This window comes from Burkholderia lata, from assembly GCF_902499025.1.
Taxonomy (GTDB): domain Bacteria; phylum Pseudomonadota; class Gammaproteobacteria; order Burkholderiales; family Burkholderiaceae; genus Burkholderia; species Burkholderia lata_C.
On record NZ_CABVPW010000023.1, the window covers coordinates 1 to 54,117 of the forward strand.

The following is a 54,117-nucleotide window of genomic DNA, read 5'->3' on the forward strand; positions in this document are numbered from 1 at the left end:
AATAGATGTACTACGCTGTCTCAGGGTGGGTCAGATTTAGATGAAATCGGTGGGTTAAGACTCGGTGGAAATCAACACAGTCGTCACCGCGTGCTCCGGTTAATGCGGAGAGAAGGTTTGCGCGCCGAGGTTGGCTACGGCAGCAAGCCTCGCTATCGTGGCGGTCCGGTTGGCGTGGTGGCCAATATCCTGAATCGGGAGTTCGCCCCCGACGCGCCGAACAGGGTCTGGGTCACCGACATCACGTACATCCGAACCTACGAAGGCTGGCTGTATCTGGCGGCGGTCATGGATCTGTACTCGCGTCAGATCGTCGGCTGGGCCACGCGATCAACGATGACCAGCGATCTGGTATTGCAGGCTTTGCTGGCCGCAGTCTGGAAGCGCAAACCGGGACCCGGCGTTATGGTGCATTCGGATCAGGGCAGTCAGTTCACCGGCGATGACTGGCAGTCATTCCTAAGGGCTCACCATATGGTGCCGAGCATGAGTCGTCGCGGTAATTGCCACGATAACGCCGTTGCCGAAAGCTTCTTCAGCGCGTTGAAGAAGGAGCGAATCAAGCGGCGCATCTACCCGAACAGGGCTACCGCTGCCACGGACGTATTCGATTACATTGAGATGTTCTACAACCCGATTCGCCGGCATGGTTCCGCCGGCGACTTGTCACCTGTCGAGTTTGAGCGGCGCTACGCGCTAAACGGCTCGTGAGCGTCTATGAAACTCTGGCCGGTCCAGCTTCTCCCCGAGCTGTTCGCGCGAGAGGGTTTCATCATTGGCAAGTGCTTTGACGGCAAGCGCGAACTCGCGGAGTTGATCCGCGGCCTTCATCCGCATCGCATCCACTTCGCGTGACGTGTCGTTGACAACCTTCAGTACCCATCGCCGGAGCATCTCGAGTACCTGATCAGTCGCAATACAGAGGGAATATCGCATGAAGCAGGCGGCTTCGATTCGTCGGCTTTGGGGTTCGATTCGCTTACTGATCGATGGCGGGCGGCTTGCACAACGGCGGGCGTAGTGGCGCACCATGGCATCGTTGCATTCAACCGGCCAACGCGTTGCCACCTCGTGCATCGTGAGCAAGTTGACTTTGTCGAGGATCTCGCTCATCTGATGGGTCGAGTTGCGCAGCGGGACGGCCCACAGCCATCGCTGGAGACTTGAATGTTCTCCATGGGGCTGAGCCAGAACTCGCGCCCAACTCTCGAGTTTTTCCATACCAACAGCCTGCTCGAGCGCGCCGTGCAATTGCCCCTCAATGTCGCGTACAGCCTGGACGACAAACTGCCTGAGCATGCGCTCCGGTGGTATCACGATGCGATGGTCGTAGAACCAACGTTTGAGATCGTTCGTCAACTGGCCGCGTTCCGGGCGACCGGAGAGTTGTTCTTTGAGCCAACGGATGACATACCGACGTTGATGTTCCGCGACGGCGCGAAAATTGATGGCGTCCCGAGCAAAGCGCTGGTGGTCGGATAAGGTCTTGAGGTTGCCATCGTAAAGTGAACGTAACGTGCCTAGGTCTGGCGGCTTTACATTCAGCTGTCGGCCAAGATGTCGCCAGAGAACTGTGGGGATCTGCTTGTACGAGCCGAGCGGCCGGCCGGTCATGCGCAGAAAGCCGATGTGCAACGCCACCGCGAGCCGAAAGAGATCGGTGCGTCTCGAATCAATGGCAACACGCTCGCGCTTGGAGAACGTGAAGAATGTCGCGAGCTCGAATTCGCTCAGCTCGCGCGGCACCTGTCGGATCCCGAGATAAGCCAATCGCCAGTGATCCATCGGCGGCTCCGCATCGATGATGAGAGCGGCCCAGCGTAGCGAGGCAAAAATGGCGGTGCTACGGGGAAAGTCAGGATGGCGGCTGGAGCTGTCGAACGCCTAAGAATGGTGTCGGAACAACAACGACTCGGGGCAACAAAACGTGTGAGCTGCAGTCGTTGTGCCGACGCCGTATGCGTCGACCAAGACAGGGATTGCAGGAGGTATTTTCTTTCGACCCTAAAAAGTCGCTAGTTTAGCTTATGTCAAATATCAAATTGCAACTAGCAGCGCGGCAGATTCCGGTGGCCATTATGACGCCCCTCTGCCAATTAACAGAGTCGGCGTCGTCTCTCGCTAATTTGGCGTCTTGAGTCAATGGCGGGGGTAACCTTGATTTCCGTGGAGTTCTCCGGTTAGAGCGCTCTAGACTGCATGCGGGTTTGCGACCCGCCCCCACTAAATATTGGTTTAAAATCAAATGGTTGTTGTCTGGGTGCCATGCCGGCGGGTTCGAGGCATACCGTCAAACCAACCGTTAATAGGAAATGAAAGCGCGCGAGTCTCCCGCAAGGTGATGCACCGTCATCGCGGCGCATGTCGGGTCAGTTGCCGACGCGAACCAGGCGAACTTCGTAGCAGCAGTCGCGTGGCGCGTCGGCGGCACCGTCTCGGTGACGAACCAGGTGCAATTCGAAGATCAGCCTTTGCGATATGAGCGCGGCCACTACCTTCTTGCCATGACACGTTCACGCAGGTTCAGCAATCGATGCTATATCAGGATCGACGGCCGATCTGGAATGAGTGTCGGACTGACCTTCGCCGCGACCATCCCCGCGTTGTAACGTGGTAAAGCGATTTCTGCCTCCTGCCCATGGTGGAGTATTCACAACAGACTCGTCATCAAATTGTAGGTGTACCCCGTTCTGGCAATGTCCGGGCGATCTGTGCAAGGCGTCGCAGGGGAGTTAATACGAGCTAGCGATTACGCCGCTGTCTTGAGCGAAGGCACGGGCGCGGCGCCCGCCGCGTCATGCCCGGCAATCGCAAGCGCGAGCACGGGATTCAGGCTGTCCACCATCGCGCTGGGAATCAGGATCGTCGCGCCGCGTTCCTTCGTCGTTTCGTAGATGATGTTCATCGCCCGCAACTGAAGCGCACCCGGATGATTTTCGTAGACCTGCGACGCTTCGACGAACTTGGCGGCGATTTCGGCCTCCGCCGAGCCGAGGATCACCCGTGCCTGCTTTTCGCGCTCGGCTTGCGCCTGCCGCGACATCGAATCCTGCAGCGCGACCGGGATCGCGACATCGCGGGTCTCGACCGAGCGGACAGTCACGCCCCATTCCACGGTCTTTCTGCCAATCTCGTCGCGCAAGTGCATGTCGGCCGCCTTGCGATCCGACAACAATGCAGCCAGCATCGATGCCCCGATCATTTCCCGCAGGGAGGTTTGCGCAACGCGGTCAATGGCTTGCCGGTAGTCGGTGATGGCGAGCGCGGCTTTCTGCGCGTCATGGACGTGCCAGAAAATCACGGCGTCGACGTTGACAGGAACGGTGTCTTTGGTCAGCGCTTGTTCGGCGTTGAAGGCGGTGGTTTGAATACGTTCGTCGATGATCGCGACAACGTTGTCCAGGATTGGAATGATCATGAAGAAGCCGGCGCCCTTGACGCTTTGCAACTTGCCAATCCGAAGGATCACGAACTTTTCCCAGACGTTGGCGACCCGCACGGACAACGCGATCAGGACCGCGACGATAAAAAGGGAGACCGCGAGATACAGGTAGCCCCACGCGCCGGCGGCGAATGCCGCGAGGACGAAGGCAGCCGATAAAACGAGTGTGATGGGATTCATGGTGAGGCTCCGTTTGGGTGACAACGGCCTGCCGGATGAGCGATGAAGCACGCCGCATCCGGATCGTCTTGGGCATTCTGGCAACGGGGACAGAGGCCCTTGATGTGAGTGTGCGCGCCATTGCAGTGCCGATCGGTACGGTGCCGTACCTCGATCGTGCGCGTTGTGCCTGACGGACCGGATAGCGAGGCATCGGGCGATCCGGGGTGTGAACGGCGGGCAGGTCACCACGAAACGTGCCCCGCAGACTGTTCTTCAGCGTACCGACTCGTCGGGCCGCCGCGACGCATGATGACGTTCGTCGTCATTTTCTGTCGGGAGCGGTTCATGAAATATCCGGTTTATATCACGCATCACGGGAATCCCCGCTATCGCGGCGCGCTTCCGGATTTTCCGGAAATCGATGTGGAGGGCGACTCGTATGGCGAGTTGCAGGCGGCCGCGGCGCGACAGGTCATGGCCTGCTATGACCGCTCCGCGCGTCTCGTGCCGCCGCCGACCACGGACATGGCGATATTGCAGGCGTCGGATGTCGACCGGGGTAACGGAATCTGGCGGTTCTTCGATATCGACCTGACCGGCGTGACCTCGAGTTCCGTGCGGATCGCGCTGTGCCTGCCGAAGCGCATCGTGCGCGACATCGACATGACGGCGAGCGCGCTGCGCATGACTCGCGACGCGTTCGTGTCGATGGCGTGCGCGAACGCCGCCGACCGATCCGCGCAGCATCGCGACGTGCGTTTCGAACCCGTCGCGAAATCGCTGTCGGAAGCGGGTTGATGGTGCGACGCACCGGGTATGACGCCGGACGGGTGGTGCGGTCATTGGGGAGAAGGTGCGTTGAAGATTCACGTTGTGCGTGTTTCGCGACGCCGGACATCGCCATGGAGCAATTCACGGCCGATTCGCGAGGAGTTCTTCGGCGATGAACGGCTGGCGCAGCATGCGGGAAGTCTGGCGCGTGCGCAGAAGGTAGTTCCCGGGGCGGCCTCTGGCCCGTCTCTGGCGACGCGGCTGAAGGACAACGCGGATCATCTGCTGAAGGCGTACCGGAACACCGTGGCCGCAGACGCGCGCGGCGAAGAAATCACGCCGGCAGCGGAGTGGCTGCTCGACAACTACTATCTCGTCGCGGAGCAGGTGCGGCAGATCCGTGACGATCTTTCCCCGCGCTATTATCGGCAACTGCCCAAGCTCGGCAACGGGCCGTTTGCCGGTTATCCGCGCGTGTTCGAGATCAACTGGTCATTCGTCGCCCACACGGACAGCCGTTTCGATCCCGATATGCTATGCCGGTTCATGCTTGCCTATCAGGCCGTGGAACCGCTGACGATCGGCGAACTGTGGGCGGTGGCGATCACGTTGCGGATCGTGCTGATCGAAAACCTGCGGCGACTCGCAGATCAGATCATCGACGACCGGCGCGCGCGGCTCGCCGCCGGCGAAGTGGCGGTGCGACTCGTGGACGACGGCCGGCGCCACCGCGTGGTCGTGACGCTGGGGGCGGCGCAAGCGGTGCTTCTGTGAGGCGACAGGTCGGCATCCGCGCCGGTACGTTAGCGGACGGACTGCGCGCGATGTACCGTCCATCATGAACCGACGTCCCGCATTTCATCGGGATGTCAGCGCATGGGCTTCCGTGCGTCGTGCCGGATCGGACGGCGCGGCGGCAACCCGAGGGGATGATCATGAGAAAGCTACATTCCGTGGCAGTCGAGATGGCGATAGTCACGTTGACGATTGTCGTGCTGGCGGGTTGCGGCGGTATGTCTCGCCGCGGAACGGATACCGTGATCGGGGCGGGCGTCGGTGGCGTCGCCGGCGCGGTCCTGACGGGCGGCAGTGCGTTGGGCACGGTGGGCGGCGCGGCCGTCGGCGGCGTTGTCGGCAACCAGGTCGGGAAATAGGCCGGCCGAACGGTAGGGAATCGGCACGCGCACTCGCCGTCACGGCGAAGCGCGTGGATACGGGCGTGACCCGGAGTGCGACCGGTATGTCGGCATTTCTCCTGAACGGCGGGCTGAGGCTGTCCTGGTGGCAGCTTGCGTGGGTCGTGTTCGCGCTCACGCACGTCACCATCATCAGCGTGACCGTGTACCTGCACCGCTGTCAGGCGCATCGGGCGCTGGATCTGCGCCCGTGCGTCAGCCACTTCTTCCGGTTCTGGCTGTGGTTGACGACCGGCATGCTGACCATGCAGTGGGTCGCGGTGCATCGCAAGCATCACGCGAGGAGCGAGACCCCGGAGGATCCGCATAGCCCGCGAACCCGTGGCCTCGCGACCGTGCTGCTTCGCGGCGCGGAACTGTACCGGGAGGAAGTGCGGAACGAGGAAACGCTGCGCCGGTATGGATCGGGTACGCCCGACGACTGGCTCGAGCGCCACGTCTATGCCCGCTATCCGAATCTCGGCGTCGGGCTGCTCGCCGTGATCGACGTCGGGTTGTTCGGGCTCCCCGGCGTGGCGGCGTGGGCGATCCAGATGATGTGGATTCCGTTCTGGGCCGGCGGCGTGATCAACGGTTGCGGCCACTTCGGCGGTTATCGGAATTTTGCGACGCCCGATGCGAGCACCAACCTCTTCCCGTTTGGCATCCTGATCGGCGGGGAAGAACTGCATAACAATCACCACGCATACGTGACGTCCGCCAGGCTGTCGAACCGATGGTTCGAGTTCGACATCGGCTGGCTGTACATCCGCCTGCTGGCGGCGTTGAGACTGGCGACCGTTCGGCGCGTCACAACGAAGCCGCGCCTGCTCCCGAACAAGGCAGTGGTCGACGACGCAACGCTGCAAGCGGTCATCCGCAACCGGCATGCGGTGATGGCCGCTTATGCGCGCATGCTCGAACCCGCCTGCCGGCGGGAGTTGCGCCGCATCAAGGACATGAGCTGCGACGACAAGCGCGCGTTCGCGCTCGCCATGAAACGCTGGCTGCGCCAGGCCTGGGGCCATCGGGGCAAGCCCGATCTGCGGGCGCTGACGAGCCCCAATGCCAACCGGCGAATGCGCGTGTACGTCGATATGTACGAGGCGTTGCTCGAGCTATGGACGTGGTCACACGCGTCGCACGAGCAATTGCTGGTTCAGTTGCAGGATTGGTGCCGTTGCGCGGAGCAGAGCGGCATCAAGGCGATTGCCGATTTCTCGATGCGTCTGCGCCGGTATGCGTGATCCCGGCACGCCGGTGACCCGCCATGCGGGACCGGTCTGCCACAGGGTGCGGCGCAAGCGCCGCTCATCTCGCCCGATTGTCTGGACGCGAATAACGCCACTTGCTCGCATTGGAATTGATGCCGGCATCCTGGCGGATGCGCTTTTCGGCGCGTTCGACGTCGGCACGGGCCAGATTATCCCGCTGCTTTTGCCGGGTCGCGTCATCGCGCCGATCGATTGAGGTGCCTGAGTGATATTTCATGAATCGCTCCTGAGTGAGGTGTGCTCGCGTCGGGTCGGATGCGGCGGACGGATCAGATCGCCGCAGGGGCAATCTTGCCGTCCACGATGTCCTTGCCGAATTGCATTGCCAGGTCGAGTGCGAGCGCCGCCGTTTGCGGAGCGCCATGCTCGAAAATGGTCGAGTAACGCGGTGCCGTTGCGGAGGTCGCCGGAATCGTGTCGATGCGCACGATTGAAGCAAAACGCTTCGGGCCGGGAGCGTGGGGATCGCCGAACGGCGGGAAAAGCATTTGTGAATAGACGCGGAGTTCATGTCCGCGATATTCGAGAGTGGGGATGGTCATGATTTGCTCCTGACAGAGCAACGATTGGCGCCGAAGGATTCAAGGGCGCCGATGCCTTGACAACAAACCGGCAGGTATCTTCAGTGTGCGCGTTCGTCAATGGTTTCGCAATAACAATATCGGATGCCGAAGCATATTTTCGATACGGGTCAATCACCGGGTTGCGGTGCGGTTGCGGAAGAATCTGCTTTCAAATAGTCGATACCGTACAGACCGACGCGCGTCTTCCGGTTCACGATGAACTCAACACCGAGGAGGCCGCCATGTGCATCCCACTTTCACTCGAGGTCGTCGAGACTCTCAAATCGCTTGATCGAATTCCGGATTCCCAGGCTGATATTCCACGCGCCATAGCCGATGAACTATTGGCTCACGGGCTTGCATACGAGTCGCGCACCGGCGGTTCGATCAACATGACGGCGGCAGGCCGTCTGTGGCTGAATCGGTGTGCGGACTAGCGCGCATGCGTCGACCAGGCGAGACCGGATTTTGTCCTGTACAGCGATTCATGGACCCATGAGGCAATGATGAAAACCCAATCTACACGATGGTTTGCGCTGGACCAATACGCGCCCGTTCGCGACGGATGGTATGAAGTGCGACTGGTGAGCGGCGACACGGCGTTTGCGAAGTTTGGCGATGGCGAATGGACGGAAAAGCCGATGCTCACCTTTACGCGCTGGCGAGGCTTGCGCTCCGATCCGGACAAGTCGGGCGACGCAGTGGATGCGACCGCAGATGCGTCCGCGGCGAAAGGTGTCCGGGACGCGTGGAACGCGTTCTTTCCCGGCGTGGGAAACGAGCAGCACAAGCCGCTTGCCGCTGCGCATGGCGACCACCACCCCCGACGCATTGCGGCATCGTGACGGTCAGTCGGGAAGCGGGTATCGCCGGATGTTGCCTGCACGCGCGGTCAACATCCAGTGAATCCGCATCACGTAGCCCGATCGCGCGGCGCTACGGAACCGTTCGCGCGAACCCCCTACGGCCGCTTCCTGAATTGCTCTTTCGCGTCACCGAATGACGCTTGTGTCTTTCCGACGACCTGCTCGACCGTGCCCTGCATTCTGGTCGATCGATTTCCCATGATCCTGCCGACCATTTCCTTCAGTCTGCCTTTCGCTTCGGCGATGCGGCCTCTCACCTGATCCCTGTTCATCACACTGCTCCTTGACATGGGGCGCCCGCTTGATCTGTACGAAACCTGGAACCATCGAAGCGTCGTATCGGGGGCTTTACGCGGAACAAGCGGTGCGCCCAAAGACACACTGAGCGCAATCGCGATGGAAGTCGGTACGATGCCGTACGCGGATCGCCGCCGGTGCGCCAGCGTATGCATGCGGGCGGCGGTTGGATCGATCGCCGCGAAGCCAGGTTGAGAAGATTGTCTGTTTTTGCATGCTTGGTACGCTTTCGTACCGCATTCGCATTCGCCTGTGTGTAGCGTCAGGGGTATCCACGAACAACCTGTGGTGAATCATGCAGCGACGAACATTTCTATGGGGCACGCCGGGATCGATCCTGGCTATCGGCCTCGGGGTCTCGGGATGCACGACGACCGGTACATTCGACGCCAGTGGTCACAAGACCGACAAACGCCACACCATCGATGCAGGCGTCGACTCGACCCTTGCACGCCTTTACACGACCGCCAAAGGCTCGCGTGAACTCGTCGGCAAGGCGCGCGGCGTGCTGGTATTCCCGTCGGTCATCGCGGCCGGCATCTTCGTCGGCGGCCAGTACGGCGAAGGCTCGCTTCGCGTTGCCGGCAGCACGGTCGGTTACTACAGCACTACGACCGGCTCGATCGGCCTGCAGATCGGTGCGCAATCGAAAGCCATCATTTTCCTGTTCATGACCGACGATGCGCTTGGTCGCTTCCGTAACAGCGAAGGCCGGTCGGTGGGCGGCGACGCGTCGGTGGCAGTACTGAAAGTCGGCGCGAACGGCAATGTCGACACCAGCACCGCGACCGCGCCGATCGAAGCATTCGTACTGACGAACAACGGATTGATGGCCGGCGTGACGCTGGAAGGCACGAAGATCACCCGGCTCAAGTCGCTGTAACGAGCGGCGGACGCGGGGCGGCTTGGTCTCCATTGGTTGTTTTCATTCTTGCGGAGAGCGTATGCACATTCTCACGAGCGCGGGCCCACTGGTTTCGCTGATCGCCGGCATTCTGATTCTGGTGGTGCCCCGTCTGTTGAATTACATCGTGGCGATCTACCTCATCGTCATCGGGTTGCTCGGGCTGTTCGGAGGACATCTCCACTGAACCAACCCTCTCTCGAAAAAGCAGGTGACGAACCTCGCGGGCGGCGCCCGCGATCTCCGACTGTCGACGTGCCCCTGAGCGTTCGCGACGGGCCCGGATTGCCTACGTGGCAGTTGCCGGCAATCCGGACCGGGGGTTCTTCCGGTAACGTGCGGCGCTCCAGGCTCTCGGGCCATGCGTGGAATCTGACGGTATTGCCCCGGACATAGGCGCGGGCCGACCGCGCCATCTTCACGCTCCGGAGCGCAACGAGGGCACCCTGCCGCTCGTTGACGGGCGTTGGCCGGCGCATCGCACGACCCTGAGCGCGTGGTGGCTGAAGCGGGCTGAATGCGCTATCGAGTCGATCGGTATGCCGTTCCCGGACGCGGGCTCGCGTCGGAACGCTTTTGCTCCGCGGTGCGCGGTTGCTCGCGCGCGTTCGGGTTCGTCAGCCTCGGTTTTTCGGGGGCAATGGGCATTCCGTCATCGGTCGCGGTATCTTGCGCATATTTCCGATGCTGTTGCGGCGTGCCGCGGGCTTTCCGAGTCAGGTCGTTCATGAGCTTCTCCGGTGAATGCCGCTTCGCATGGATCCGGCCGCTCGAACCGGAGCACGGCGAGTACATCGGCAATGTGTCGGCGCGTTGTGGCGCCGAGCGCGTATCGGCATCGGCAGCGCATGCGCGCGTGCCGACCCAGAATGGACGAGCGAACAGCGGAAGTCGGTACGATGCCGTGCAGTGGCGGCTGGCGTCGCTTCGGACCGGCACGCCGATGATTTGTGCCGATGTCCGCGATAATCCGCCCGCGTCCGGTACGTTGCCGGACAGACTCCATGCGTGCGTCCGCCTACATTGATAGCGAAAGAGTCGATGCACGTCCCGAACCGGGTGCATCGAGCACGCGTCCTGCATGAAGGAGCAGGGCGACTGACTCCCCGGCTCCTCCGGCATTCGAGATACGGCACCGCCCATTTCGACGCGACAGGCGGCGAACGGCGCGGGCGCGCGTCGACGTGGAAGCGCACGGGAGCGTATCGACGGACACATCGGTTCGATTGCATGCGATGGCCATCGGTGCGAACGCACTGCGCCATGACCCGCCGGATGATTGATTGAGGAGAGACGACATGTCACTGGGACTTCTTCTACTGATCGTTGTCGTGCTGCTGATGGTCGGGGTGATCCCGACCTGGCGCTACAGCAACGGCTGGGGGTATGGTCCAAGCGGATTGCTGGGCTTGGTATTGGTCGTGTTACTCATCCTGATGCTGCTGGGCAGGCTGTGACGCGGGACATCATCGACGCTGCAGGTTCACGGGAAGACTGCCGCCCGACACCGCGAGTGTCGGGTGTGGCATCCCGCCGAACCGTTCGACCCGCGTACGCATCGCGCCACCGCGCCCGCGCTGGATCTCACGCATAGCGACGCATGAGCGGCGCGGCTGAAATGCCGTGCAGCACGATCGACATGGCGATGATGGCCAGTACCCATGGAACCAGAGGCAACAGTTGCGCACGCGGCCCTTGCTCGAGGGCCAGCATCAGGTAATACAGGGAACCCACGCCGCGAATGCCGAACCAGCTGATCAGCCGGCGCTGGTGGAGCGACGCCCGGGACCCGATCAGCGCGAGCCGGGTGGCCGCCGGCCGGATGACGAACAGCAGGGTCGCGACCACGGCCGCGCCCGCCCAGGTGAGCATGTCAACCCAATAGCGGGAGACGAGCGCGCCGATCAGCAGGATCAGCACGGCTTCGGCGATGTGTTCGAGCTCGATCGTGAATCCCATGACCAATTCCGCTACGAAGGCATGGGCTTTGTCGGGATCGGTGGCGGTGGCCTCGACATCCTCGCTGTCCACGATGCCGACTGTCTCCTTCGACGTCTTCCGGCCGCTCGTTCGATGCTCGACACGCCGCATCGCGACGCCCGCGGCGAACACGGCCAGGAACCCGTAGCCATGAATCGCGAGCGTCACGCCGTACGACAGCATGATCAGGCCCAGCGCGAAGAACCCTTCGAGGCCGAGCGCCTGTCCGTGGCGGCTGCGCAGGAATGCGACGAGCCGGGCGGTGGCGAAGCCGAGCAGCCAGCCGGCGCCCACGCCGGAGGTGATACCCCATGCAATGCCGCCGAGCATGCTCCAGTGAAGCTCCGACATCGTGCCAGACCCGCACGCAAGCAGGCCGATCACCGCGCAAGGGTAGGCGGTGCCGTCATTGATCCCGCCTTCGCCGGACAACGAAAAACGCACCAGTTCGACGTCACCCGCGTCGCGCACGCCGACGTCATGAGCGAGCACGGGATCCGTCGGCGCGATCATCGCGCCCAGCAGTACCGCGACGCCGAGACTCAAATGCAGCACCAGCATGCCGAGCGCGGCGATCGACGCGACGGTGAAGATCATCGCGACGACGCCAAGCCGCAGCGGCAGCATCCAGCGGCGATCGGCGGGCGGGACACGCAGCCTCAGGCCGATCGCGAACAGCGAGATCAGCAAGCCGATTTCGGCCGCGATGCGCAAGTGCGTGACGTCGTCCGGCAATGTCAGCGACAGGAAGCCGAGGCCGGCCGGTCCGATCAGAAAGCCGATCCCGAGATACACCATGGCCGCGCTCAGCGGCAGACGCTTGAGCGACGACCCGATGAGTCCCATGAAAATCAGCAGGGCTCCGAAGATGAGGCATCCGATGGTTTCGGTCAATTTGAATGTCCTGCGTGGGTAACGTCGCGCTCGCCGCGCGTCGAGCGTCGAACGCAGGTCGCCATGCGGTGTCGTTCAGGCGGCACGCGCGGGACGGCACACACCGGACTGGGCGTCGATGCCTTGCATTCGTCGCACAATATCGCTCCGGTCGTACCACGTTCGCAGCGAGTCGATTCGGCGTCTGTCCGATGGCGGACAAAGAACCGGGCGCAACCGTCGCAACCATCGCGATCGAAATGACGCGTGGCTGCTGCTGACGCGGCCGGGACGACGCGCCCGAACCGGCATGCACGCGATGTACGGTAGCGGGCAGAGCGGTGCAGTGCTTCGTCATAGACTGTACGCCGATCCTCATGACAATCGGAGCGTGGCCATGGCGCATACCGCAATCGAGGGAGATTTGCGTTCACTCGAACGACTCATTGCACGCGTCACGCTCGGTGAGCCTGCGCCATGGGCCCTCTGGCGAATGCGGCTGGAATCGATTCTGGAATTCGGTGACCTGACGCCCGCGGAACGCAAGCATTTCGTCAGCATCATCGCCCTGATCCTCATGCTCGAGCGTCGAGCGGGCAAGCCGAACGCGCATTGAGCAGACGAGAATGTGGATGTGACCCATACAGGCGGCAAGTTGAATCCCACGCCATTCGACCCGCCGGGCGCGCCGGCCGCGATGCCCGTCAGTCCGCTGGCGGGCCAACTCGCGCCATACGCGCTGTGGATCGACGTCCCCCGCCTCGTGACCGCGTACTACACCGATATGCCCGACCCGTCCATCCCGGCGCAACGTGTGACGTTCGGCACGTCTGGACACCGGGGCTCGGCGTTGACCCGCAGCTTCAACGAGTGGCATGTCCTTGCGATCGCGCAGGCGGTCTGCCGGTATCGACGTTCGCACGGCATCGATGGTCCGTTGTTTCTCGGCATCGATACGCACGCACTTTCCGAACCGGCGCAGGCGAGCGTGCTTGAGGTGCTGGCTGCCAATGGCGTCGAGGTCATGCTGGCGTCGCCGGGCGAATACACGCCTACGCCGGCCGTGTCGCGCGCGATCCTGAAGTACAACCGCGGACGCAGTGCCGGATTTGCCGACGGCATCGTGGTGACGCCGTCGCACAATCCCCCGGACAACGGCGGCATCAAGTACAACCCGGCTACCGGCGGCCCGGCCGAAGAGACTGTCACCCGATGGATCGAAACAGCGGCGAACGATCTGCTCGAAGCGGGGCTCGCGGGCGTGCGCCGCGTCTCGTTGTCGAAGGCATCGGATGCCGCCACGACGCACCGGTACGACTTCCTCGCGACGTATGTCGATGACCTGGCTAGCGTCATCGACATGGACATCCTGCGCGGCGCGCCGATCCGACTCGGCGTCGATCCGCTCGGCGGAGCCGGGGTGCACTACTGGCGCGCGATTGCCGAGCGTTACCACCTGAATCTCGCGATCGTCAGCGAGGAAGTCGACCCGACTTTTCGCTTCATGAGCGTCGACTGGGACGGACGGATCCGCATGGATCCGTCGTCGCCGTATGCGATGCAGACCCTGATCGCGCGGAAAGACCGGTTCGACGTCGCGTTCGCGTGCGATACCGACCACGACCGGCACGGGATCGTCACGCGCGGCGACGGCCTGCTGCCGCCCAATCACTATCTCGCGGTGCTCGTCGATTACCTGTTTGCGCATCGGTCGAGGTGGCCCGCGCGCGCGGCGGTCGGCAAGTCGGTCGTCTGCAGCGGGATGATCGATCGTGTCGCCCGCGCATGCGATCGCGAAGTCTACGAAGTGCCCGTCGGCTTCAAGTGGTTCGTCGGCGGAATACTCGACGGCACGCTGGGCTTTGCCGGCGAGGAGAGTGCGGGGGCCACGTGCCTACAACTCGACGGGCAACCCTGGACGACCGACAAGGACGGCATCGTTCCCGCATTGCTGTCCGCCGAAATGACGACCCGAATCGGCCGCGATCCGGCGGAGCTTTACCGAGGTCTGGCGCACCAATTCGGCGCGCCCGCCGAACGGAGGGTACAGGCCGCAGCCACACGTGAGCAGCGCGCATTGCTGGCGCGGCTGACGCCGCACCAGTTCACGCACACCGAACTGGCGGGAGAAGCGATCGTCCAGATACTCGATCGGGCGCCAGGCAATCGGGCCACGATCGGCGGCATCAAGGTGATGACGAAACACGGCTGGTTCGTTGCGCGGCCGTCGGGTACCGAAGATCTCTACCGGATCTATGCGGAAAGCTTCAACGGAGAGGATCACGTGGCGCGCATCGTGTCCGATGCGCAGTCGATGGTCGACGCGGTGATCGAAGCCGGCACGTGCGATGCGGGTGGCGGCTCGAACGCCTGATACGCGCACGGCCCGCCCAATGATCACGCCAGCAGTTTCAGCGCGCGATCGCAGACGTTCTCGACCGTGAAGCCGAAATCGCGCATCAGCTCGTCGCCCGGCGCCGACGCGCCGAAGCTCGCAATGCTGAGCACGTCGCCACGATCACCGACATAGCGGTGCCAGCCCTGCGATACCCCCGCTTCGATCGCTAGCCGCGCGCCGACCGACTTCGGCAGCACGGCGTCCTGATACGACTTGGGCTGCGCGTCGAATAATCTCCAGCAAGGTAGCGACACAACCCGAACCGCGACGCCGCGCGCGAGCAGTGCGGCGTGCGCTGCCAGCGCGAGCGCGACTTCCGAGCCTGTCGCGATCAGGATCAGCGTGGGGTGGCCGTCGGGGGCGTCGGCCAGCACGTAGCCGCCGCGCCGCAAGCCCTCGGCCGGCGCGAACCGAAGGCGATCGATCGTCGGGACGTCCTGGCGGGTCAGGACCAGCGCGGTCGGCTGCTCCCGTGCTTCGAGCGCCACCCGCCATGCGACGGCCGTCTCGTTGGCATCGGCCGGTCGAATCACCAGCAGGCCCGGGATCGCGCGCAGGCTGGCAAGCTGTTCCATCGGCTGGTGCGTCGCACCGTCCTCGCCGACGGCGAGGCTGTCGTGCGTGAACACATAGATCACCTGCAGGCGCATCAATGCGGCGAGCCGGATCGGCGGACGCATGTAGTCGGAAAAGATCAGGAAAGTCGCGCCGAACGGCAGGATGCCGCCGTGGGTTGCCAGGCCGTTCAGGATCGCGCCCATCGCGTGCTCTCGCACGCCGAAATGCAGATTGCGGCCGCTGCGGCTCCAGCCGCCGCCATCGGAGCCTTGCCGGTCGAGCGCGTTCACGCCGGTGGCCTCGAAATCGCCGAACCCGGTCAGCCCGGTAAAAGTGGAAGGATTCAGATCGGCGGAGCCGCCGACGAGCGAAGGGACGCGGGAGGCAAGGGCATTCAGCACCTTTCCGGATGCAACCCGCGTCGCAATGCCTTTCGGATCGGCCGGAAAGACCGGGATATCGCGATCCCACCTGTCGGGCAGCGTGCCGCGCATCGTGTTCAGCAGCGCCTCGGACAGCTCGGGAAACGCGCGCGCATAGGCTGCGAACATTGCGTTCCAGTGCTCTTCCCGGGCTCGCCCCTCCGTCAGTGCACGACGAAAATGCGCGAGCGCTGGTGCAGGGATATGAAACGCGGGGTCGGGCGGCCAGCCGACGTTGTGCTTGGTCAGGCGCACCTCGGCGTCGCCGAGCGGCGATCCGTGAGCCTGGTAGGTATCTTGCCGGTTGGGCGAGCCGTAGCCGAGATGCGTGCGCACGAGGATCAACGACGGACGCAGTTGCTCGGCACGCGCGTTGACCAACGCCGCGTCGATGGCGGCCAGATCGTTGCCGTCGTCGACCGTTTCGGTATGCCAGCCGTAGGCGTCGAACCGTCGCGCGCGATCTTCGGTGAAGGTGATCGCGGTACCGGCGGACAGCGTGACCCGATTGTCGTCGTACAGGCAGATCAGCTTGCCGAGCCGGAGATGGCCGGCCAGCGATGCGGCTTCCGCTGCGACGCCTTCCATCAGGTCGCCGTCGCTGACGAGCGCGTAGGTGTGGTGATCGACGATCTCGAAGCCGGGGCGGTTGTAGCATGCAGCAAGCTGTGTCTCCGCAATCGCCATACCGACGGCGTTGGCGAAGCCCTGGCCGAGCGGGCCGGTTGTCGTTTCGACGCCGGGCGTCAGGCCGCGCTCCGGATGGCCGGGCGTGAGGCTGCCCGATTGCCGGAAGCGACCGATCTGGTCGAGTGGCAGGTCGTAGCCGGTCAGGTGAAGCAGACTGTACAACAGCATCGAGCCATGTCCGGCCGACAGGACGAAGCGATCCCGATCAAGCCACGCCGGATTGGCGGGATGATGCTTGAGATGGCGCATCCATAATGCATAGGCCATCGGTGCTGCGCCCAGCGGCAAGCCCGGATGACCGCTCGCCGCTTTCTGCACGGCATCGATCGACAGGAAGCGCAGCGTATTGATGCAAAGCGTATCGAGTGCCGCATCTTCGGTTGGCGGGAAAACGGCTGAGGTCATGCAGTTGCTCCCTGGCGTCCGGTCACGGGATATCCCGTACGGCATGGTGGTTGCGTTGGCTACCCGTTGCGCGGGTCTGCGTTACCGGTCTGCGTCATCGGTCTCCGTGCCAATAGCCGTGCTTGCCGTAGAAGTCGTGCAACTCGATTTCGTAGCTGCGATGAACGAGCTGCGAATCGTCGTATAGAGGGCTCCGGCGGATTGCATCGCGCGTGAGCGTGGTCGATACCGTTTCCGTTGACCAGTCCACCTGGTCGAGCCAGTGGGTCGCGACCAGCACTTCCTTGCCGGTCGACCACCAGCTCGACGTGTCGATCGCCAGGTAGCGGATCACCCACGCTTCGTCGTCGTAAATGAAGTCCGACACGTGGCCGATATGTCCGTCCGTGGCTTCGAGCCGATATCTGTCGACCTCGCCGGTGCTGTGCAAATGCGTATCCGCCGGTGCGCTGGGCGGCGCGGTGCCCGAGAAAAGCGGATCGCCCGCTTCAGGGTCCTGCGACGGCCCGGCGGGATCGAAAGCCGGGTACGCGCCCATTCCCCAAAGGTTCGGCCCGCCCCAGTAAGTCGGGTAGTTGTAGTAACGCAGGATCTCGATTTCGTGCTGGCGGGATACCGGCTTGTGCGTGTCCACGTTCGGGCTGTCTCTCACCTGCTGTTGCGTCAGGCTGACGTATAGCGTGCGGGTTTCAGGGTCGGCATGCGTGACGGAATACGGCGAAACCAGCACCTGCCTGTCGTGCAGCCAGTCGCCCGTCTCGACGACGAGGTAACGGATGCACCAGTTGTCATCGTCGAAGTAGGCCTGGTGGATGTGCCCGATATCGCCGTCCTTCGCTCGAACCGTGTCTCCGTGCAACCTTCGAATGCTTCGCAACATGATGTCCTCGCCAGAGCGATGCCCGGCACGTCGGTGATCCGGCTGAACTGCCTGCCACACCGTGGCATCCAGTCGTTCATCCGTCGGTGCGGAGCGATTCCTGCCGATCGCGTCTCCTCGGATGGCCGGCATGGTTGAAACGCTACACGCGACGAACGGCCGATGCGGTACGAAACCGTACAAAGCGTGCACCGGTTCGAGCACGGGGGGCTATCCGGCGGCGAGCCGTCCTTCCCAGCACGTCGCGGAACATCCTCTCGGTCTTCGTCGTCGGGATCGCGAAGCAGTGAGGATCGCCACGTCGACGGGCTGCCGGGCGACCGAGGCTGCCGGATTCGGTTCGTGTCTCAACGCAGCCGCAGCGGTATGAACAGCGAGATGCCCGGTGCCGGTGCCGGCGCGTAAACCATCGGAGGCGCGCCATACGCATACTCCTCGTCGCCGTTATAACCGTCGTGGCCGCCGTTCCGGTAATGGTCGTAGTGGCGACCACCCTGATGTCTCATGCGCGCGTGATTGCTCTGGTCCCAACCGTGATTCATTCTCTCCGCATGCAACTGCGGTGCGGCGAAAAGGCAGCCGATCGCGACGATCAGGCCGACGAGTCGCATGCCCGATCTCGGCGCCATTATGTTTCGACGTGCATGTCCGATAGAAACGTCCATCATGTTCTCCTGTGTACGGTCGATCAGCGATCCGCTGGTCCGTGACTGACATGGATAGCCGGTATCAGCGGAAGGTCCGGAACTATTGTTTCTTGATCAGGTGACGACCATTGCCACGGAAAATCGCATCCGCGCTCCGCTTTTGCGTATCGGACATGCTGTCATATAGCGGTTGAAATGCCGTGGTCAGCTTTTTGACGCCATCGGCGTGCGCGTTGGCAACATCGCCATAGGAATGGAGGTCGTCCATCGCGCTCATGGTGCTAGCGTGATCGCTACGGATCTTCCTGAGCGATTCCATCGCGTTCGCGTTATCGCGCATGACCTGCGCGACTGGCTGCCACAGGGATTCCTGGCCAGGTGTGATGCCAAGTCGCTGGTGCAGGCTGTTGATGCGCCCGTCGACCGACTTTTGGGTCGCGACGGTCATGACGTGGGGCTGTGATTGATCCGGTGCGGGGCCGGCGGCAATCGAGAGCGGGGAGAAGACGGCTGCGCCGAGGGCGACTGTCGCCGCCACGGCGAACGCGCCGGCAATCTGTCGGGGGAGGGCGAGACGAGCGAGTGTCATGGCGGATCCTGGTAAAAAATCGGGAAGGAGTCGACGTACCGCGACGCATCCGGTCGGCGGCGGATTCGGTCCGGTAGCCCAGCTCTACGCGGGATGCGGGGGCTCAGTCTGTCCGATGCCGAACGGTTTGCCGGTCCACCTGGCGAGTGGAACCGGAATGGCCTTGCGCTTGCGCGGACCGGCATGCGCGCTTGTCGGCGCAGTCCGGATGAGTCGAGATCATGGCCGATCTGGCAGCGACGCAAGCCGCGCGCGTGCCCGGTGGAGTTTTCAAATCGGGCCTGTGCTGGCGTCGTGACCGGCTGCATTCCACGCTGGCGTGTTGCCGGCACGCAGCCCGTCGAATCCGGGCCGGCCTCGTCCGGCTCTCAGCGCCATGGAGGCGGTTATGCGCAGCAGGTATCGAGAGCAGCATACGAATGGCGCCAAGAGCGAATGCAACGTCGACGAGGCCGTCTGGGGGACGTTCCCCGCCAGCGATCCGCCGGCGATCGGCGGTGTCACCGCGATGATTGCCACCCCGGCCCATCGAAAGCATCACCGGAAGTCGTCGCAGATCAAGCACCGTTAACGCAGGTTGCGCGGCGCTGATCGGCGCTTTGCGTGACAAGGACCCATCGAGTTGTCACCCGTATTCAGCGATATCGATGAACGCAGTGGTATCTGTCGGAGCGACGGCAAGCTGATATTTCCGGTGTGTCCAGGTGCGGAACCGTACCGACTTCCGATGCCGGTGCGCGCAGCGTTCTCTCGTGCGTTGAGTGTCAATGTCGAGACTGTATACACCATGAATATTCCCGGATCTTGTCCAAGGAGGACATCATGAGAATGCTCAACACCCCGAATCGATCTGGGGATGATAGCAACGGGGGCAAGCTTGTCGAAGGCGATACCGGCGATGAATCCGGTCATATGGTGACGACTGCGGATGCGCTGAAGGGCAGCAGGATCATCGCGTCGGACGGCGAGGATATCGGGAATGTTTTCGACATCGTGCTCGACTTGCACCAAGGCAAAATTGCCTACGCGGTTGTTTGCAGCGGAGGAACGGGCGAGATGCTTTGCGCCATTCCGTGGAGTGCGATGGAATACGATACCGACGACAAATGTTTCCATCTGGACGTGACCGCCGCCCACGTCAAGGGCACCCCGGGCTTCGACGACGAGCATTGGCCGGTGATGACGCAATCACAGTGGGGATTGTCGCTTCACCAGTACTACAACCGGACGCCGTACTGGGTGGTCGGATGAGACGAGGTAGGGCAGGACTTCCATCGCACCGGCAGTCGCATGGTCACGGAATCGAGCATTTGGAGTCGTTCGCGCCGCGCTGCGGTGCAGAGGCGGCTAGAGTCGCTTCAGATCGGGCAGCAGGCGATCGAATTCGCGCTTGACCACGCCGTAGCACTCGCACACGCGCTCTTCGAGCCCGGGCCGGTCCAGCACCTCGATATGGCCGTAGTTGTAGCGGATGAGGCCCGCGTCCTGCAGCTTCAATGCCGCTTCCGTCACGCCCGACCGGCGCACGCCCAGCATGTTGGCGATCAGTTCCTGCGTCATGCGCAGCTGATTCGAAGGCAGGCGGTCGAGGCTGAGCAGCAGCCAGCGGCACAGTTGCTGATCGATCGAGTGATGCCGGTTGCATACCGCGGTCTGAGCCATCTGCGTGATGAGCGCCTGGGTATAGCGCAACAACAGGCGTTGCATCGCGTTGCCGCGCCGGAATTCTTCTTTCAGGATGCTCGCGTCGAGCCGGTAAGCTTGCCCCGCGCTTTGCACGACGGCGCGACTCGGGGTCGTTTCGCCGCCCATGAACAACGACACGCCGATCATGCCTTCATGCCCGACGATCGCGATTTCAGCGGACGAGCCGTCCTCCATCACATACAGCAACGAAACGATCGACGTGGTCGGAAAAAAGACGTGATGAAGCTGGCCACCCGACTCGTACAGCACTTTTCCCAACGGCATCTCGACGAGCGTCAGGTGTTCAGCGAAGTGGGCGCGCTCGTTTTCCGGCAGCGCGGCAAGCAGGTGATTTTCGGTAAGGGGCGGGTTGTCCTGCATGTGTGGCTCCTGCGCTTGCGTCCGGCTGACGAACGAGCATCCGGCCGATGTGGGCGCTGCGGGAATCGGCGGAAGGCGGCAATGTGTCCCTTTTATCGATGAACGCGGGGTGGCCGTTCGAATACGAGCCTACCTTCGAAAATTATAGTGCCGACACATGTCTCATCAAGGTGCGCGCAATCGCGCGCGCTCGATACGGAACCGATATTTCACGGAGCGTTTGACGGGAAATCGCGGTCGCCAGGCCTACTCCGCGTCGACCGCGGAACGGTGTGCCGCGATGACTCGCGCGCGTCCGGTACGTTGCCAGACAAGCTCCGCGCACGAGCACGCCTATGTGCGTATCAGGCGTGTTGAACTCTGATCTGCCGCCGCGCCATCGGATCGACGTGTTGGCCGGTTGGTTCACCCAGCAGGACTTGAGCGTGAGCGCTACAGCGCCGTCAGCTTCGTGATCTTCGTTCCCTCGAGCGTCACACCGGCCATCAACCCGCTGTTCGTCAGGACGAACGCTTCGATCGGCGCGGTCGCGGTGCTGGTGTCGACATTGCCGTTCGCGCCGACTTTCAGTACCGCCACCGATGCGTCGCCGCCCACCGACCAGCCTTCGCTGTTACGGAAGCGATCAAGCGCATCCGCGGTCATGAACAGGAAAATGATGGCTTTCGATTGCGCGCCGATCTGCAGCCCGATCGAGCCGGTCGTGGTGCTGTAGTACCCGACCGTGCTGCCGGCAACGCGCAGCGATCCTTCACCGTACTGGCCGCCGAGGACGAAGCCGGCCGCAATGACGGACGGGAATACCAGCACGCCGCGTGCCTTGCCGACGAGTTCACGCGACCCTTTGGCGGTCGTGTAAAGGCGTGCAAGGGTCGAGTCGACGCCTGCATCGATGGTGCGGCGTTTGTCGGCCTGGTGGCCGCTGGCGTCGGATGTGCCGGTCGTCGTGCAACCCGAAACCGCAAGGGAAATGGCAAGGATGGATCCCGGCGTACCCAATATGAATGTTCGTCTCAGCATCGTCGTCTCCTGGTTGTTGATGGCGTTTCTGACGCTACGCTAGGGCGGCTGCGGACGCGGTACGACAGCGTACAAAGACGCAAAATCCGCCCTGGCCCGCGTCTCGTTCAGCTTTGCAGCACGCGAGCCGTGTGGGCGGAATGTCGACTGTCGGCGCGCGTCACGTCCGGCATGTCGATTTTGGCAAGCCGACAACAAGGTTGGCCCGTGTCGGTCAATGTCGTGCAACCGGTCCGGCAACGTATGTCAAACCGCGTTGCGGAGAATCGCGATGGCGACAACGTGCTTCCACCGGTCCGCCACCGCAAGCGTCCTTCATCGTACAGACACGCAACCTCGTCTACAGGAGGATGTCTCCCGCGACCATGCATTCGTGCGCGATCTCTTCACGAACATCGACGTGGTTCACATCTGTGGAGAATGATTCCGTCATTCGTCTCCGGTCGATCAAACGAAGCGCCACACTCGAATGCGACTGGTAAGGAGAGCAACATGCGTTCATCTATCTATGTCGGTCTTGCCGCCATTGCAACCATGCTTGCCGGATGCCTCTGGGTACCCGGCGACGGCTATCGTGGTGATCGAGGCGGGGGGTATGGCGGCTCGTACGGTGGTGGTCACGAAAGCGGGTGGAATCAACGCGGCCCTTCCCGTGACCACATGAATCACTCGGGGCGTGCCGATGACCAGGGGGCGCATGGGTCCGGGCAACGGGAAGGATGGTAGGTCGGCTGCGGTCATCACGTGAACCCGGCCGGTCAGGTTCCTTGAGGCCCGTTTCATCATGTCCGATGTTACGGCTTCGCAATGGACAGCCGTTCCGGCACAGTTCAATCGGCGGCACGCCGCACGCGTTCGCGGTGGCGCCCTGGTCAATCACTGCGGGTGCCAAACCAAGACTGGTGCGCGGCATGAATAGCAGATTCGCTCATGCAATCAACAGGTGGCGCGCCGCTCGGGACGTTTATGGAATACGACAAGGATCCGTCCGCAACACTCAGCAGCGATGTCGATAGCCAGGCCGACTCGTGGCTGACGAAGCTCGGACCTGGACTGATCACCGGTGCGGCGGACGACGATCCGAGCGGCATCGCCACCTATTCGCAGGCGGGTGCGCAATTCGGCTTCGACATGCTTTGGACCGTCCTGCTGACCTATCCGCTGATGGTTGCCATTCAGGTCGTGAGCGCGAGGATCGGCCGGGTGAGCGGCCATGGTCTCGCGACGAATCTGCGACGTCATTACCCGCGGTGGCTGCTGTATGGCACCGTCATCCTCCTGCTGGTGGCGAACACGATCAATATCGCGGCCGACCTGACGGCCATGGGCGCAGCCGTCAACCTGCTGGTCGGCGGCCCCACGCGGGCTTACACGGTCGTGTTAGGCGTGTTTTCGCTGGTGTTGCAGATGTTCGTGCCGTACCGCAGGTATGTCCGTATCCTCAAGTGGCTCACCCTGGCGCTGTTCGCCTACGTCGGCGTGATCTTTGCGGTCCAGATCCCATGGGCGACCGTGGCGCTGCGCACGGTACTTCCGCACGGCTCGTGGAGCACCGGCTACATCACGACGGTAGTCGCCGTGTTCGGCACCACCATCAGCCCGTATCTGTTCTTCTGGCAGGCATCACAGGAGGTCGAGGAACTGCAGGCGAAGGAGGGACAGCAGGCGCTGACGAAAATGCCGTCGCAAGGGCCGGAAAACCTGAGCCGCATCCGCCTCGATACGTCGATCGGAATGGCATTTTCCAATCTCGTTGCGTTTTTCATCATTCTCACGACTGCGGTCACGCTGCATGCGCACCATATCACCGATATCCAGACGTCGGCGCAGGCCGCCTCCTCATTGAAACCGATCGCAGGGCAGTTTGCGTTCCTGCTCTTCAGTCTCGGCATCATCGGCACGGGGCTGCTCGCGCTGCCGGTGCTGGCCGGGTCGGCGGCCTACGCGATGGCCGGCACGTTCAAGTGGAAAAACAGCCTCGCGCTCGAGCCGCAACTGGCGAAACGGTTCTACGCGATCATCGTGCTCGCGACCGTCGTGGGCCTCGCGCTCGATTTCACGTCGATCGACCCGATCAAGGCGCTGTTCTGGAGCGCGGTCATCAACGGCGTCACGTCGGTACCAATCATGGTGCTGATGATGCTGATGGCGTCGAACCCAAAGGTCATGGGCGCCTTCGTCACGCCCGTGCTGCTGCGGTGGGTGGGATGGCTTTCAACCGGTGTGATGGGCGCCGCCGTGATCGCGATGTTCGTTTTCATCTGAGCATCGGCTCCGATCGTTCATTCTCGCGGCCCGGTACGGCGCCGTACCGACTTCGTATCCCGGCACCGCGCATCGTTGCAACTCGCTCTCCCTTTACGATGCACCGGGCGCTCAGCGTGAGCGGCAGGTGCGCAACGGGTAGGGCGGCCAGAGGCGACACCTGTCCGGCACGTAACCGTTCATATCGCGTGACCGGTGTGTGCCGTCCATCACGGCGAGCCGGCGATCCGCTCCGGCGTCCCGCGAAATGAAACCAGGAGGGAATCATGACGATATTAGACCCGACCCATCGGCCATCGACCAGCGATACGGGTGCGGCGATTGTCGGCAGCGGGGCCGGCGACGGGCCCGGCCCCAACGTGATGGAAGCCGATACGCTCAAGGGAAACAAGCTCTTCACGTCCGACCGGCTGGAGATCGGGAAGATTTCAGACATCATGCTGGACGTACGTAGCGGCCGGGTTGCCTATGCCGTGCTGTCAAGCGGGGGCTTTCTCGGCATCGGCGGCAAACTTTACGCCATTCCGTGGAGTGCGCTGACCCTGGACACGGACGAAAAATGCTTCCGGCTCGACGTTACCGCGGACCACGTGAAAAATGCGCCCGCGTTCGACAAGGACCATTGGCCGTCGATGGCGGATGAGCAGTGGGGTTCGTCGCTTCACAAGTTCTACAATCGGCAGCCGTACTGGTCAGCGACCCCAGACGCCACCACGAATCGTCCGCCCACACATTAAAACGCCCTCGCCAGCCGGTAAAAATATGGATATCTGATGATTTTTATCGAATACCGATTCACCGGTCGGACGGTGTCATCACCTGACGGCAACAGATAGCAGCAGCATCCACAGATCAGTTACGTATTGGAGCTCTACCATGAACAAGGATCAAGTCAAGGGAACTGCGGAGAAGGTCAAAGGCAAGGTGAATGAGGTCATTGGCCGTGCCACGCACAACACGAAACAGGAAGTCAAAGGCGATCTCCAGCAAGCAGCCGGCCAGGCGCGCAAGAATCTTGGCGACGCCAAGGAAGCTGTCAAAAAAGCCTGATTGGACACATAGGCTTCACGAGGGGGGCTATTCCCCTCTCGCACGGTGCTTCCGCATCGTGCCAACCTCACTGCGGCTACTACCGTACAGACATCCGCTATTGGATACGAGAACGTCGAGTTGCGTCCTTCGCGCATCGGGTTCCCGGCCCCCGTCGCGAGGCGCGCCTTCGAACCGATAACCGGCTCAATCGCGCAAGTCTTTGCTGCGGAAAAACGTCGGGTATCGCTGGAAGCTTCGCCCGCGTGGCTCCGTGGCCCACAAGCCGCGCAGCAGATCAGGTCGGCGTCTAACTTGAGGGGAGTTGCCATGTACAACATTGTCTGGCTCGTTGGAGCCGTGGTCATCGTTCTGTTCGTCCTCGGCTATTTGGGATTGAGATAGGGCATCTCGTTTACGTGCTTGTCACGCGATGGCTGGTCAACGACCGCGATCATAACGATCCAGGTCGCGACAGCCATCGTTTATCGCAGGAAGCAAAATGAAGACGCTCAAGATCATCGGCTATGCGGGACTCGTGGCCGTCGCGATCATGCTGCTCGTCGCAATGTGCGCGATCCTGGAGGACGGCATGATTTCTCACGATGCGCAGCGACCGGGACTGACCGGCAACACGCTTTCCATCCCCGAATCGCCGAATCACTTCGGTTAAGTCGCCCGCTACCGGCTGACCGTTCCCGACTTGTCTTGAGTGACCCCGGCATGCGGAGGGTGCAGGCGCATACGCCATTGTCGATGTCCGCATGGATCGAAAATCGGCATGCCGTTTTCAATCGACGCTTGAGACCAAGACAGCGTCGCAACAGGCAATCTGTGACCGCATCCCACGATGCGACCGCATCACTGCCGTTCCCGCATGGGTACGGCAGCGTACCGACTCCCGGGCTGCTCGCGTATAGGGTAGGTTGAGTTGACTGGTACGCATGCCACGACAGTTCGGATGTGTTCTCCAGCCGCATGCCCGGTACGCGCACCGAGCACACATCGACACAGGGGGAGCCTCGGCACGGCACGTCGACGAGCATCGTACATCCGTCGCGCTTCCAATGTCATCTCGTCGACAGCAATGGATACCGGAGCCGAAAGCGGGTGCTGCTCGAGGCGATGCGCAGTGTGATACGGCAATGATCCAGGCTGGGCATAGCGCGGAAACCAGCGCGCATTTCAGCCCGAAACGCTGCTCGAATCGAGAATGTTTCGGCCCGAATGACGGCGGGCGATTGCAGGCGAAGCGCGCATCGTCCCGGCTCGGAACAGAGTCCGATCGGCGCGCGCTTCGCACCGTCACGCTGGCCGGCGACGCTCGCCGGCAATTCGTGCAACGAATACCGGAGCTGATCATGACACCTGTTTCTCCCAGCAATCCACTTCCGAGCAACGGCAGCGGCGCCCGCATCATCGGTCGCGCAACCACCACAGGCGGGCCTGGTCCTGATGTCATGGCGGCTACCACGCTGACCGGCGATAACGTCTTGTCATCCGATGGCAAGGAGATCGGGAAGGTCGTAGACATCATGCTAGACGTTGGCAGCGGCCGGATCGCGTACGCCGTGCTGTCGTGTGGCGGTTTCCTCGGGATAGGCGACAAACTTTTCGCGGTGCCGTGGAGCGCGTTCACCCTCGATACCGGCAAGAAATGCTTCCGGCTCGACGTAACAGAAGAACGGATGAAGAGCGCATCCGGATTCGACAAGGACCATTGGCCTGCGGTGGCGGATTCGCAATGGGGCGGGGCGCTTCATTCGGGTAATACGCCGCCGATGTAGCGGCACGTCAGGAGGAGGCTCTGCCGGCATTCCGCCACGCACGCGCCAGCGTGACTGCGGAATGCGGTGAGCGATTGCTGCTTTTCAGATTCTGCCGTATCGCGTGCATCGCTCGATGCGCTCATCGCGACGGGCGGCAGGTCATCCATCCAGCAGCTGTGACCGGAGCATTCGCAATGAACAAGGATCAAGTCAAGGGCGTCGCGGAGAAGGCAAAGGGCAAGGTCAACGAGGAAATTGGCCGAGCCACTGGCGACACGAAGCAGGAAGTCAAAGGCGATGCCCAGCAAGCAGTCGGAGAAGTGCAGAAGAAGTACGGCGACGCCAAGGAAGCGATCAGGCAGCAGGCGAAGCAAGCGAAGAAGACGCATTGATCGCTGTGTCGGCCGCGACAGATGGATGCCGCGATACTGCGGCATCCATCGCCGCACAATCGCCGCAGTCGGGCGTTACCTCGTATCGCGGATTGCAGGACAGAACGTAGAGGCGCGGATTCTGCGCAGGTTTTTCACCCAATGTATTGGCGCCGGGCATGCCCGTGCGCGCCGCGACGCGCGGCGACATCCGCCAGCCGCGTCGACGAAAGAAATGTCTCGCGTGCGATCAGCCTAACGCGCATGCCGTCGCGAGCCGGAGCAAATCGATGAGTGCATCTGCCGGAAGCCCAACCAGCCACGCGCTACGCAAGGTGGCGCTGATGGCGTCGATGCTGATGGCGTGCAGCCTGCCATGCCTGGGAGGGACGCCTGTGGACGGTGCGGACGACGCGGCCAACTTGCGAGAGGCTTACCGGCAACTGATTCCCCGGCTCGATCACAACCAGTTCGAGCGCCCGTTGTATCTCGACTCGGAGGAATCGTCTTCCACGCTCAAGGGTGAGGTCTACGCGGTGATGGCCTACCCGTTCGCGACCGTCAACGGCGCGTTCAATGACCCTTCGCGAGGCCCGTTGAACTGGTGCGACGCATTAATCCTGCACCCCAATATCAAGTATTGCCGTACTGCCGGCGGCGGCGGCAATACGCTGATCGTGAACGTCAGCAAGAAGGAAGTTGCCGAGGAGCTCAGCACGACTTACCAGGTGCAATTCGAATACGACGCGGCGACCACCGGCCCGGGATACCTGCAGGTCAAGCTCCATGCGGACCGGGGACCATTGAATACCCGCGATTATCGGATTGCGCTGGAAGCGGTGGCGCTTGGCGACAATCGCACGTTTCTGCATCTGACCTATGCCTATAGTTACGGCGTGATCGGGCGTCTTGCGATGAAAACCTATCTGGCCGCCTTCGGTCGCGGCAAGGTTGGCTTCACCAACATCGCCGATCCGTCCGCGGCTCAGGCGGAATACATCGGCGGGATGCGCGGCCTCATGGAGCGCAACACGATGCGCTACTACCTGGCCATCGATGCGTATCTCGGCGCGCTGTCCAGCCCGCCCGACAAGCGACTCGAGCAACGCCTGACCGACTGGTTCGACGCCAGCGAGCGATATCCGCGACAACTGCATGAAATGGATCGGCAACAGTACATGCAGATGAAATATGACGAATACTTGCGGCAGCAGACCGAGCAGTAGCGCTGGGGATGAGCCTGCGAGATACGCGCGCGCCGGCGCCGGCGCACTGCGATTCGTCATGGAAGTCGTTCCGCAAATCGGAGGTTGGCGGTGCGGTTCGGCTTCGAGTGATCGGACGCACGTTCGGATCAAGCGCCGGGGTCCATGTGGCCAGAGCGCGCAGGAAGACTCGGGATGCGACCCGTTACATCGCTTACGGTCGGGCCGTCGTCACCGAAACGGAGCGCCACCATGAATGCAATCACACGGGTTCTATCCGCCGCGCTTGTCGCCGCGGCATCAGCCTCGCTGTTGTCGGATCGCAAGACGGTCGGCATGCACCTGCGCGACAAGATCGGCAGAAAGATCGCGGATTGGAGCGTGCCTGTCCAATCGGGGCACGTGGTACGGGTGACGAGCACGGCGGACCTATCAGGTTCGCGCAAACTGCCATGAGAAAAATCATCCTCAATGCACTGGCCGCATTCTTTGCGGGCGGAGTCTGGCTCGCCCCCGCGCCGAGCCACGCGTATGCGCTAGACGCGCAGTTCGACTGTAAAACCAACGCGCACGCGTTCATCGTGCGCCTGTTCAATCACGGCTATATCGATCGCGATCCGATGCGGGTCGAACAGAATTCGATCAACGCATTCCGGCCTACCAGTGACGCCGCGCTCACGGTGTTCGGCTTCAGCGTCTATGCCGTATTCGCCTATGAGCAGTATGACGCGCTGTTCAGGCAAGGAAGCGGCCACCCTCTGCCGGGCTCGATTTACGGCGTCGTCGTCAAGGCGCCGATCGATTCGGTCGAAGAGCATTCTCGGCTTGCGGGCAGCAAGGCCGTCGCGCATCAGGTCATTCCATTTATTCTCACAGCCATCGTCTGCGCAAGGCCCTGAGACTGGCGCTGCACAAGCCGCGCTAACGGTGCTTGATGTCACGTGGGGAAACCCTTGACGGCGATTTCATGGAGCACCCGTTCGTCACGCGCGGGTTCGCCGCAACCGCGCCGAACCTTTAGATCGCAAACTCGGACATCGTCGTCGAGCGAAACGCGCACCAGAAGACGCCGGTAGGTCGTGGGACGGTACGATCGACAGCGTCAACGACGTGCGATCTGTCCACGAGAGATGGTTCACCGAGATCTGGTTGCCAGTGTCAATGCTCGAGTCCCAGACGGCGCGTCATGGAGCCACATGGTTCGCATTCCTCTTCGATTTTACATAAGCTAAACTAGCGACTTTTTAGGGTCGCAAGAAAATTCTGCATCGAGCAAGCTCCTTGTTGAAGCACGCCACCTGGTCTCAACGACGACTGCTCGCGCAGCTTGAGCGCCTCGGCTCGTTTTCGTTCCGACACCATTCTTAGGCGATCGACACCTGCAGCCGCCATCCCGACTTTCCCCGTAGCACCTCATTTTTTACCTCGCTACGCTGGGCCGCTTTCGTCATCGATGCGGAGTGGCTGATGGACCACTGGCGATTGGCATATCTCGGGATCCGGCAGGTGCCGCGCGAGCTGAGCGAGTTCGAGCTCGCCACATTCTTCACGTTTTCCAAGCGGGAGCGTGTTGCCATTGATTCAAGACGCACCGATCTCTTTCGGCTTGCGGTCGCGTTGCACATCGGTTTTCTGCGCATGACCGGCCGGCCGCTCGGCTCGTACAAGCAGATTCCCACGGTTCTATGGCGACATCTTGGCCGACAACTGAATGTAAAGCCGCCAGACCTCGGCACGTTACGTTCACTTTACGATGGCAACCTCAAGACCTTATCCGACCACCAGCGATTTGCTCGGGACACCATCAATTTTCGCTCCATCGCGGAACATCAACGTCGGTATGTCATCCGTTGGCTCAAAGAACAGCTTACCGGCCGCCCGGAACGCGGCCAGTTGACGAACGATCTCAAACGTTGGTTCTACGACCATCGCATCGTGATACCACCGGAACGCATGCTCAGGCAGTTTGTCGTCCAGGCCGTACGCGACATCGAGGGGCAACTGCACGGCGCGCTCGAGCATGTTGTCGGTATAGAAAAACTCGAGAGTTGGGCGAGAATTCTGGCACTGCCCCATGGCGAACATTCAAGTCTCCAGCGATGGCTGTGGGCCGTCCCGTTGCGTAACTCGACCCATCAGATGAGCGAGATCCTCGACAAAGTCAATTTGCTCACGATGCACGAGGTGGCAACGCGTTGGCCGGTTGAATGCAACGATGCCATGGTGCGCCACTACGCCCGCCGGTGTGCAAGTCGCCCGCCATCAATCAGCAAGCGAATCGAACCCCAAAACCGACGAATCGAAGCCGCCTGTTTCATGCGGTATTCCCTCTGTATTGCGACTGATCAGGTACTCGAGATGCTCCGGCGGTGGGTACTGAAGGTTGTCAACGACACGTCACGCGAAGTGGATGCGATGCGGATGAAGGCCGCGGATCAACTCCGCGAGTTCGCGCTTGCCGTCAAAGCACTCGCCAATGATGAAACCCTCTCGCGCGAACAGCTCGGTGAGAGGCTTTGTCTGCTTGCAGATGATGTTTTGCAACCGCATCCCACCAGCCGTCGGAGCCAGATCCGGCAGTGCCTGGTCCGAAAGCGGTACTACGCCCGTAACCTTTTGAATCGGATCGTGCAGCTGCCGTTCGAGGCCGAGGGTGCTCATCCTGTAATCGATGCCCTCTCGTTGTTACGTGTGCTATATCGACGCCGCGCTTATCTTCTGCCCGACGGAGTCAATATCAGGCTTGGGCGGGCGTGGCGCGAGGCGATCGATGGCTACGATCGGCTGCGGGCCATGATTGCCTTCGAGTGGGCCACCCTCTTTGCGCTCCGCGTCGCCCTGCGCAACGGCTCGGTTTTCATCAACCACAGCTTCTCGTTCAGAAGTCAGTCGCATATGCTGATCTCGGCCGAGCAGTGGAAGGCAAAGCGTAACAATCACTATGGACACCTCGGCCTGCCCCAAGACCCGAACGAATTTCTCGGACCAATCCTTGAACAGCTCGAACAGCGCCTCGCATCACTCGATGATGCCGTGGTCAATGGTTCGATCCGGGTTGACACTGCCGTCCACCTCGACCCGATTGCTGCGCAGGATCCAGACGCAGAAGCCGATCAACTTCGCCGTCAGATCTTCGAAGCTCATCCGCCAGGCCAATTTCCTGAGATCATCCTCGAGATCGATAGTGCGACACGCTTCAGTTGGATCCTGCTTGGACGCGAGCCGCGGTCACGCACCGAGTTACTGATTGTGTATTCGGCGATACTGGCTCACGGCACCTCGCTGACGGCAGCTGATATTTCTCGGATGGTCCCGGAAGTGTCAACTGAGGCGATTCGCCAAATGATGAAGCGTCTCGCGGACGAACGAATGCTGCGTACAGCGGCCGACGCCGTCCTTGAATTCATGCACGAACACCCGATCGCCGCCCACTGGGGGCGAGCCGATCTAGCGTCGTCCGACATGATGTCGCTGGAGACAACCCGGACGATTTGGCGAGCGCGTGCGGATCCACGTCGCCGGACTGCATCCATCGGGATGTACACGCATGTGCTGGATCGTTGGGGCATTTTCTACTACCAGCCCATCATCCTGAATGAGCGACAAGCAGGCGCAGCAATCGAGGGCGTCGTCCGGCAAAGCGCAACCAAGGACATCGCTCAACTCGCCGTCGATACGCACGGTTACACCGATTTCGCGATGGGCGTGTCCCGGGCACTTGGCTTTGATTTATGCCCTCGCCTGTCACACCTTCGTGACCGACGTCTGCACGTGCCTCGCAGTCAGGTGGTGCCGGCGCGGCTCGCAGGGGTCACGGATCGGGACGTCCGACTCGGTCTCATCGTTGACATGTGGGACGAGTTCGTGAGGATCGCCGCATCGATTCGCTCTGGCCAATGCACGGCTATCGAAGCGATTGCCAGATTCGGATCAGCTGCTCGAGGGCAGGCTGTGTACGATGGCGGCGTTCACATCGGCCGCTTATTCCGAAGTATTTTTTTGATCGACTACTTCACAAATGCCTCTTTCCGGTCGGAGTTGCAACATGCCCTGAATCGGGGAGAAGCGGTGCATACCGTGCAACGCGCAATTCACATCGGTCGCATTCCGGTGGAGCTAGCTCGGCGCCAAGAATCGCTCGCGGCAGTGTCATCGGCGTTGACCCTGCTCTCGAACATCTTGATGGCCTGGAACACCACCCACATGCAACGAGCCCTGGAGAACATCGAAGCTAGTCGGAGGCAGCCGATCGCGACCGAGCAACTCCGGCGAATCGCCCCAACTCATATCGAAGGCATCAACTTGCGCGGCACCTTCAATTTTCCCGTGTCACTGTACGCAAAGCGGATCTTGCCGAGCATCGCTGCCGACAACCCCATTCCGTCAACCAGTCGGAGCGCCTAACGACGGGGTGAACTGGCGCCGCCGGTGAAGGGACCTCTCATCTTCGATTCACCTCGTCCGGAGACACCCCCTGCTTCGATAGCGGAGGGTAGACACTAAGCCATTGTTTTATCGGAATTAATATTTAGGGCCGCAAGGCAAGGCCTTGCCAGGCCTAAAGGCGTCTAACCGGAAAAGCGCACGGAAATCAAGACCACCCCTGGCGGTGTTCGACGAATCAGCGCGTCATCATGGGCTCTCACCGAGCCGTGCGCGTCGCCCGTAGAACGACACGATGCGCTATACCGGAACACGCGCCGTCGCCTCCGCCCGCGTCGCCAGATCGGCATCGGCCGGCGGTGCGATCAGGGCCGCCAGCGTGTCGTGATCGATCGACTCCTGTTCCAGCAAACATCGTGCAATCCGCTCGAGCGCGTCACGCTGCTTGCCGAGCGTCGACGCGACGCGCGCATGCGCATCGGCGAGCAGCGCGCGCACCTCGTCGTCGATCATCTGCGCCGTATGTTCGCTGCAACGCCCGTTACCCGGCATCCACAAGCCCGGCGGGCCGGCCTGTGGCGTGCCGTCGTCGAACGTCGACAGGCCGATCTTTTCGCTCATCCCGTACTGCATGATCATGTGGCGCACCATTGCGGTCGCACGCTCGAGATCGTTCTGCGCGCCCGTCGACACATCGCCGAACACGAGTTCTTCCGCGACGCGGCCACCGAGCAGCACGTCGAGTCGGTCGAGCAGCTCGCTCCTGCGCAGCACGTAGCGGTCCTCGGTCGGCACCTGCTGCGTATAGCCGAGCGTCGCGACGCCGCGCGGAATGATGGATACCTTCTTCACGGGATCGCAGTGCGCGCGGCTTTGCGCCACGAGCGCATGCCCGGATTCGTGATACGCGATGATCCGCTTCTCCTGCTCGTTCATCACGCGGCTCTTGCGTTCGATGCCGGTCATCGCGCGGTCGATCGCCTCGTCGAAATCGGCCATGCCGATCGCCGGCTTGCCGAGTTCGGCCGCGTGCAGCGCGGCCTCGTTGACCACGTTCGCGAGATCCGCGCCGACGAAACCGGGCGTGCGCGACGCCAGTTCGGCGAGATCGACCTCCGGTGCAAGCTTCACGCGTTTCGTATGCACGGCGAGGATCTGTTTTCGTCCGGTCAGGTCCGGCCGGTCGATCGCGATGTGACGGTCGAAGCGGCCCGGCCGCAGCAGCGCCGGGTCGAGGATCTCGGGCCGGTTGGTCGCGGCCATGATGATCACGCCGGAATTCGCCTGGAAGCCGTCCATCTCGACGAGCAGCTGGTTCAGCGTCTGCTCGCGCTCGTCGTTCCCCGACATCGCGCCGACGCCGCGTACCTTGCCGAGCGCATCGAGTTCGTCGATGAACACGATGCACGGCGCCTTCTGCTGCGCCTGTGCGAACAGATCGCGCACGCGCGCGGCGCCAACGCCGACGAACATCTCGACGAACGCCGAGCCGCTGATCGAAAAGAACGGCACAGCCGCCTCGCCGGCCACCGCGCGCGCCAGCAGCGTCTTGCCGGTTCCAGGCGATCCGACGATCAAGACTCCCTTCGGGATCTTGCCGCCGAGCCGCTGATAGCGTTCGGGTTCACGCAGGAACGCGACGATCTGCTGCAGTTCGGCCTTCGCCTCGTCGATGCCTGCGATATCGTCGAACGTGATGCCCGTTTCCTGTTGCACGTAGACCCGGGCCTGACTCTTGCCCATGCCGCTCAGGTCCCGCACCCCGCCCGGCCTGCGCATCATGATGTTCCAGATCAACACGAAGGCGATCACGGGCAGTGCCCATGACACGAGCGTACCGATCCAGCCGGCCTCCGGCATGCCGCGGTAGCGAATGCCGGAAGCCGTCAATGCGTCGACCAGATGGTCGTCGGTCACGCGATGGGTTGTGAAGCGCCATGGCGGTCCGGCTTTTTTCACCGCGACGGCATCCGCTGCCGGCAGCATCGCCCCGGCCTCCGGCATGCGCAACGCGCCGGAAACCGACGACTGGTCGATCTCCAGATCGTCGACGAGCTTCGCTTCGACGAGCCGGTGGAAATCGCTGTAGCCGATCGACGTCGTCGGCTGACGCGACATCAGCAGTTGGGCCGCGACCAGCGCGACGAAGCCGATCACGATCACCAGCCCGGGGTAGTCGATGGGGCGTTTCATCGCATGGAGCCGGAGGATTAACGCGGAGAACCGCGCGGGTCAGGCGACGGTCAACTGATCGACGACTTCCCGGACGCCCTTGACCGACCATGCCGCGCCGCACACGGCGCGACGCTCCGCCAGCGACGCGACCTTGCCCGTCAGCGTGACGGTGCCGTCGATCGCGTCGACCGAAATGGCCGCGGATTCGCGCCGCGCGCGTCGCGCAAGTGCTTCGGCGATCCGGGCGCCGACGTCGGGCACCGTATGGTCGGCGCGCACCTGGATGCGATTCGCGACACCCACGACGCCGATCATCCGGCTCACCAGCCGCTCCGCCGCGTGGCGTTGATACGCATGATCCACTTCGCCGTCGAGCGTCACGCAGCCGTGATCGACCTCGACCTGGATCGCCAGATCGCGCAGCGCTTCCTGCCAGCCGAGCGCGAAGGTGATCGCGATGGCCAGTTCGCGATCCGCACAGGCGGCCTGGGACGACTTTTCAACGTCCAGTTCGAGCACCAGCGCGCGTGCGCCCTCGACATGCTGCGCGATCTTCTGCGCTTCGAGTTTCTGGGCCCAGCCGGCCACCGTGCCGCGCAACGTGACGATGCGGTCGCGCACCTCGACGTCGATCCGCCTCGCATCGATCGCCGGATTCCAGAAAAGCGCCTGCTCGACATCCTGCTTCAGCGCTGCATCGGATTTCATGTCGGTCTCCCGTCGGTCATGACGACAGCCAGTCTTGCCGTCGCACGCATGCCGTTCCCGATCAGCATCGCTCAGCGCGGTGCCGGCGGCTTGACGAGGATCAACCGGCGACGGGCTTGCGGAGGGCCGGCCGCCTTTGCGGCGGCCGGATTTGTCCATTGATACAGATCAACCGCGCCGGCGCCTGCGCCGCGATCATGACACCAGACCTTGCGCGAGCCTTGGCGACGTGGCCGGAGGCCGCTTCCCGGGAGACCGTCATGATTCGAAAGCAATACCGGATCGTTCTTGCGACGCTCTGCGTGTTCATCACGCTCGCTTCGCTCGCCGGCGTGGTGCACGCGCTGCTGTTCGACGACGGGCGGATCTTTCGCTATGCGATCGTCACGCTGATCTCGAGCATCCTCGCATTCGTCGCGCTGCTGAATCCCACCGTCCACGACCGGCCGTGACGCTTCCGGCCCCGCGGCATTCGACACCATGAACGGCATCCTCCGGCTCGCCTTCAAGCTGCTCGTCAACGACAGCGCGAAATTCACCGCGCTGACCGTCGGTATCACGTTTTCGGTGCTGCTGATGATCGAGATGACGTCGCTGTTCGCCGGCATCCTGAACAAGTCGTCGGCGGCCGTCATCAACATCGGCGCCAAGATGTGGGTGATGGACCCGGCCGTTCAGACGATCGCGAGCAGCATCGGCATGCCCGACTACGTGCTCGACGCGGTGCGCAGCATCGACGGCGTCAAGTATGCGGTGCCGCTCTACTCCGGCGCGGCGCTCGTCAAGCTGCGCTCCGGCGCTTACCAGGCGGTGACGGTGATCGGCCTCGACGACGCGAGCCTGCTGGGCCGCCCGACGATGCTGAAGGGCCGGATCGAGGACATCTACGCGGAGAACGGCTTCATCGCGATCCAGGATCCGGAGTTTCCCAAGCTCGAGAATCCGTCGATCGGCACCGATTTCGAACTGAACGACCATCGCGGCGTGATCGTCGGCATCGCGAAGGTCACGGCGAGCGGGCTATTCGGCACACCGACGCTCTACACGACCTATGCGCGCGCAATCCAGTACATTCCGTCGCCGCGTTTCACGACGTCCTACATCCTCGTCGAGCCGAAATCGGATGCGGACATCGCACACATCAAGGCGGTCGTCCACTCGCTCGGCTACCTCGCGTACACCCGCGACGAATTCATCGCGCAGATCGCCCGTTTCTACAAATACAAGACGGGCCTCGGCACCAACATCATGCTGATGACGATCATCAGCTTCATCATCGGGCTGTCGATTTCGGGCCAGACCTTCTACGCGTTCATCCTCGAGAACCTGGACAAATTCGGCGCGCTGAAGGCAATCGGCGCGAAGAGCCGCGAACTCGTCGTGATGATCCTGTTCCAGGCGACCTTCACGGCGCTCACCGGCTACGGGATCGGGGTCGGCCTGTGCGTGCTGATGATCAGCCTCGCGAAGCTGCAGATTCCCGACTATGCGGCGCTGGTCACATACGGCAACCTGGCGCTCGCGTTCGGCATGGTGGTCGTGATCGCGACGATCTCGAGCTACCTCGGCGTGCGGCGCGTGCTGCGCATCGAGCCGTTCGACATCTTCCGGGGCTGACGATGACAGGCATCGCGATCGACGCGCGCGGCGTCAGCAAGTGGTTCGGCGAAGGCGACGCGCGCACGCAGGCGCTGCGCGAGGTGTCGATGCAGGCGCGCTTCGGCGAAATGCTGCTGATCGTCGGGCCGTCCGGCAGCGGCAAGACGACACTGCTCAGCGTGATCTCCGGAATCCTGCGGCCGGAAGGCGGCTCGGTATCGATCGACGGAGTCGATCTGTGGGCGCAGCCGAACGACGCGATCGCCGATTTCCGGCTGAACCGGATCGGCTTCGTGTTCCAGGACTATCACCTGTTTCCGAAGCTCACGACGGCGGAGAACGTCGCGATCCCGCTGATTCTGAAACGCCGGCCGTGGGATGAAGCCATCAAGGAAGCGCTCGGCTATCTCGACATCGTCGGGCTGAAAAATCGCGCGCAACTGCCGCCCGTCAAGCTGTCCGGCGGCGAACAGCAACGCGTCGCGATCGCGCGGGCGATCGTCAGCCAGCCCGACCTGCTGATTCTCGACGAGCCGACCGCATCGCTCGACGGCGACACCGGGCGCATGATCATCGACTTCGTCAAGCACAAGGTGCTGAACGACACGCGCTGCATCGTGATCGTCACGCACGACGCCCGGATCTTCGAGTACGCGGATCGCATCCTGCGGATGGAAGACGGCAAGCTGAACGGCATCGACCGCGGAGGCGCGCAATGAAGCACAAGTTCGTGTTCGCGGCGGCCCTGCTCGGCTTTCTCGCGAGCATCGGCGCCGCCTGGCTGTACGGCCGCCAGGAACCGCCGCAGCCGCCGGTGTTCAACCCGGCCGCGAATCCGTATGCGCGCGGCGTCTACGCGAACGGCATCGTCGAAAGCGAGCAGCCTGCGGGCGCGAACGTGAACGTGTATCCGGACGTATCGGGCGCCGTGACACGCGTGATGGTGCATGACGGCGATCCGGTGAAGGCTGGCGATCCGCTGCTGACGATCGACGACTCGGTGCAGCGCGCGACCGCCGCGCAGCTCGCCGCGCAGGCCGACGCGGCCGCCGCGCTGCTCGACGAACTGAGGGCGCAACCGCGCCGCGAAGTGCTCGACGTCGCCAGCGCCCAGACGACGGCCGCCCAGGCCAGCCTCAAGCTTGCGCAGGACCAGTACGACAAACAGCGCCACGCCTATGACATCGATCCGAAAGCGGTCAGCCGCGACGCGCTCGACACCGCCGCGAACGGCGTGCGCGTCGCGACCGCGAACCTCGATGTCGTCACGCGTCAGTTTCGCCTGACGAAAGCCGGTGCGTGGCGCTACGACGTGCGCAACCAGGAAGCGCAGGTCGTCGCGCTGCGGCGCGCCGCGGATGCGGCCGCCGCGCTGCTCGCGCGCTACACATTGCGTGCGCCGTCCGACGGCATGGTGCTCGCGATGAACGCGGCAGTGGGCGCCTACCTGACGTCGCAAGGGCTTTACGACACCTACGCGCAGGGCAATTCGCCCGTCATCGTTCTCGGTACGCCGGGCGACCGCCTGCAGGTGCGCTGCTATATCGACGAGATCCTGATCCACCAGTTGCCCGACCTGCACGCGCTGAAGGCGCACATGTTCGTGCGCGGCACGTCGGTCGGGGCCGATCTCCAGTTCGTGCGGGTCCAGCCGTACGTGACGCCGAAGATCGAACTGTCCGACCAGCGCACCGAACGCGTCGACGTACGCGTGCTGCCGGTCATCTTCCGTATCGTGCCGAACAAGGATGTCCGGCTGTTCCCCGGGCAGATCGTCGATGTCTACGTGGCCGGCAAATAAACGGGCGTGGCGCGCAACCGGCGCGCTCGCCGTCGCGGCGCTGCTGGCCGGATGCACGGTCGGGCCCGACTTCGTGCGCCCGCCTGCCCCGCGCGTGTCGCGTTTCATGCCGCCCGACGACGCAGGCGCCGCGGCCGGCACTTGGGCCGGCGGCGGCCAGACGCAGGCGCTGTCGGCCGGCGAACCGCTCACGCGCGACTGGTGGATGCGCTTCGGCAGCCGCGCGATCGACTCGGCCGTGGACGACGCGCTGACCGGCAGCCCGACGCTCGCGGGCGCGCAGGCGACACTGCAGCGCAGCGAGCACGCGCTGCGGGCCGGCGAAGGGATCTTTTTCCCGCAGGCGGACGCGCAGGCCGGCGCGGCGCACCAGCGCTCCGCGCCGCTGCGCACCGGACAGACGCTGCCGCCGACGATCTTCAACCTGTTCACGCTGTCCGCGACGGTCAGCTACACCCTCGACCTGTGGGGCGGCGAGCGGCGCCAGGTCGAGGCGCTGGCGGCCGATGTCGATGCGCAACGCCAGGCGCTCGCCGGCGCGTACCTGATGCTGACGGCGAACGTGGTCAATACGATGATCGCGCGCGCCGCGTATCGCGACGAGGCTGCCGCGACGCGCGAAATGATCGGCCTGCTCGACGAGCAGATCCGCCTCACACGCGCGCAGGTGACGGCGGGCGCGACCGCCTATGTCGCGGTGCTGACGCTGGAATCGCAGCGGGCGTCGCTCGAGGCGACGCTGCCCGCGCTCGAACAGAAGCGCGGGCAGGCCGACGACCTGCTCGCCCTGCTGGCGGGCCGCTACCCTGCCGACGGGACGACCGCCGAGGTGTCGCTCGACGCGATCGCGCTGCCCGCGAGCCTGCCGGACACGGCGCCGTCGTCGCTGGTGCGGCGCCGGCCGGACATCCTGCAGGCGGAAGCGCAGTTGCATGTCGCCAGCGCGCAGGTCGGCGTCGCGACAGCGGCGCTCTACCCGAACATCACGCTGTCCGCTTCGGGCGGATTCGACAGCATCGTCGCCGGCCAGTTGTTCGCGCCGGCCGGACGCGCATGGAGCGTCGGTGCGGGACTTACCGCGCCGCTGTTTCATGGCGGGACGTTGTGGAACCAGCGGCGCGCCGCACAGGACGCGTATCACGAAGCGGACGCCGCGTATCGGCAGGTCGTGCTGTCGGCGTTTTCGCAAGTCGCCGACACCCTGCGTGCGCTGGCGAACGACGCGGCGGCGCTCGATGCGCAGGCGCGCGCGATGGCGGCGGCCCGCGACGCACTGACGCTCACGCAGGCCGGCTACGACGGCGGCATCACCGGCTACATTCCGCTGCTCGTCGCCGACACGCAATACCATCAGGCGCGCGTCGCGTGGCTGCAGGCCGTTGCCCAGCGGCTGCAGGATACGGTCGCGTTCTACGTCGCGCTCGGCGGCGGCTGGGGTGAAGCGGGCTGACGCGGCGAGGCGGCGGTTCAGCCCGCGGGCGCCGCGACGTCGGGACGGTGCCACGGCGGCAGTTCGGCCCAGCCGAGCGGCGCGTACACGGTGCCGCCGGCCGCCTCGATCCGCTCGACGAACGCACCGAGTGCGATCCCGCCCGGCACGACGAGCGTCGTGCCGTCGAAGAAATCCTCGCTGCGCAGCCACGGCGCGGCCCCCTCGTTGATTTGCTCGACGCTGCAGGCATGCGCATGCAGCCCCGTCTCGGGCGTCAGCAGGCGCGGTGCGTCGAACGCGACCCGCAGCAGCTGCGCGCGCGAATCGCTGTAAGGCGGTTTCGCAAAGTCCTGATACGGAACGTCCGCCCAGCCTTGACCGCATTGCTCGTCAAGCGGCAGACAGGTGAACCACGCCCACGGGCGGCGAACGAAGCACAGCCGGTAGCCGGCCCGCGCGCCGTCCAGATTCGCGATCAACGTCATGATGGGCCTCGCCCTGAAAATCCTGTCATATCGGCACGCACCTCGCCTCGCGCGCGACGCGCGCCCGGGTTGCCGGGACGCGGCGCCGCCGTCGCACATGCAATCACTATCGTACTGCCGCCGGGCCCATGCGTTGACCGGCATCAACCCCGCGAAACGACGCGCCCCGTATGCCGCACGGCGGCCCGCCGCCATTCCTCCGTCGAATCGCCACCGTCGCGCTCACGCGCACGGACACGGACACGGTAATCCCTGACTTCCGTCAACGCGGTGGCGCGCGCACGCGCTGTAATCGGAACACCGAACTCCTCAACTTCCGGCGAGGCAACCCATGAAACTGACTTTTCTCGGCGCGACCGAAACCGTGACCGGATCGAAGTATCTGGTCGAGCACCGCAACCGGCGCGTCCTGGTCGATTGCGGCCTGTTCCAGGGCACGAAGAACCTGCGGCTGCGCAACTGGAGCCCGCTGCCGATCGCGCCCGACACCCTGGATGCGGTGGTCCTCACGCATGCGCATCTCGACCACACCGGCTACCTGCCGGTCCTGGCGCGCGACGGGTTTCGCGGCCCGGTGTACTGCACGCCGGCGACGGCCGAACTGTGCGACATCATGCTGCGCGACAGCGCGCGGCTGCAGGAGGAAGAAGCGGATTTCGCGAACCGGCACGGTTATTCGAAGCATCATCCGGCCCAGCCGCTCTACACGACCGGGGATGCGCAGCGCGCGCTGCATCTCATGAAACCCGCCGCATTCGACGAATGCGTCACGCTGGGCGAGGACCTGTCGTTCCGGCTGCTGCCCGCCGGCCACATCCTCGGCGCCGCCAGCGTCGTCATGCACTGGGATCACAAGGTACTGGCGTTCTCCGGCGATCTCGGCCGCTATCACGACCCGATCATGCAGCCGCCGACGGCGCCGGCCCATGCGGATTACCTGGTCGTCGAATCGACGTACGGCGACCGCCTGCATCCGGCATCGGACCCCGAGAGCGAGCTGGCCGCGCTGTTCGACACCACCTTCTCGCGCGGCGGCGTGGTCGTGATCCCGTGTTTCACCGTCGGCCGCGCGCAGGAGATCCTGCACTACATCGCGCGGCTGAAAGCGGCCGGCCGCATGGCGCGCGTGCCGGTGTTTCTCGACAGCCCGATGGCGACGGACGTGACGGAGATCTATCGTCACCACCTCCTCGAGCACCGGCTGACCTTGTCGGAAGCGAACGCGCTCGGCCACGCGGCGACGATGGTCCGCACGGTCGACCAGTCGAAGGCGATCGCCGAGCACCAGGGGCCGATGGTCATCATTGCGGGAAGCGGCATGGCGACGGGTGGTCGCGTGCTGCATCATCTGAGCCGCTATGCGCCCGACGCACGCAACACGATCGCGCTGGTGGGTTACCAGGCCGCGGGCACGCGCGGCGCGGCGCTGGCCGCGCACGAGCCGACGGTGAAGATTCACGGGGAGTACGTGCGCGTGCGGGCGCGGGTCGAGTCGATCGCGGCGCTGTCCGCGCATGCCGACTACGCGGAAATCCTGCAGTGGCTCGGCACGATGCAGCGCGCGCCGTTCCGGACCTTCGTCACGCACGGCGAACCGGCGGCGGCCGATGCCTTGCGGCGGCGCATCGCCGAGACCCTGCACTGGCCGTGCGAGGTGCCGACCTACGGGCAGACGGTCGATCTCGACGAAGTCGTACGCGACGACGCACGCGGACAGGCGGCGCTTTCATCCTGACGGCAACGCGCGGCGCACGAACGCCGCGCGTCCCGTCATCCGTCGCGGCGGGCGCCCGCCCCTCGCCACGATGCGCGCTGCAATCACGCCGCTTCGATGATGATCCTTCAGCGCATGCGTGTTTGCGGCGCGGCCGAACGTGTCGTTGTCACGCTCGACGTCGTCGAGCGAGAACGTGACCGGCACACGGATGACGGACGCATTCAGCGCATGTGCATGCCGCCGTTGACGTCGAATTCCGCGCCGGTCGCGAATGCGCCCGCGTCCGAGCACAGCCACGCGACGAGCGCGGCGATCTCGTCGGGGTTGCCGAGGCGCCCCACCGGAATCTGCGGCAGGATTTTCGTGTCGAGCACGTCCTTCGGCACCGAGTCGAGCATCGCGGTCGCGAGGTAGCCGGGCGACACCGTGTTGACCGTCACGCCGTGCCGCGCGAGTTCGAGCGCGAGCGCCTTCGTGAAACCGTGAATGCCCGCCTTGGCGGCCGCATAGTTGGCCTGCCCGTACGCGCCTCTCGAGCCGTTCACCGAGCCGATGTTGACGATGCGGCCGAAGCCGGCTTCGATCATGCCGGGCACGAACGGCTTCGTCATGTTGAACATGCTGTCGAGATTGGTGCGCAGCACCGCGTCCCACATGCTCTTGGTCATCTTCACGAAGCTGGCGTCGCGCGTGATGCCGGCGTTGTTGACGAGCACGTCGACACGCCCGAATTGCGCGAGCACGCGCGCCGCGCACTGCTGGCACGCGTCGTAGTCGGCGACGTCGACTTCGAAGCCGTGGAAGGTGCGCCCGGCTTCCCGTTCGTGCACCAGCCAGGTCGCGATATGGTCGTTGCGCTCCGTGTGCGACACGGCGACCGTCATGCCCGCCGCATGCAGGCGACGGCTGATCGCGGCGCCCAGGCCGCCCATGCCGCCCGTCACGAATGCGACCCGATCAGCGCACATGATCGTGCTCCCGCGTCGTATTCGCGCCGTCGCGCCGCCCGGCGGCAAGCGCCAACGCGCCGTTCGCGCCGGCCGTTTCCGTCATATTCGGTGTCGTCAAAGCGTCGATGGTCATGGTCTTCCCTCTGTCGATTCGGTCGAAGGGTCTGCACCCGTCTCGCGCCGCCGGCCCGATACCGGCCGCGACCGTGTCACTCTGCGGCTGTGCGGCACGGCGGCCGTTGATCTGGGTCAAGCGCGCGGGAAGCCTGCTTCGTAGACTGAATTGCACTGGCGGATACACCGTCGATGGAGCGATCCCGATGAGCTACAAGAGCATGGTCGTGCATCTCGATACGAGCGTTGGCGCGCATTCGCGCCTCGAGTTCGCATTGCGTCTCGCGCGGCGCTTCAAGGCGCACCTGACCGGGCTGTTCGCGATCTACACGCCGGAGCCGACTTCGTTCTACGTGATGGCCGGCTCCGCCGATTACTTTCGCGAGCATCGCGAACGGCGCGACGAACGTCTCGCCGCGCTCGAGCGCCTGTTTCACGCCGAAACGGCGCGGGCCAGGGTGTCGTCGGCCTGGATTCGCGCCGATGCGCGCGCCAACGTCGCGGTGCCGCGTCTCGCGCGCCTTGCGGATCTCGTGATCGCGGGCCAGAGCGACCCGAACGATCCCGAAACCTATATCGACGACCAGTTTCCGGAAACGCTCGTGCTGTCGGCGGGGCGTCCGGTGCTGTTCGTGCCGTACGCCGGGGAATTTCCGTCGGTCGGCGAACGCGCGCTGGTGGCCTGGGACGGCAGCCGCGAGGCCACGCGCGCCGCGCACGATGCGCTTCCGTTCCTCGAACACGCGAAACGCACGACGGTCGTCGCGGTGGTCGATGGCGATTCCGAAGCCGCGACCACCCGCATTCCGGCCGCGGATGCCGCGCTGATGCTTGCGCGCCACGCGCCGGACGTCAACGTGCTCGACATCGATAACGGCCCCGGCGCGTCCGTCGGCGACACACTGCTGTCACGCGCGTATGAAAGCGGCACCGATCTGCTCGTGATGGGCGCATACGGCCATCCGCGCTGGCACGAGCTGCTGATGGGCGGCGCCACGCGCACGGTGCTGGCGTCGATGACGGTGCCGGTACTGATGTCGCACTGAGCACGCCGGCCGCTGCACGAAGGCAAAGCGCTCGACACCGGATGCGATGCGCCTGCCGCGACGCGACGGCGCCGCTTGATCCAGATCAGCGCGATCGGCGCGCGCGGGCCGATGATCAAATCATTGATACGCGTTCAAAGGGGACCGCCATGTATTCGAACATTCTGGTCGCGCTCGACGGCAGCGAAACGTCTTCCCGCGCGCTCGATACCGCGCTGACGCTAGCGTCGGAATCGGGTGCGCGGCTCACGCCCGTCTACGTGGTCGATTTCCTGGTGCCGGCCTACGACATGTACGGCTACGACCCGTCGATCCTGATCGACGCGTTCCGCGAGGAAGGGCTGCGCGTCACCGAAGACGCAGCGAAGCGCATGCAGGCGCGCGGCGTCGCCGGCACGCCGCAGATCGCCAATGTCGAACCGGCCGGCGAAGACGTCGCGCAGCGGATCGTGCTCGTTGCGAAGGAAACCGGCGCCGACCTGATCGTGATGGGCACCCACGGCCGGCGCGGCTTCCGCCGCCTCGTCCTGGGCAGCGTCGCCGAGCGCGTGTTGCGGCAGGCCGCGTGCCCCGTGCTGATGATTCCGGCGAGTGGCTCGCCGGTGCCCGCCGCGGCGCCCGCCGCCGCGTCGACCGAAAAGGAGCCGTCATGAGCTACAAGACCCTGCTCGTCCATCTCGACGACAGCGATCGTTGCGCGACACGCGTCGAACTGGCGCTCGATCTCGCGGGACGCTGGAACGCTCACCTGATAGGCCTCTACGTGGTTTGCCAGGCTATCTTCGAACCGTTGCGGCGGCCCGACGAGCCGCTCAAGCTTGCGGTGTACGAGCGCCTGTGCGAACAGCGGCGCAAGGACGCGGAGGAGAAATTTCTCGAAGCCGCCGAGCGCGCGGGGCGCAGCGTCGAATGGCGGGCGCCCGCCGGCGCCGCGACCGACACGGCGATCCTGCATGCGCGTCATGCCGACTTGCTCGTGCTCGGCCAGGAAAATCCCGACGACCGCCTGACGCACGTCGCGCGCCATTTCATCGAGGACGTCGTGATGGGCAGCGGCCGGCCGGCGCTCGTCGTGCCGTACGCGGGCGACGTGCGCCCTCTCGGCGAGAACGTGCTGATCGCCTGGGACGGCGGGCGCGAAGCCGCGCGCGCGATGGCCGACGCGCTGCCGCTGCTCGCGCGGGCGCGTTTCGTGAACGTCGAGACGGTCGGCCACGGGCATCCCGATCCGGACAAGACGCCGGTCGGCGTGGACGTCGCCGCGTACCTGGAGCGCCACGGCATCCGCGCATCGTTCTCGACAACAGCGCGCGCGAGCACGGTCGGCGTTGGCGCGACCCTGCTGAACCGGGCCACCGACCTTCACGCCGACCTGATCGTGATGGGCCTGTACAGCCATACCCGGACGCACGAGCGCGTACTCGGCGGCGCGACGCGCACGATCCTTGAAACCATGACGGTGCCGGTGCTGCTGTCGCACTGAGCGCGAACGGAAACGGGGCAGCCTCATTCGGCCGCCCCGCCCTGGTGGATCACAACGCGCCCGGCGCGTCGCGGACCAGCAGCACGGGCCGGTCCGCGGTGCGTAGCAGCGACTCGGCGACGCTGCCGAGCAACGCCCTGCGAACCCCGTGCCGGCCGTGCGTCCCCATCACGATCAGGTCGGCATTGCATTCGGCGGCCGCGCGCGCCAGCACCGACGACACGTTCTCGCCGCGTGCGTCGATCGTTCGCGCGGTGCCGCGCACCCCGCACAGCCGGAACGCGGTCTCGGCATCGGCGACCGCCGTCGCCGCCCGGTCCGTCCCCACGCCGCTCGGGTCGATCCGCTCGACATAACCGCCGTCGATACCCGTCAGCTGCAGCAGATCCGACACGACGCACACCGCGACGACGAGGCCGCCCGACGCGCGGGCGATTGCAATCGCCTCGTCGAGCGCAAGCCGCGCGGCGCGCGTGTCGTCGAGCGCGGCGAAGATCCGTTCATACATGGCGTCTCCCGGTTGATCCATCCCGTTCCGGCCGGATCGGGAATTTCAGTCTGAGCGCGCCGCGGCCCGGCCCGTTGACGCCGATCAAGCGGGCGTCGCGACGGACATGGCGGCCCCATGCATCCGTCTCGAGTGCGACAAGATGCCGCGCGCTTGTAGGAATTGCCCTACAGCCCTTCCTCGTCACCTACTGAATCTTCAATCTCCGCTGATTTCATTCTCGCGTCCGGCTCGCCATACTTCCGATCAAGAAAAACGAACACGCGTGCCTTCCGGAGCAGCCCGGCGGCGCAGTCCTGCGTCGACTGCATCCGTCGTCCCGCCGGTCCGGAGCGGCGCGTCCTTGATGAAGGCGGCGAGGTTTCAAGCCGCCGTACTGCGGCCAGCGCGACCGTGCCAACGCGATTCGCTGCCCTCCCCCAACGAACCGGAGCAGATCATGCAGAGCCATGCCGAAGTGTCGATGCCCCCGTTGTCGCGCCCCTTTATTCCGCTGCACTCCGTCGAGCGGTCGGACCAGCCGAAGCGCGCGTCGTCCCGCTGCTCGTCGTGCGCGCTGCACGCCGCTTGCCTGCCCCAGGCGCTGACACCCGACGATTTCGCGCGGGTCGACGCGATGATCTGCACGACGCGTCACATCAAGCGCGGCGACACCCTGTATCGGGCCGGCGATACATTTAACAGCATCTACGCGGTGAGAACCGGATCGTTCAAGACCGTCGTCATGCATCGCGACGGCGACGCGCAGGTAACCGGCTTCCAGATCGCCGGCGAATCGCTCGGGCTGGACGGCGTGCATACCGGACGTCACAACGGCGATGCGATCGCGCTCGAAGACAGCACCGTCTGCATCATTCCGTTCGGCCAGCTCGAGCAGATGTGCCGCGAGGTGCAGTCGATGCAGCACCACGTCTACCAGATGATGAGCGGCGAGATCGTCCGCGAGTCCGCGTTGATGCTGCTGCTCGGCACGATGAGCGCGGAACAGCGCGTGGCCGCGTTCCTGCTGAATCTCTCGACGCGTTTCAAGGCACGCGGCTACTCGGCCGCGGAATTCGTGCTGCGGATGACCCGCGACGAGATCGGCGAGTATCTGGGCATGAAACTCGAGACGGTCAGCCGCATGCTGTCGAAGTTCCAGCAGAAAGGGCTCGTCGCGGCGCAGGGCAAGCAGATCCGCATCGTCGATTCGGAAGGGCTCGCGCGCCTCTGACGCCGCGGATTGCCCGGCACGGGCGGCGCGCGGCTCAGCCGCGCATGTCGAGTACGGCGGCGCCCGATACATGGCCCATGCGCAGGTCCGAGAGCGCGCGACTCGCGTCGGTCAGCGCATAGCGCGTGGCTTCGACCCGCAGCGGCATCGCGTCGGCGATCCGCATGAACGCGACGGCATCCGCGCGCGTCAGATTGGCCACCGATGCGATGCGGCGCTCGCCCCACAGCCACGCATACGGGAAAGCCGGAATGTCGCTCATGTGAATGCCGCCGCACACGACGATCCCGCCTTTGTCGACCGCCCGGAGCGCCACCGGTACCAGCGCGCCGACCGGCGCGAAAATCAGCGCGGCGTCGAGCGGCTCGGGCGGCGCTTCGTCGCTGCCGCCTGCCCATGCCGCCCCCAGCGACAGCGCAAGCTGCTGTGCAACGGTATCGCCGGGTTTGGTCAGCGCGAACACCTTGCGTCCTTCATGGTGTGCGATCTGCGCGACGAGATGCGCTGCCGCGCCGAACCCGTAGATCCCGATTCGCCGTGCGTCGCCGGCCATGCGCAACGTACGGTAGCCGATCAGGCCGGCGCAAAGCAGCGGCGCGGCGTCCTGATCCGAGTAGCGCCTCGGCAGATGCACGCAATAACGGTGGTCCGCGACGGTGCGCTCGGCATAACCGCCATCGATCGTATAACCGGTGAATCCGGGGCTGTCGCACAGATTTTCCCGCCCGGCGGCGCAATACGCGCAATGCCCGCACGTCTGGCCGAGCCATGGCACGCCAACCCGGTCGCCGACCGCGAAACCCGTCACGCCCGTGCCCGGCGACAGCACCGTCCCGACGATTTCATGCCCCGGAATCAGCGGCAGCTTCGGATGCGGGAGCTCGCCGTCGATCACGTGGAGGTCGGTGCGGCATACGCCGCAGGCATGCACGTCGATCAGCAACTGGCCTGCCGCAGGCACGGGGGCCGGCACGTGCGCTTCGCGCAAATCCGGTGCCGTGCCGTCGAACATCATCGCAAGCATGTGGACCTCCCCCGCGCGATCGCCTCGCGCGCTTCGCTTGTTCCAAGCCTAGGCGCCCGAAACCGAGTCCGTACGACTCGGTAACGCGGGCTTGACGTGGGTCAACGGCCGCCGGCCGGTTGCTGACAGGATGAAATGGCGTTCCGCCGCTGGCCGGCTCCCTGGAGGTTGTCGAATGAGATCCGTTACTCCCCTTGCCGCAATCCCCCGTCTCGACGATCGACTGCGGTCGCTGGTCGGCTACGCGGTGCTGGCGCCATCAAGCCACAATTCGCAGCCGTGGCGGTTCATCGTCGACGGAACGACGATCGCGGTATGCGCGGACCGGGTTCGCGCGTTACCGGTGGTCGATCCGTTCGATCGCGAACTGATCATCAGTTGCGGCGCGGCGCTGCTCAACCTCCGCGTCGCGCTCGATCATGCCGGGATCGCGCATACGATCAGCACGTTCCCGTCCGACATCGATCCCGACATCCTGGCACTCGTGCGCGTGTGCGACGACGGCTACACCGATGCGGAGCTCGGTACGCTGTTCGCCGCGATCCCCGAGCGCGTCACGACGCGCGCCCCGTTCGAATCCGAACCCGTTCCGGACGCGCTGCAGCGCGAGCTGATCGCGGCGGGCGCAGCGGAAGGTGCTGACGTGGCCTGTGCGGACTCGATCGCACGGCGCGCCCGGGTGGCCGAGGTCATCGCCGAAGCGGACCGCCAGCAGTTTGCCGACCCGCGGTTTCGGCGCGAACTGGCGAGCTGGATCGATCCGCGCCGGCACGTCGACGGCATGCCCGCGTTCGCGGCCGGCGTGCCGGCGCTGCTGGATTTCGCCGCGCCGATCGTGACGACCGCGGTGCGCACGTTCGATCTCGGCAACGGCCTGGCCGCGCTGCACCACCAGCTCGTCGGCGCGTCGCCGCTGACCGTTTGCATCTCGACGGTCAGCGACGATCGCGACGCCTGGCTCGCCGCCGGGCAAGCGCTCGAGCGCATGCTGCTCGTCGCGACGCGTGCGGGCTACACGGCGTCGTACCTGAATCAGCCGATCGAGGCGGCTGGACTGCGCGCGCACCTGTGCCAATTGCTCGCGCTGCGCGGGCATCCGCAACTGCTGCTGCGCATCGGGCGCGGCCCGCACGTGCCGCATTCGCCGCGCCGGCCGCTCGACGAAGTGATTGCCTGATCGCGCCCGGTGCCGGCTTTCGTTCCGACGCGGAAAACGAGGAAAAAACCATGAACGTCACGCGCCCACTCGCTGCCGGCGTGCTCGCCGCGCTGGCCGGCATCGCGGCCGCCCAGACGGCGGTGCCGGAACCCACCGAGCTCGTCAACGCACAGCACTGCATGTTTTGTCACACCTCCGACATGCCGTTCCTCGCGCCATCGTTTCATCAGATCGCGGAACGCTACCGGGGCGTGCCGCACGCCGACAAGCAGCTCGAAACCAAGCTGCGTGTCGGTGGCCGCGCGCATTGGGGCGATACGCCGATGCCGTCCGCCGCCGAGCGCGGCGGTCCGCTCTCGCGTGACGACGCGCGTCAACTGGTGCAATGGGTCATGAGCCAGTAACCGAGCCTCGTTATCCGCCCTCCATCATGAGCGCAGTCAAACGGACCGCTTTCAGGGCCCCGCAACGTCGCGTGCGAACCGCGCGCCCCCTTGCGCGGCGGCCGCGGCGCCGGGCCGATACCACGCACCGCATATGGGCCGATGAAGACACGACGCTCCTGAAGCGCCCCGGCATGCGCGGCCTCCGGCTGCAATTCGACTACTGGAAGGCCGAGGAGCGCCTGCAACAGGAACGCATCGGTCACGCCATCGTGGTTTACGGCAGCACGCGCATGGTCGCGCCCGCCGAAGCCCATGCGCTGCTGGGTGAAGCGAGCCGCGCGCTGGCGGAGCGGCCGCACGACGCGCGCCGGCGTCGCACCGTCGCGGCCGCGAGCCGTCTCGTCAAATACAGCGTCTACTATCGTGTCGCGCGCGAATTCGGGCGCATCGTCGGCCGTGCCGACCGGCGCACCCGCACGGCACGGCTCGCCGTGATCACCGGCGGCGGCCCGGGAATCATGGAGGCCGCCAATCGAGGCGCATACGAAAGCGGCGCGCCGAGCATCGGCTTGAACATCGAACTTCCGCGGGAACAGGCGCCCAACCCCTACCTCACGCCGGCCCTGTGCTTTCGATTTCACTATTTCGCGATCCGCAAGCTGCACCTGCTCGAACGCGCGAAAGCAGCGGTGTTCTTCCCGGGCGGGTACGGCACCTTCGACGAGTTGTTCGAGGTGTTGACGCTCCTGCAAACCCGGAAGATCGCGCCGCTTCCCGTGATACTCGTCGGCGAAGCATACTGGCGCCGCGCCGTCGATTTCGCGTTTCTCGCCGATGACGGGATGATCGATCGCAGCGATCTCGACTTGTTCGTCTATTGCGAATCCGCGCAGGACATCTGGCATGCCATCGGCGGCTGGTATGCACAGCGGCGATCGCCGCCGCGACGCTCGACCTCACGGGCGAACCACCCGATGCGGGAATGAGCCGAATTCATTGGGCCTTCATTGGGCCGTTTCCTGCGCGCGGCTCGAGGCCGTCCGATTGAACTCAGAGCGTGAAGGTGTCCGATTTCCTCATCTCGATCCACGTCATCCCGGCTCGCAATCCTTCGACGGCGGCCTCGCGCTCGGTGACGTGGGTCCTGCTATGCGCGAACGTGTGCTCGTATACGCCATCCGGCGACTTGAGCGTCACATGAATCCGGCAACGATAGCCCCCTGTTTCGTTGGGGATCGTCTCGATCGCCACCGACCAGTCCGCTTCGTGAATCTCGCCTGAAAGCGTCATCTCGTGCCCCTTCGCTCATTCCCGTCGCACCGGCAGCCCGCCGTGCCGCCCCGGTTCAGTCGACGACCAGATTGTCGACCACCGCCCGCACGCCTTTCGACGACCACGCGGCGCCGCGCACCGCCTCGCGTTCGGCTGCCGATCCGATCTTGCCCGACAGCGTCACGGTGCCGTCGTGCACGTCGACCTCGAGATGCATCGCCTCGCGCTCCGCGTGACGCATGATCGCGCGCTTGATGCTCTCGCCGATGTCGGCCGCGGCGACCGAGCCCTGCACGTGGATGTGGTCCGTCACGCCGGTCACGCTGCGCATCTGCGAGATCGCGCGCACCGCGAGATGGCTCTGGTGCACCCAGTCGACCTTCCCGGACAACGTGATCCAGCCGCGCTCGACCTGCACCCTGATCGCATCGTCATGCAGGCCGACGGTCCAGTGAAGCACTGAACGCACCGCGTTCGCGATGTCCTCGTCGGTCCGGACGTCGTCGTCCGGCAAATGCACGGTCATGTCGATCACGATCGCCTTGACGCCGGCGACGCGGTTCGCCGCTCGCTCGATCGCGAGTTTCTCCGCATAGCTCGGCGGATGGCCCGACAACGTCACGATGCGGTTCGCCACTTCGACGCCGACACGCGTCGCGTCGATAGTCGGGTCGGATTCCAGCTCGTCCTGAACGTCCTGCTTCAATTGCTTGTCGCTTTTCATCGCCTGCTCCCCAGTGAGCCGCGGCATTCGCCTTCGCCGCACGTCACCAGATTTGCACAGGCGCGCGGCGGGAACGCTGATGCAGGTCAATGGTGCCGGCGGCGCCGCAACGTGTTGCCAGCCGACGCGCCGCTTGACAAAGGTCAAGCGGGTGCCGCCCCTTCGTTCTATCGTGAGATCGCCGCGACGCGAGATGCCGAGCAGTCGCATACATGCTTGAAGGAGACCCAGATGACCGAACAGCAACTGTTGGCCTATTCGCCGGCGGCGCCCGCGCACCCCGTTGCGCCGCAGGGCGAGTCGCCCGCCGTCATCGATTTGCCCCGCCCGGATCTCGACGGCGGCGTTCCGTTGATGACGGCGCTCGCGGCAAGAATGAGCTGCCGCGAATTCGCCGCGGCGCCGCTCTCGCCGGAAACGCTCGGCGCCATGCTGTGGGCGGCGGACGGAATCAACCGGCCGGCGAACGGCGGCCGCACGGCGCCATCCGCCCATGCCTTCAACGAGATCGACATTTACGTCGCGCTGCCGGGCGGCGTATATCGCTACGACGCGCCCGCGCACCGACTCGTGCTGAAGCATGCGGTCGACGCGCGCAACCTGACGGGTTACCAGGATTTTGTCGGCCGCGCGCCGCTCGATCTCGTCTACGTCGTGCGAATCGCCGCGCTCCTGGCGATGCCGCCGCAGCAGCGCGACGTGTTCTCGGCGATCGCGGCTGGTGCGATTGCACAGAACGTTTCGCTGTATTGCGCGTCCGCCGGGTTGGGGACGGTCGTGCGCGGCTGGATCAACCATCGGGCGCTCGCCGACGCATTGCGTCTGAACGAGGACGAGTTACCGATCGTTGCGCAGACCGTCGGCTTCCGTGCGTGAGGCTCGTCGTCGGCGGCCTGATCCGGCACCGGATGCCGTCGCGCCGGTGGCGGCGGTCACACGAAAACAAACGGCGCGCGGATCGCGCCGCACGCCGTTTCGCTTTCCCCGGTGGCGCGATCCTGCCTCGCCGCGCCTGCCGCGCGCTCAGCCGATCGTCAGTTTCTTCTGTCCGGCCGGCGTCTTCTTCGGCAGCGTCAGCGCCAGAACGCCATCCTGATACGACGCCGTCGCGTTCGCGTCGTCGATCTCGCCGGGCAGCGAGAACGAGCGGCTGATCGTGCCGCTGTAGCGCTCGCGCCGGATCACGCGCTCGCCGTCCTTCTGCTCGTTGTTGCGCTCGATCTTTGCGTTGATCGAGACGGCCCGGCCCGTCACCTGGACGTCGATGTCTTCCTTTGCGACGCCCGGCAGTTCCGCGTTGACCTTATAAGCATCGT

General features: G+C 64.2%; 58 protein-coding genes and 2 pseudogenes (1 of these 60 only partly in view). 36 read left to right on the top strand and 24 right to left on the bottom strand.

The annotated features are described in order from the left end of the window. On the top strand, nt 1-711 hold a 711-nt coding region (locus BDI24065_RS22520; protein WP_438820027.1), incomplete at its 5' end, for an IS3 family transposase. Between the two features lie 24 nt (nt 712-735). On the opposite strand, the pseudogene BDI24065_RS22525 reads toward BDI24065_RS22520, so the two are convergent. Together BDI24065_RS22525 and BDI24065_RS22530 are read right to left on the bottom strand one after the other, a co-directional pair. Continuing rightward, nucleotides 736-1,785 (bottom strand): annotated as a pseudogene (locus BDI24065_RS22525) (DUF4158 domain-containing protein); the annotation flags it as partial. A gap of 964 nt (nt 1,786-2,749) precedes the next feature. Further along, nucleotides 2,750-3,622, bottom strand: coding sequence for a slipin family protein (locus BDI24065_RS22530; protein ID WP_098553541.1), 873 nt, complete (start codon nt 3,620-3,622; stop codon nt 2,750-2,752). 327 nt (nt 3,623-3,949) lie between these two features. Here BDI24065_RS22530 and BDI24065_RS22535 point away from each other — a divergent pair, with 327 nt between their 5' ends. The 4 genes and pseudogenes from BDI24065_RS22535 to BDI24065_RS22550 all read left to right on the top strand — a co-directional run bounded on the left by BDI24065_RS22535 (nt 3,950) and on the right by BDI24065_RS22550 (nt 6,797). Beyond that, nucleotides 3,950-4,402 carry a type II toxin-antitoxin system HicB family antitoxin gene (locus BDI24065_RS22535; protein ID WP_175033131.1) on the top strand — a complete coding sequence of 151 codons (453 nt, stop codon included), beginning with the start codon at nt 3,950-3,952 and terminating at the stop codon, nt 4,400-4,402. A 60-nt stretch (nt 4,403-4,462) separates the two neighbouring features. Continuing rightward, a pseudogene (locus BDI24065_RS22540) lies at nt 4,463-5,095 on the top strand (hypothetical protein); the annotation flags it as partial. 293 nt (nt 5,096-5,388) lie between these two features. After that, a complete protein-coding gene (locus BDI24065_RS41105) occupies nt 5,389-5,529 on the top strand; it encodes a glycine zipper 2TM domain-containing protein (RefSeq protein WP_226117038.1) in 141 nt (46 codons plus the stop codon). A gap of 86 nt (nt 5,530-5,615) precedes the next feature. Beyond that, on the top strand, nt 5,616-6,797 hold the full coding sequence (locus BDI24065_RS22550; RefSeq protein ID WP_175033132.1) for a DesA family fatty acid desaturase: 1,182 nt from the start codon (nt 5,616-5,618) through the stop codon (nt 6,795-6,797). Between the two features lie 64 nt (nt 6,798-6,861). Here the strand turns inward: BDI24065_RS22550 and BDI24065_RS22555 are convergent, their stop codons facing one another. Together BDI24065_RS22555 and BDI24065_RS22560 are read right to left on the bottom strand one after the other, a co-directional pair. Beyond that, the gene (locus BDI24065_RS22555) at nt 6,862-7,041 is read right to left on the bottom strand and encodes a hypothetical protein (protein WP_175033133.1); all 180 of its coding nucleotides are present in this window, start codon (nt 7,039-7,041) and stop codon (nt 6,862-6,864) included. 52 nt (nt 7,042-7,093) lie between these two features. After that, on the bottom strand, nt 7,094-7,366 hold the full coding sequence (locus BDI24065_RS22560) for a hypothetical protein (protein ID WP_098553545.1): 273 nt from the start codon (nt 7,364-7,366) through the stop codon (nt 7,094-7,096). A 527-nt stretch (nt 7,367-7,893) separates the two neighbouring features. On the opposite strand from BDI24065_RS22560, the gene BDI24065_RS22565 reads away from it, so the two are divergent. After that, a complete protein-coding gene (locus BDI24065_RS22565) occupies nt 7,894-8,232 on the top strand; it encodes a hypothetical protein (protein WP_175033205.1) in 339 nt (112 codons plus the stop codon). A 116-nt stretch (nt 8,233-8,348) separates the two neighbouring features. Here BDI24065_RS22565 and BDI24065_RS22570 read toward each other — a convergent pair whose 3' ends face one another. Beyond that, nucleotides 8,349-8,525 (bottom strand): CsbD family protein, encoded by a 177-nt coding sequence (locus tag BDI24065_RS22570; protein ID WP_012328536.1) that lies wholly within the window; start codon nt 8,523-8,525, stop codon nt 8,349-8,351. A 320-nt stretch (nt 8,526-8,845) separates the two neighbouring features. Here BDI24065_RS22570 and BDI24065_RS22575 point away from each other — a divergent pair, with 320 nt between their 5' ends. Together BDI24065_RS22575 and BDI24065_RS22580 are read left to right on the top strand one after the other, a co-directional pair. Continuing rightward, nucleotides 8,846-9,433, top strand: a complete 588-nt coding sequence (locus tag BDI24065_RS22575) for a BPSL1445 family SYLF domain-containing lipoprotein (protein ID WP_175033134.1) — start codon at nt 8,846-8,848, stop codon at nt 9,431-9,433. 61 nt (nt 9,434-9,494) lie between these two features. Continuing rightward, nucleotides 9,495-9,641, top strand: a complete 147-nt coding sequence (locus tag BDI24065_RS22580; protein ID WP_006413561.1) for a DUF3096 domain-containing protein — start codon at nt 9,495-9,497, stop codon at nt 9,639-9,641. On the opposite strand, the gene BDI24065_RS41520 is transcribed toward BDI24065_RS22580, so the two are convergent. Together BDI24065_RS41520 and BDI24065_RS22590 are read right to left on the bottom strand one after the other, a co-directional pair. Then, nucleotides 9,601-9,933 (bottom strand): DUF2252 family protein, encoded by a 333-nt coding sequence (locus BDI24065_RS41520; RefSeq protein WP_175033135.1) that lies wholly within the window; start codon nt 9,931-9,933, stop codon nt 9,601-9,603. The genes BDI24065_RS22580 and BDI24065_RS41520 overlap by 41 nt on opposite strands. A gap of 43 nt (nt 9,934-9,976) precedes the next feature. Beyond that, nucleotides 9,977-10,183, bottom strand: a complete 207-nt coding sequence (locus tag BDI24065_RS22590; protein ID WP_175033136.1) for a hypothetical protein — start codon at nt 10,181-10,183, stop codon at nt 9,977-9,979. A 569-nt stretch (nt 10,184-10,752) separates the two neighbouring features. On the opposite strand from BDI24065_RS22590, the gene BDI24065_RS22595 reads away from it, so the two are divergent. Continuing rightward, nucleotides 10,753-10,911, top strand: a complete 159-nt coding sequence (locus BDI24065_RS22595) for a DUF3309 family protein (RefSeq protein ID WP_089448652.1) — start codon at nt 10,753-10,755, stop codon at nt 10,909-10,911. Between the two features lie 127 nt (nt 10,912-11,038). Here BDI24065_RS22595 and BDI24065_RS22600 read toward each other — a convergent pair whose 3' ends face one another. Continuing rightward, nucleotides 11,039-12,328, bottom strand: coding sequence for a cation:proton antiporter (locus BDI24065_RS22600; protein ID WP_174915134.1), 1,290 nt, complete (start codon nt 12,326-12,328; stop codon nt 11,039-11,041). Nucleotides 12,329-12,704: 376 nt separating this feature from the next. On the opposite strand from BDI24065_RS22600, the gene BDI24065_RS22605 reads away from it, so the two are divergent. Further along, the gene (locus BDI24065_RS22605) at nt 12,705-12,923 is read left to right on the top strand and encodes a hypothetical protein (protein WP_105801292.1); all 219 of its coding nucleotides are present in this window, start codon (nt 12,705-12,707) and stop codon (nt 12,921-12,923) included. 81 nt (nt 12,924-13,004) lie between these two features. After that, nucleotides 13,005-14,681 carry a phosphoglucomutase (alpha-D-glucose-1,6-bisphosphate-dependent) gene (gene pgm, locus BDI24065_RS22610; protein WP_175033206.1) on the top strand — a complete coding sequence of 559 codons (1,677 nt, stop codon included), beginning with the start codon at nt 13,005-13,007 and terminating at the stop codon, nt 14,679-14,681. 23 nt (nt 14,682-14,704) lie between these two features. Here the strand turns inward: pgm and tkt are convergent, their stop codons facing one another. The 4 genes from tkt to BDI24065_RS22630 all read right to left on the bottom strand — a co-directional run bounded on the left by tkt (nt 14,705) and on the right by BDI24065_RS22630 (nt 18,896). Beyond that, nucleotides 14,705-16,780 carry a transketolase gene (tkt, locus tag BDI24065_RS22615; protein ID WP_175033137.1) on the bottom strand — a complete coding sequence of 692 codons (2,076 nt, stop codon included), beginning with the start codon at nt 16,778-16,780 and terminating at the stop codon, nt 14,705-14,707. Between the two features lie 94 nt (nt 16,781-16,874). Beyond that, complete coding sequence (locus BDI24065_RS22620; protein ID WP_175033207.1) at nt 16,875-17,660, bottom strand: PRC-barrel domain-containing protein; 786 nt, start codon at nt 17,658-17,660, stop codon at nt 16,875-16,877. A gap of 347 nt (nt 17,661-18,007) precedes the next feature. Next, nucleotides 18,008-18,325, bottom strand: coding sequence for a hypothetical protein (locus tag BDI24065_RS22625; RefSeq protein WP_105801294.1), 318 nt, complete (start codon nt 18,323-18,325; stop codon nt 18,008-18,010). Nucleotides 18,326-18,407: 82 nt separating this feature from the next. Next, nucleotides 18,408-18,896 carry a Spy/CpxP family protein refolding chaperone gene (locus BDI24065_RS22630; protein WP_175033138.1) on the bottom strand — a complete coding sequence of 163 codons (489 nt, stop codon included), beginning with the start codon at nt 18,894-18,896 and terminating at the stop codon, nt 18,408-18,410. An 822-nt stretch (nt 18,897-19,718) separates the two neighbouring features. Between BDI24065_RS22630 and BDI24065_RS22635 the strand changes: the two genes are divergently transcribed. Further along, complete coding sequence (locus BDI24065_RS22635) at nt 19,719-20,147, top strand: PRC-barrel domain-containing protein (RefSeq protein WP_105801296.1); 429 nt, start codon at nt 19,719-19,721, stop codon at nt 20,145-20,147. 96 nt (nt 20,148-20,243) lie between these two features. On the opposite strand, the gene BDI24065_RS22640 is transcribed toward BDI24065_RS22635, so the two are convergent. Together BDI24065_RS22640 and BDI24065_RS22645 are read right to left on the bottom strand one after the other, a co-directional pair. Beyond that, on the bottom strand, nt 20,244-20,963 hold the full coding sequence (locus BDI24065_RS22640) for a Crp/Fnr family transcriptional regulator (RefSeq protein ID WP_174911959.1): 720 nt from the start codon (nt 20,961-20,963) through the stop codon (nt 20,244-20,246). Nucleotides 20,964-21,395: 432 nt separating this feature from the next. Then, complete coding sequence (locus BDI24065_RS22645) at nt 21,396-21,983, bottom strand: BPSL1445 family SYLF domain-containing lipoprotein (RefSeq protein ID WP_175033139.1); 588 nt, start codon at nt 21,981-21,983, stop codon at nt 21,396-21,398. Nucleotides 21,984-22,949: 966 nt separating this feature from the next. Between BDI24065_RS22645 and BDI24065_RS22650 the strand changes: the two genes are divergently transcribed. The 10 genes from BDI24065_RS22650 (at nt 22,950) to BDI24065_RS22695 (ending at nt 33,026) form a co-directional block, all read left to right on the top strand. Then, entirely contained in the window at nt 22,950-24,248 is a 1,299-nt protein-coding gene (locus tag BDI24065_RS22650) for an NRAMP family divalent metal transporter (RefSeq protein ID WP_175033208.1), read from the top strand. Between the two features lie 266 nt (nt 24,249-24,514). Beyond that, nucleotides 24,515-24,985: a PRC-barrel domain-containing protein gene (locus BDI24065_RS22655; protein WP_175033140.1), complete on the top strand. Its 471-nt coding sequence runs from the start codon at nt 24,515-24,517 to the stop codon at nt 24,983-24,985. Between the two features lie 139 nt (nt 24,986-25,124). Further along, nucleotides 25,125-25,298 (top strand): CsbD family protein, encoded by a 174-nt coding sequence (locus tag BDI24065_RS22660; protein ID WP_012328521.1) that lies wholly within the window; start codon nt 25,125-25,127, stop codon nt 25,296-25,298. Between the two features lie 481 nt (nt 25,299-25,779). Further along, nucleotides 25,780-25,950 carry a hypothetical protein gene (locus BDI24065_RS22665; RefSeq protein ID WP_170296387.1) on the top strand — a complete coding sequence of 57 codons (171 nt, stop codon included), beginning with the start codon at nt 25,780-25,782 and terminating at the stop codon, nt 25,948-25,950. A gap of 688 nt (nt 25,951-26,638) precedes the next feature. Next, a complete protein-coding gene (locus BDI24065_RS22670; protein ID WP_124906028.1) occupies nt 26,639-27,064 on the top strand; it encodes a PRC-barrel domain-containing protein in 426 nt (141 codons plus the stop codon). A gap of 176 nt (nt 27,065-27,240) precedes the next feature. After that, entirely contained in the window at nt 27,241-27,438 is a 198-nt protein-coding gene (locus BDI24065_RS22675; protein WP_124906022.1) for a CsbD family protein, read from the top strand. Between the two features lie 269 nt (nt 27,439-27,707). After that, entirely contained in the window at nt 27,708-28,643 is a 936-nt protein-coding gene (locus tag BDI24065_RS22680; protein WP_175033141.1) for a hypothetical protein, read from the top strand. Nucleotides 28,644-28,874: 231 nt separating this feature from the next. Further along, entirely contained in the window at nt 28,875-29,078 is a 204-nt protein-coding gene (locus BDI24065_RS22685; protein WP_175033142.1) for a hypothetical protein, read from the top strand. Then, complete coding sequence (locus tag BDI24065_RS22690; protein WP_124906032.1) at nt 29,075-29,521, top strand: hypothetical protein; 447 nt, start codon at nt 29,075-29,077, stop codon at nt 29,519-29,521. The genes BDI24065_RS22685 and BDI24065_RS22690 overlap by 4 nt, the downstream gene beginning before the upstream one ends. A 568-nt stretch (nt 29,522-30,089) precedes the next feature. Beyond that, nucleotides 30,090-33,026: a Tn3 family transposase gene (locus BDI24065_RS22695; protein ID WP_175033143.1), complete on the top strand. Its 2,937-nt coding sequence runs from the start codon at nt 30,090-30,092 to the stop codon at nt 33,024-33,026. 279 nt (nt 33,027-33,305) lie between these two features. Here the strand turns inward: BDI24065_RS22695 and ftsH are convergent, their stop codons facing one another. Beyond that, nucleotides 33,306-35,198, bottom strand: a complete 1,893-nt coding sequence (gene ftsH / locus BDI24065_RS22700) for an ATP-dependent zinc metalloprotease FtsH (protein WP_174980282.1) — start codon at nt 35,196-35,198, stop codon at nt 33,306-33,308. Nucleotides 35,199-35,237: 39 nt separating this feature from the next. Further along, complete coding sequence (locus BDI24065_RS22705) at nt 35,238-35,888, bottom strand: BON domain-containing protein (RefSeq protein ID WP_174949876.1); 651 nt, start codon at nt 35,886-35,888, stop codon at nt 35,238-35,240. A 260-nt stretch (nt 35,889-36,148) separates the two neighbouring features. Between BDI24065_RS22705 and BDI24065_RS22710 the strand changes: the two genes are divergently transcribed. The 5 genes from BDI24065_RS22710 to BDI24065_RS22730 are packed head-to-tail and all read left to right on the top strand — an operon-like array spanning nt 36,149 to nt 40,738. Beyond that, nucleotides 36,149-36,340 (top strand): DUF2964 family protein, encoded by a 192-nt coding sequence (locus tag BDI24065_RS22710; RefSeq protein ID WP_174949877.1) that lies wholly within the window; start codon nt 36,149-36,151, stop codon nt 36,338-36,340. A gap of 28 nt (nt 36,341-36,368) precedes the next feature. Beyond that, nucleotides 36,369-37,505, top strand: a complete 1,137-nt coding sequence (locus tag BDI24065_RS22715) for an ABC transporter permease (protein ID WP_174949878.1) — start codon at nt 36,369-36,371, stop codon at nt 37,503-37,505. Then, complete coding sequence (locus tag BDI24065_RS22720; protein WP_174950177.1) at nt 37,502-38,206, top strand: ABC transporter ATP-binding protein; 705 nt, start codon at nt 37,502-37,504, stop codon at nt 38,204-38,206. The genes BDI24065_RS22715 and BDI24065_RS22720 overlap by 4 nt, the downstream gene beginning before the upstream one ends. Beyond that, nucleotides 38,203-39,288 carry an HlyD family secretion protein gene (locus tag BDI24065_RS22725; RefSeq protein WP_175033144.1) on the top strand — a complete coding sequence of 362 codons (1,086 nt, stop codon included), beginning with the start codon at nt 38,203-38,205 and terminating at the stop codon, nt 39,286-39,288. The genes BDI24065_RS22720 and BDI24065_RS22725 overlap by 4 nt, the downstream gene beginning before the upstream one ends. Beyond that, nucleotides 39,266-40,738, top strand: coding sequence for an efflux transporter outer membrane subunit (locus tag BDI24065_RS22730; RefSeq protein ID WP_175033145.1), 1,473 nt, complete (start codon nt 39,266-39,268; stop codon nt 40,736-40,738). Before BDI24065_RS22725 ends, BDI24065_RS22730 begins: the two co-directional genes overlap by 23 nt. A gap of 17 nt (nt 40,739-40,755) precedes the next feature. Here BDI24065_RS22730 and BDI24065_RS22735 read toward each other — a convergent pair whose 3' ends face one another. Continuing rightward, on the bottom strand, nt 40,756-41,205 hold the full coding sequence (locus BDI24065_RS22735) for a hypothetical protein (RefSeq protein ID WP_175033146.1): 450 nt from the start codon (nt 41,203-41,205) through the stop codon (nt 40,756-40,758). 331 nt (nt 41,206-41,536) lie between these two features. On the opposite strand from BDI24065_RS22735, the gene BDI24065_RS22740 reads away from it, so the two are divergent. Further along, nucleotides 41,537-42,940: an MBL fold metallo-hydrolase RNA specificity domain-containing protein gene (locus BDI24065_RS22740; RefSeq protein ID WP_175033147.1), complete on the top strand. Its 1,404-nt coding sequence runs from the start codon at nt 41,537-41,539 to the stop codon at nt 42,938-42,940. Nucleotides 42,941-43,143: 203 nt separating this feature from the next. Here BDI24065_RS22740 and BDI24065_RS22745 read toward each other — a convergent pair whose 3' ends face one another. Both BDI24065_RS22745 and BDI24065_RS22750 read right to left on the bottom strand, forming a co-directional pair. Next, nucleotides 43,144-43,890 carry a beta-ketoacyl-ACP reductase gene (locus BDI24065_RS22745; protein WP_098553596.1) on the bottom strand — a complete coding sequence of 249 codons (747 nt, stop codon included), beginning with the start codon at nt 43,888-43,890 and terminating at the stop codon, nt 43,144-43,146. Then, nucleotides 43,880-44,125 carry a hypothetical protein gene (locus BDI24065_RS22750; protein ID WP_175033148.1) on the bottom strand — a complete coding sequence of 82 codons (246 nt, stop codon included), beginning with the start codon at nt 44,123-44,125 and terminating at the stop codon, nt 43,880-43,882. Before BDI24065_RS22750 ends, BDI24065_RS22745 begins: the two co-directional genes overlap by 11 nt. A 67-nt stretch (nt 44,126-44,192) precedes the next feature. On the opposite strand from BDI24065_RS22750, the gene BDI24065_RS22755 reads away from it, so the two are divergent. From BDI24065_RS22755 to BDI24065_RS22765, 3 genes are all read left to right on the top strand, one after another. Beyond that, entirely contained in the window at nt 44,193-45,032 is an 840-nt protein-coding gene (locus tag BDI24065_RS22755; RefSeq protein ID WP_175033149.1) for a universal stress protein, read from the top strand. 149 nt (nt 45,033-45,181) lie between these two features. Further along, the gene (locus tag BDI24065_RS22760) at nt 45,182-45,685 is read left to right on the top strand and encodes a universal stress protein (protein ID WP_174949886.1); all 504 of its coding nucleotides are present in this window, start codon (nt 45,182-45,184) and stop codon (nt 45,683-45,685) included. Continuing rightward, nucleotides 45,682-46,515, top strand: coding sequence for a universal stress protein (locus tag BDI24065_RS22765; protein WP_175033150.1), 834 nt, complete (start codon nt 45,682-45,684; stop codon nt 46,513-46,515). Before BDI24065_RS22760 ends, BDI24065_RS22765 begins: the two co-directional genes overlap by 4 nt. A 49-nt stretch (nt 46,516-46,564) precedes the next feature. Here BDI24065_RS22765 and BDI24065_RS22770 read toward each other — a convergent pair whose 3' ends face one another. After that, nucleotides 46,565-47,023, bottom strand: coding sequence for a universal stress protein (locus BDI24065_RS22770; RefSeq protein WP_098553592.1), 459 nt, complete (start codon nt 47,021-47,023; stop codon nt 46,565-46,567). Nucleotides 47,024-47,462: 439 nt separating this feature from the next. Here BDI24065_RS22770 and fnr point away from each other — a divergent pair, with 439 nt between their 5' ends. After that, the gene (fnr, locus tag BDI24065_RS22775; protein WP_175033151.1) at nt 47,463-48,236 is read left to right on the top strand and encodes a fumarate/nitrate reduction transcriptional regulator Fnr; all 774 of its coding nucleotides are present in this window, start codon (nt 47,463-47,465) and stop codon (nt 48,234-48,236) included. Between the two features lie 34 nt (nt 48,237-48,270). Here fnr and BDI24065_RS22780 read toward each other — a convergent pair whose 3' ends face one another. Then, nucleotides 48,271-49,260: a zinc-dependent alcohol dehydrogenase family protein gene (locus BDI24065_RS22780; protein WP_175033152.1), complete on the bottom strand. Its 990-nt coding sequence runs from the start codon at nt 49,258-49,260 to the stop codon at nt 48,271-48,273. A gap of 175 nt (nt 49,261-49,435) precedes the next feature. On the opposite strand from BDI24065_RS22780, the gene BDI24065_RS22785 reads away from it, so the two are divergent. Genes BDI24065_RS22785 through BDI24065_RS22795 form a run of 3 tightly spaced genes read left to right on the top strand, consistent with a single transcriptional unit; the run spans nt 49,436 to nt 51,791 of the window. After that, entirely contained in the window at nt 49,436-50,437 is a 1,002-nt protein-coding gene (locus BDI24065_RS22785; protein WP_175033153.1) for an Acg family FMN-binding oxidoreductase, read from the top strand. A 50-nt stretch (nt 50,438-50,487) separates the two neighbouring features. Beyond that, nucleotides 50,488-50,823 carry a c-type cytochrome gene (locus BDI24065_RS22790; protein WP_175033154.1) on the top strand — a complete coding sequence of 112 codons (336 nt, stop codon included), beginning with the start codon at nt 50,488-50,490 and terminating at the stop codon, nt 50,821-50,823. 26 nt (nt 50,824-50,849) lie between these two features. Next, nucleotides 50,850-51,791 (top strand): TIGR00730 family Rossman fold protein, encoded by a 942-nt coding sequence (locus BDI24065_RS22795; RefSeq protein ID WP_254609833.1) that lies wholly within the window; start codon nt 50,850-50,852, stop codon nt 51,789-51,791. 64 nt (nt 51,792-51,855) lie between these two features. On the opposite strand, the gene BDI24065_RS22800 is transcribed toward BDI24065_RS22795, so the two are convergent. Further along, nucleotides 51,856-52,095, bottom strand: a complete 240-nt coding sequence (locus BDI24065_RS22800) for a hypothetical protein (protein ID WP_175033156.1) — start codon at nt 52,093-52,095, stop codon at nt 51,856-51,858. Nucleotides 52,096-52,150: 55 nt separating this feature from the next. Continuing rightward, nucleotides 52,151-52,801: a BON domain-containing protein gene (locus BDI24065_RS22805; RefSeq protein ID WP_175033157.1), complete on the bottom strand. Its 651-nt coding sequence runs from the start codon at nt 52,799-52,801 to the stop codon at nt 52,151-52,153. A 231-nt stretch (nt 52,802-53,032) separates the two neighbouring features. On the opposite strand from BDI24065_RS22805, the gene BDI24065_RS22810 reads away from it, so the two are divergent. Further along, the gene (locus tag BDI24065_RS22810) at nt 53,033-53,677 is read left to right on the top strand and encodes a nitroreductase family protein (RefSeq protein WP_174980562.1); all 645 of its coding nucleotides are present in this window, start codon (nt 53,033-53,035) and stop codon (nt 53,675-53,677) included. 147 nt (nt 53,678-53,824) lie between these two features. Here BDI24065_RS22810 and BDI24065_RS22815 read toward each other — a convergent pair whose 3' ends face one another. Then, nucleotides 53,825-54,117: the 3' portion of an Hsp20/alpha crystallin family protein gene (locus BDI24065_RS22815; protein WP_174949896.1), read on the bottom strand. Its footprint extends 142 nt past the window's final position; 293 of the gene's 435 nt are visible here — the last part of the coding sequence; the start codon falls outside the window, past its right edge — the gene reads right to left on this strand; it ends in the stop codon at nt 53,825-53,827.

What these genes read in the sequence shown, in the direction of transcription:
- BDI24065_RS22530 (WP_098553541.1), bottom strand. Translation starts at nt 3,622, where the DNA reads ATGAATCCCATCACACTCGTTTTATCGGCTGCCTTCGTCCTCGCGGCA.
- BDI24065_RS22535 (WP_175033131.1), top strand. Translation starts at nt 3,950, where the DNA reads ATGAAATATCCGGTTTATATCACGCATCACGGGAATCCCCGCTATCGC.
- BDI24065_RS41105 (WP_226117038.1), top strand. Translation starts at nt 5,389, where the DNA reads ATGTCTCGCCGCGGAACGGATACCGTGATCGGGGCGGGCGTCGGTGGC.
- BDI24065_RS22550 (WP_175033132.1), top strand. Translation starts at nt 5,616, where the DNA reads ATGTCGGCATTTCTCCTGAACGGCGGGCTGAGGCTGTCCTGGTGGCAG.
- BDI24065_RS22555 (WP_175033133.1), bottom strand. Translation starts at nt 7,041, where the DNA reads ATGAAATATCACTCAGGCACCTCAATCGATCGGCGCGATGACGCGACC.
- BDI24065_RS22560 (WP_098553545.1), bottom strand. Translation starts at nt 7,366, where the DNA reads ATGACCATCCCCACTCTCGAATATCGCGGACATGAACTCCGCGTCTAT.
- BDI24065_RS22565 (WP_175033205.1), top strand. Translation starts at nt 7,894, where the DNA reads ATGAAAACCCAATCTACACGATGGTTTGCGCTGGACCAATACGCGCCC.
- BDI24065_RS22570 (WP_012328536.1), bottom strand. Translation starts at nt 8,525, where the DNA reads ATGAACAGGGATCAGGTGAGAGGCCGCATCGCCGAAGCGAAAGGCAGA.
- BDI24065_RS22575 (WP_175033134.1), top strand. Translation starts at nt 8,846, where the DNA reads ATGCAGCGACGAACATTTCTATGGGGCACGCCGGGATCGATCCTGGCT.
- BDI24065_RS22580 (WP_006413561.1), top strand. Translation starts at nt 9,495, where the DNA reads ATGCACATTCTCACGAGCGCGGGCCCACTGGTTTCGCTGATCGCCGGC.
- BDI24065_RS41520 (WP_175033135.1), bottom strand. Translation starts at nt 9,933, where the DNA reads ATGCGCCGGCCAACGCCCGTCAACGAGCGGCAGGGTGCCCTCGTTGCG.
- BDI24065_RS22590 (WP_175033136.1), bottom strand. Translation starts at nt 10,183, where the DNA reads ATGAACGACCTGACTCGGAAAGCCCGCGGCACGCCGCAACAGCATCGG.
- BDI24065_RS22595 (WP_089448652.1), top strand. Translation starts at nt 10,753, where the DNA reads ATGTCACTGGGACTTCTTCTACTGATCGTTGTCGTGCTGCTGATGGTC.
- BDI24065_RS22605 (WP_105801292.1), top strand. Translation starts at nt 12,705, where the DNA reads ATGGCGCATACCGCAATCGAGGGAGATTTGCGTTCACTCGAACGACTC.
- pgm (WP_175033206.1), top strand. Translation starts at nt 13,005, where the DNA reads ATGCCCGTCAGTCCGCTGGCGGGCCAACTCGCGCCATACGCGCTGTGG.
- tkt (WP_175033137.1), bottom strand. Translation starts at nt 16,780, where the DNA reads ATGACCTCAGCCGTTTTCCCGCCAACCGAAGATGCGGCACTCGATACG.
- BDI24065_RS22620 (WP_175033207.1), bottom strand. Translation starts at nt 17,660, where the DNA reads ATGTTGCGAAGCATTCGAAGGTTGCACGGAGACACGGTTCGAGCGAAG.
- BDI24065_RS22625 (WP_105801294.1), bottom strand. Translation starts at nt 18,325, where the DNA reads ATGGACGTTTCTATCGGACATGCACGTCGAAACATAATGGCGCCGAGA.
- BDI24065_RS22630 (WP_175033138.1), bottom strand. Translation starts at nt 18,896, where the DNA reads ATGACACTCGCTCGTCTCGCCCTCCCCCGACAGATTGCCGGCGCGTTC.
- BDI24065_RS22635 (WP_105801296.1), top strand. Translation starts at nt 19,719, where the DNA reads ATGAGAATGCTCAACACCCCGAATCGATCTGGGGATGATAGCAACGGG.
- BDI24065_RS22640 (WP_174911959.1), bottom strand. Translation starts at nt 20,963, where the DNA reads ATGCAGGACAACCCGCCCCTTACCGAAAATCACCTGCTTGCCGCGCTG.
- BDI24065_RS22645 (WP_175033139.1), bottom strand. Translation starts at nt 21,983, where the DNA reads ATGCTGAGACGAACATTCATATTGGGTACGCCGGGATCCATCCTTGCC.
- BDI24065_RS22650 (WP_175033208.1), top strand. Translation starts at nt 22,950, where the DNA reads ATGGAATACGACAAGGATCCGTCCGCAACACTCAGCAGCGATGTCGAT.
- BDI24065_RS22655 (WP_175033140.1), top strand. Translation starts at nt 24,515, where the DNA reads ATGACGATATTAGACCCGACCCATCGGCCATCGACCAGCGATACGGGT.
- BDI24065_RS22660 (WP_012328521.1), top strand. Translation starts at nt 25,125, where the DNA reads ATGAACAAGGATCAAGTCAAGGGAACTGCGGAGAAGGTCAAAGGCAAG.
- BDI24065_RS22665 (WP_170296387.1), top strand. Translation starts at nt 25,780, where the DNA reads ATGAAGACGCTCAAGATCATCGGCTATGCGGGACTCGTGGCCGTCGCG.
- BDI24065_RS22670 (WP_124906028.1), top strand. Translation starts at nt 26,639, where the DNA reads ATGACACCTGTTTCTCCCAGCAATCCACTTCCGAGCAACGGCAGCGGC.
- BDI24065_RS22675 (WP_124906022.1), top strand. Translation starts at nt 27,241, where the DNA reads ATGAACAAGGATCAAGTCAAGGGCGTCGCGGAGAAGGCAAAGGGCAAG.
- BDI24065_RS22680 (WP_175033141.1), top strand. Translation starts at nt 27,708, where the DNA reads ATGAGTGCATCTGCCGGAAGCCCAACCAGCCACGCGCTACGCAAGGTG.
- BDI24065_RS22685 (WP_175033142.1), top strand. Translation starts at nt 28,875, where the DNA reads ATGAATGCAATCACACGGGTTCTATCCGCCGCGCTTGTCGCCGCGGCA.
- BDI24065_RS22690 (WP_124906032.1), top strand. Translation starts at nt 29,075, where the DNA reads ATGAGAAAAATCATCCTCAATGCACTGGCCGCATTCTTTGCGGGCGGA.
- BDI24065_RS22695 (WP_175033143.1), top strand. Translation starts at nt 30,090, where the DNA reads ATGGACCACTGGCGATTGGCATATCTCGGGATCCGGCAGGTGCCGCGC.
- ftsH (WP_174980282.1), bottom strand. Translation starts at nt 35,198, where the DNA reads ATGAAACGCCCCATCGACTACCCCGGGCTGGTGATCGTGATCGGCTTC.
- BDI24065_RS22705 (WP_174949876.1), bottom strand. Translation starts at nt 35,888, where the DNA reads ATGAAATCCGATGCAGCGCTGAAGCAGGATGTCGAGCAGGCGCTTTTC.
- BDI24065_RS22710 (WP_174949877.1), top strand. Translation starts at nt 36,149, where the DNA reads ATGATTCGAAAGCAATACCGGATCGTTCTTGCGACGCTCTGCGTGTTC.
- BDI24065_RS22715 (WP_174949878.1), top strand. Translation starts at nt 36,369, where the DNA reads ATGAACGGCATCCTCCGGCTCGCCTTCAAGCTGCTCGTCAACGACAGC.
- BDI24065_RS22725 (WP_175033144.1), top strand. Translation starts at nt 38,203, where the DNA reads ATGAAGCACAAGTTCGTGTTCGCGGCGGCCCTGCTCGGCTTTCTCGCG.
- BDI24065_RS22730 (WP_175033145.1), top strand. Translation starts at nt 39,266, where the DNA reads ATGTCTACGTGGCCGGCAAATAAACGGGCGTGGCGCGCAACCGGCGCG.
- BDI24065_RS22735 (WP_175033146.1), bottom strand. Translation starts at nt 41,205, where the DNA reads ATGACGTTGATCGCGAATCTGGACGGCGCGCGGGCCGGCTACCGGCTG.
- BDI24065_RS22740 (WP_175033147.1), top strand. Translation starts at nt 41,537, where the DNA reads ATGAAACTGACTTTTCTCGGCGCGACCGAAACCGTGACCGGATCGAAG.
- BDI24065_RS22745 (WP_098553596.1), bottom strand. Translation starts at nt 43,890, where the DNA reads ATGTGCGCTGATCGGGTCGCATTCGTGACGGGCGGCATGGGCGGCCTG.
- BDI24065_RS22755 (WP_175033149.1), top strand. Translation starts at nt 44,193, where the DNA reads ATGAGCTACAAGAGCATGGTCGTGCATCTCGATACGAGCGTTGGCGCG.
- BDI24065_RS22760 (WP_174949886.1), top strand. Translation starts at nt 45,182, where the DNA reads ATGTATTCGAACATTCTGGTCGCGCTCGACGGCAGCGAAACGTCTTCC.
- BDI24065_RS22765 (WP_175033150.1), top strand. Translation starts at nt 45,682, where the DNA reads ATGAGCTACAAGACCCTGCTCGTCCATCTCGACGACAGCGATCGTTGC.
- BDI24065_RS22770 (WP_098553592.1), bottom strand. Translation starts at nt 47,023, where the DNA reads ATGTATGAACGGATCTTCGCCGCGCTCGACGACACGCGCGCCGCGCGG.
- fnr (WP_175033151.1), top strand. Translation starts at nt 47,463, where the DNA reads ATGCAGAGCCATGCCGAAGTGTCGATGCCCCCGTTGTCGCGCCCCTTT.
- BDI24065_RS22780 (WP_175033152.1), bottom strand. Translation starts at nt 49,260, where the DNA reads ATGCTTGCGATGATGTTCGACGGCACGGCACCGGATTTGCGCGAAGCG.
- BDI24065_RS22785 (WP_175033153.1), top strand. Translation starts at nt 49,436, where the DNA reads ATGAGATCCGTTACTCCCCTTGCCGCAATCCCCCGTCTCGACGATCGA.
- BDI24065_RS22790 (WP_175033154.1), top strand. Translation starts at nt 50,488, where the DNA reads ATGAACGTCACGCGCCCACTCGCTGCCGGCGTGCTCGCCGCGCTGGCC.
- BDI24065_RS22795 (WP_254609833.1), top strand. Translation starts at nt 50,850, where the DNA reads ATGAGCGCAGTCAAACGGACCGCTTTCAGGGCCCCGCAACGTCGCGTG.
- BDI24065_RS22800 (WP_175033156.1), bottom strand. Translation starts at nt 52,095, where the DNA reads ATGACGCTTTCAGGCGAGATTCACGAAGCGGACTGGTCGGTGGCGATC.
- BDI24065_RS22805 (WP_175033157.1), bottom strand. Translation starts at nt 52,801, where the DNA reads ATGAAAAGCGACAAGCAATTGAAGCAGGACGTTCAGGACGAGCTGGAA.
- BDI24065_RS22810 (WP_174980562.1), top strand. Translation starts at nt 53,033, where the DNA reads ATGACCGAACAGCAACTGTTGGCCTATTCGCCGGCGGCGCCCGCGCAC.